46 protein-coding genes and 2 pseudogenes (1 of these 48 cut by a window edge) are annotated in these 57,671 nt (G+C 63.4%); 28 read left to right on the top strand and 20 right to left on the bottom strand.

What is annotated here, in order from left to right; all coding sequences use genetic code 11:
• The 8 genes from ACFXN1_RS20975 to ACFXN1_RS20940 form a co-directional block, all read left to right on the top strand.
• Window positions 1–827, top strand: partial view of an AraC family transcriptional regulator gene (locus ACFXN1_RS20975; protein WP_379437967.1) — the 3' portion only. The gene continues 217 nt to the left of window position 1, outside the view; only the last 827 of its 1,044 coding nucleotides appear in the window; its start codon lies beyond the left edge, outside the window; the stop codon is at window positions 825–827.
• Window positions 828–924: 97 nt separating this feature from the next.
• Complete coding sequence (locus ACFXN1_RS20970; RefSeq protein ID WP_379437968.1) at window positions 925–2,046, top strand: TIGR03617 family F420-dependent LLM class oxidoreductase; 1,122 nt, start codon at window positions 925–927, stop codon at window positions 2,044–2,046.
• A 2-nt stretch (window positions 2,047–2,048) separates the two neighbouring features.
• Window positions 2,049–3,092, top strand: coding sequence for a phosphotransferase family protein (locus ACFXN1_RS20965; protein ID WP_379437970.1), 1,044 nt, complete (start codon window positions 2,049–2,051; stop codon window positions 3,090–3,092).
• Complete coding sequence (locus ACFXN1_RS20960) at window positions 3,089–4,276, top strand: acyl-CoA dehydrogenase family protein (protein WP_379437971.1); 1,188 nt, start codon at window positions 3,089–3,091, stop codon at window positions 4,274–4,276. The genes ACFXN1_RS20965 and ACFXN1_RS20960 overlap by 4 nt, the downstream gene beginning before the upstream one ends.
• Window positions 4,273–5,475, top strand: coding sequence for a CaiB/BaiF CoA transferase family protein (locus ACFXN1_RS20955; protein WP_379437973.1), 1,203 nt, complete (start codon window positions 4,273–4,275; stop codon window positions 5,473–5,475). Before ACFXN1_RS20960 ends, ACFXN1_RS20955 begins: the two co-directional genes overlap by 4 nt.
• A complete protein-coding gene (locus ACFXN1_RS20950) occupies window positions 5,468–6,634 on the top strand; it encodes an acyl-CoA dehydrogenase family protein (protein WP_379437974.1) in 1,167 nt (388 codons plus the stop codon). Before ACFXN1_RS20955 ends, ACFXN1_RS20950 begins: the two co-directional genes overlap by 8 nt.
• Before the next feature lie 85 nt (window positions 6,635–6,719).
• The gene (locus tag ACFXN1_RS20945) at window positions 6,720–7,940 is read left to right on the top strand and encodes an acetyl-CoA C-acetyltransferase (protein WP_379437975.1); all 1,221 of its coding nucleotides are present in this window, start codon (window positions 6,720–6,722) and stop codon (window positions 7,938–7,940) included.
• Between the two features lie 43 nt (window positions 7,941–7,983).
• Entirely contained in the window at window positions 7,984–10,140 is a 2,157-nt protein-coding gene (locus ACFXN1_RS20940) for an enoyl-CoA hydratase-related protein (protein ID WP_379437977.1), read from the top strand.
• Window positions 10,141–10,319: 179 nt separating this feature from the next.
• Here ACFXN1_RS20940 and paaK read toward each other — a convergent pair whose 3' ends face one another.
• The 3 genes from paaK to ACFXN1_RS20925 all read right to left on the bottom strand — a co-directional run bounded on the left by paaK (window position 10,320) and on the right by ACFXN1_RS20925 (window position 13,613).
• Window positions 10,320–11,639 (bottom strand): phenylacetate--CoA ligase PaaK, encoded by a 1,320-nt coding sequence (paaK, locus tag ACFXN1_RS20935; RefSeq protein WP_379437979.1) that lies wholly within the window; start codon window positions 11,637–11,639, stop codon window positions 10,320–10,322.
• Window positions 11,640–12,056: 417 nt separating this feature from the next.
• Entirely contained in the window at window positions 12,057–12,926 is an 870-nt protein-coding gene (locus ACFXN1_RS20930; RefSeq protein WP_379437981.1) for an LLM class F420-dependent oxidoreductase, read from the bottom strand.
• A gap of 228 nt (window positions 12,927–13,154) precedes the next feature.
• Complete coding sequence (locus ACFXN1_RS20925; RefSeq protein WP_379437983.1) at window positions 13,155–13,613, bottom strand: Rieske (2Fe-2S) protein; 459 nt, start codon at window positions 13,611–13,613, stop codon at window positions 13,155–13,157.
• A gap of 250 nt (window positions 13,614–13,863) precedes the next feature.
• Here ACFXN1_RS20925 and ACFXN1_RS20920 point away from each other — a divergent pair, with 250 nt between their 5' ends.
• Window positions 13,864–14,835, top strand: coding sequence for a PDR/VanB family oxidoreductase (locus ACFXN1_RS20920; protein WP_379437985.1), 972 nt, complete (start codon window positions 13,864–13,866; stop codon window positions 14,833–14,835).
• Window positions 14,836–14,867: 32 nt separating this feature from the next.
• On the top strand, window positions 14,868–16,064 hold the full coding sequence (locus ACFXN1_RS20915; RefSeq protein WP_379437987.1) for a PucR family transcriptional regulator: 1,197 nt from the start codon (window positions 14,868–14,870) through the stop codon (window positions 16,062–16,064).
• 43 nt (window positions 16,065–16,107) lie between these two features.
• On the opposite strand, the gene ACFXN1_RS20910 is transcribed toward ACFXN1_RS20915, so the two are convergent.
• Together ACFXN1_RS20910 and ACFXN1_RS20905 are read right to left on the bottom strand one after the other, a co-directional pair.
• Window positions 16,108–17,205 (bottom strand): amidohydrolase family protein, encoded by a 1,098-nt coding sequence (locus ACFXN1_RS20910; protein ID WP_379437989.1) that lies wholly within the window; start codon window positions 17,203–17,205, stop codon window positions 16,108–16,110.
• 21 nt (window positions 17,206–17,226) lie between these two features.
• Entirely contained in the window at window positions 17,227–18,348 is a 1,122-nt protein-coding gene (locus tag ACFXN1_RS20905; RefSeq protein ID WP_379437990.1) for an amidohydrolase family protein, read from the bottom strand.
• 261 nt (window positions 18,349–18,609) lie between these two features.
• Between ACFXN1_RS20905 and ACFXN1_RS20900 the strand changes: the two genes are divergently transcribed.
• From ACFXN1_RS20900 to ACFXN1_RS20875, 6 genes are all read left to right on the top strand, one after another.
• Window positions 18,610–19,761: an alpha-hydroxy acid oxidase gene (locus tag ACFXN1_RS20900; protein WP_379438041.1), complete on the top strand. Its 1,152-nt coding sequence runs from the start codon at window positions 18,610–18,612 to the stop codon at window positions 19,759–19,761.
• Window positions 19,762–19,774: 13 nt separating this feature from the next.
• Window positions 19,775–20,440, top strand: a complete 666-nt coding sequence (locus tag ACFXN1_RS20895) for a fumarylacetoacetate hydrolase family protein (protein WP_379437992.1) — start codon at window positions 19,775–19,777, stop codon at window positions 20,438–20,440.
• A gap of 186 nt (window positions 20,441–20,626) precedes the next feature.
• Window positions 20,627–22,957 carry a transketolase C-terminal domain-containing protein gene (locus tag ACFXN1_RS20890; RefSeq protein WP_379437993.1) on the top strand — a complete coding sequence of 777 codons (2,331 nt, stop codon included), beginning with the start codon at window positions 20,627–20,629 and terminating at the stop codon, window positions 22,955–22,957.
• A 19-nt stretch (window positions 22,958–22,976) separates the two neighbouring features.
• Window positions 22,977–24,077 (top strand): 2-oxo acid dehydrogenase subunit E2, encoded by a 1,101-nt coding sequence (locus ACFXN1_RS20885; protein WP_379437994.1) that lies wholly within the window; start codon window positions 22,977–22,979, stop codon window positions 24,075–24,077.
• A gap of 149 nt (window positions 24,078–24,226) precedes the next feature.
• A complete protein-coding gene (locus ACFXN1_RS20880) occupies window positions 24,227–25,801 on the top strand; it encodes a long-chain-fatty-acid--CoA ligase (protein ID WP_379437995.1) in 1,575 nt (524 codons plus the stop codon).
• Between the two features lie 22 nt (window positions 25,802–25,823).
• Complete coding sequence (locus tag ACFXN1_RS20875) at window positions 25,824–26,768, top strand: hypothetical protein (protein WP_379437996.1); 945 nt, start codon at window positions 25,824–25,826, stop codon at window positions 26,766–26,768.
• 210 nt (window positions 26,769–26,978) lie between these two features.
• On the opposite strand, the gene gnd is transcribed toward ACFXN1_RS20875, so the two are convergent.
• The 4 genes from gnd to pgi all read right to left on the bottom strand — a co-directional run bounded on the left by gnd (window position 26,979) and on the right by pgi (window position 31,887).
• Complete coding sequence (gnd, locus tag ACFXN1_RS20870; RefSeq protein WP_379437997.1) at window positions 26,979–27,998, bottom strand: phosphogluconate dehydrogenase (NAD(+)-dependent, decarboxylating); 1,020 nt, start codon at window positions 27,996–27,998, stop codon at window positions 26,979–26,981.
• A 35-nt stretch (window positions 27,999–28,033) separates the two neighbouring features.
• Entirely contained in the window at window positions 28,034–29,146 is a 1,113-nt protein-coding gene (gene tal / locus ACFXN1_RS20865) for a transaldolase (RefSeq protein WP_379437998.1), read from the bottom strand.
• 76 nt (window positions 29,147–29,222) lie between these two features.
• The gene (gene fgd / locus ACFXN1_RS20860) at window positions 29,223–30,227 is read right to left on the bottom strand and encodes a glucose-6-phosphate dehydrogenase (coenzyme-F420) (RefSeq protein ID WP_379438043.1); all 1,005 of its coding nucleotides are present in this window, start codon (window positions 30,225–30,227) and stop codon (window positions 29,223–29,225) included.
• A 7-nt stretch (window positions 30,228–30,234) separates the two neighbouring features.
• Window positions 30,235–31,887 (bottom strand): glucose-6-phosphate isomerase, encoded by a 1,653-nt coding sequence (pgi, locus tag ACFXN1_RS20855; protein ID WP_379438045.1) that lies wholly within the window; start codon window positions 31,885–31,887, stop codon window positions 30,235–30,237.
• Between the two features lie 324 nt (window positions 31,888–32,211).
• Here pgi and ACFXN1_RS20850 point away from each other — a divergent pair, with 324 nt between their 5' ends.
• From ACFXN1_RS20850 to ACFXN1_RS20840, 3 genes are all read left to right on the top strand, one after another.
• On the top strand, window positions 32,212–32,976 hold the full coding sequence (locus ACFXN1_RS20850) for a DeoR/GlpR family DNA-binding transcription regulator (RefSeq protein ID WP_379437999.1): 765 nt from the start codon (window positions 32,212–32,214) through the stop codon (window positions 32,974–32,976).
• A 367-nt stretch (window positions 32,977–33,343) separates the two neighbouring features.
• Window positions 33,344–36,799, top strand: a complete 3,456-nt coding sequence (locus ACFXN1_RS20845; RefSeq protein WP_379438000.1) for a protein kinase — start codon at window positions 33,344–33,346, stop codon at window positions 36,797–36,799.
• Between the two features lie 627 nt (window positions 36,800–37,426).
• Complete coding sequence (locus ACFXN1_RS20840) at window positions 37,427–37,702, top strand: hypothetical protein (protein WP_379438049.1); 276 nt, start codon at window positions 37,427–37,429, stop codon at window positions 37,700–37,702.
• A 176-nt stretch (window positions 37,703–37,878) separates the two neighbouring features.
• On the opposite strand, the gene ACFXN1_RS20835 is transcribed toward ACFXN1_RS20840, so the two are convergent.
• Complete coding sequence (locus ACFXN1_RS20835) at window positions 37,879–38,496, bottom strand: TetR family transcriptional regulator (protein WP_379438001.1); 618 nt, start codon at window positions 38,494–38,496, stop codon at window positions 37,879–37,881.
• Between the two features lie 110 nt (window positions 38,497–38,606).
• Between ACFXN1_RS20835 and ACFXN1_RS20830 the strand changes: the two genes are divergently transcribed.
• Both ACFXN1_RS20830 and ACFXN1_RS20825 read left to right on the top strand, forming a co-directional pair.
• Window positions 38,607–39,572: an aldo/keto reductase gene (locus ACFXN1_RS20830; protein ID WP_379438002.1), complete on the top strand. Its 966-nt coding sequence runs from the start codon at window positions 38,607–38,609 to the stop codon at window positions 39,570–39,572.
• A 273-nt stretch (window positions 39,573–39,845) separates the two neighbouring features.
• Complete coding sequence (locus ACFXN1_RS20825; RefSeq protein WP_379438003.1) at window positions 39,846–40,067, top strand: hypothetical protein; 222 nt, start codon at window positions 39,846–39,848, stop codon at window positions 40,065–40,067.
• A 129-nt stretch (window positions 40,068–40,196) separates the two neighbouring features.
• Here the strand turns inward: ACFXN1_RS20825 and ACFXN1_RS20820 are convergent, their stop codons facing one another.
• Window positions 40,197–41,102, bottom strand: coding sequence for a helix-turn-helix domain-containing protein (locus ACFXN1_RS20820; RefSeq protein ID WP_379438004.1), 906 nt, complete (start codon window positions 41,100–41,102; stop codon window positions 40,197–40,199).
• Between the two features lie 172 nt (window positions 41,103–41,274).
• On the opposite strand from ACFXN1_RS20820, the gene ACFXN1_RS20815 reads away from it, so the two are divergent.
• A complete protein-coding gene (locus ACFXN1_RS20815; protein ID WP_379438005.1) occupies window positions 41,275–41,694 on the top strand; it encodes a zinc-binding dehydrogenase in 420 nt (139 codons plus the stop codon).
• 263 nt (window positions 41,695–41,957) lie between these two features.
• Here the strand turns inward: ACFXN1_RS20815 and ACFXN1_RS20810 are convergent, their stop codons facing one another.
• A complete protein-coding gene (locus ACFXN1_RS20810) occupies window positions 41,958–42,752 on the bottom strand; it encodes an SDR family NAD(P)-dependent oxidoreductase (RefSeq protein WP_379438006.1) in 795 nt (264 codons plus the stop codon).
• Window positions 42,753–42,841: 89 nt separating this feature from the next.
• Between ACFXN1_RS20810 and ACFXN1_RS20805 the strand changes: the two genes are divergently transcribed.
• Window positions 42,842–43,459, top strand: a complete 618-nt coding sequence (locus tag ACFXN1_RS20805; RefSeq protein ID WP_379438007.1) for a TetR/AcrR family transcriptional regulator — start codon at window positions 42,842–42,844, stop codon at window positions 43,457–43,459.
• 15 nt (window positions 43,460–43,474) lie between these two features.
• On the opposite strand, the gene ACFXN1_RS20800 is transcribed toward ACFXN1_RS20805, so the two are convergent.
• The 6 genes from ACFXN1_RS20800 to ACFXN1_RS20775 form a co-directional block, all read right to left on the bottom strand.
• A complete protein-coding gene (locus ACFXN1_RS20800) occupies window positions 43,475–44,587 on the bottom strand; it encodes a hypothetical protein (RefSeq protein WP_379438008.1) in 1,113 nt (370 codons plus the stop codon).
• A gap of 468 nt (window positions 44,588–45,055) precedes the next feature.
• Complete coding sequence (locus tag ACFXN1_RS20795; protein ID WP_379438009.1) at window positions 45,056–46,588, bottom strand: succinic semialdehyde dehydrogenase; 1,533 nt, start codon at window positions 46,586–46,588, stop codon at window positions 45,056–45,058.
• Between the two features lie 26 nt (window positions 46,589–46,614).
• Window positions 46,615–47,259 (bottom strand): TetR/AcrR family transcriptional regulator, encoded by a 645-nt coding sequence (locus tag ACFXN1_RS20790; protein ID WP_379438010.1) that lies wholly within the window; start codon window positions 47,257–47,259, stop codon window positions 46,615–46,617.
• Window positions 47,260–47,270: 11 nt separating this feature from the next.
• A complete protein-coding gene (locus tag ACFXN1_RS20785; RefSeq protein WP_379438011.1) occupies window positions 47,271–49,046 on the bottom strand; it encodes an AMP-dependent synthetase/ligase in 1,776 nt (591 codons plus the stop codon).
• A gap of 57 nt (window positions 49,047–49,103) precedes the next feature.
• On the bottom strand, window positions 49,104–50,369 hold the full coding sequence (locus tag ACFXN1_RS20780) for a cytochrome P450 (RefSeq protein ID WP_379438012.1): 1,266 nt from the start codon (window positions 50,367–50,369) through the stop codon (window positions 49,104–49,106).
• A 13-nt stretch (window positions 50,370–50,382) separates the two neighbouring features.
• Window positions 50,383–51,828, bottom strand: a complete 1,446-nt coding sequence (locus tag ACFXN1_RS20775) for an aldehyde dehydrogenase (protein ID WP_379438013.1) — start codon at window positions 51,826–51,828, stop codon at window positions 50,383–50,385.
• Window positions 51,829–51,901: 73 nt separating this feature from the next.
• Here ACFXN1_RS20775 and ACFXN1_RS20770 point away from each other — a divergent pair, with 73 nt between their 5' ends.
• Together ACFXN1_RS20770 and ACFXN1_RS20765 are read left to right on the top strand one after the other, a co-directional pair.
• On the top strand, window positions 51,902–52,450 hold the full coding sequence (locus ACFXN1_RS20770) for a TetR/AcrR family transcriptional regulator (RefSeq protein WP_379438014.1): 549 nt from the start codon (window positions 51,902–51,904) through the stop codon (window positions 52,448–52,450).
• Between the two features lie 105 nt (window positions 52,451–52,555).
• Window positions 52,556–52,651 (top strand): annotated as a pseudogene (locus tag ACFXN1_RS20765) (IS481 family transposase); the annotation flags it as partial.
• Window positions 52,652–53,078: 427 nt separating this feature from the next.
• Here ACFXN1_RS20765 and ACFXN1_RS20760 read toward each other — a convergent pair.
• A complete protein-coding gene (locus ACFXN1_RS20760; protein ID WP_379438015.1) occupies window positions 53,079–54,224 on the bottom strand; it encodes an acyl-CoA dehydrogenase family protein in 1,146 nt (381 codons plus the stop codon).
• Between the two features lie 14 nt (window positions 54,225–54,238).
• Window positions 54,239–55,030, bottom strand: a complete 792-nt coding sequence (locus ACFXN1_RS20755; protein ID WP_379438017.1) for a crotonase/enoyl-CoA hydratase family protein — start codon at window positions 55,028–55,030, stop codon at window positions 54,239–54,241.
• A gap of 95 nt (window positions 55,031–55,125) precedes the next feature.
• On the opposite strand from ACFXN1_RS20755, the gene ACFXN1_RS20750 reads away from it, so the two are divergent.
• From ACFXN1_RS20750 to ACFXN1_RS20740, 3 genes and pseudogenes are all read left to right on the top strand, one after another.
• Window positions 55,126–56,328 carry a CoA transferase gene (locus ACFXN1_RS20750; RefSeq protein WP_379438019.1) on the top strand — a complete coding sequence of 401 codons (1,203 nt, stop codon included), beginning with the start codon at window positions 55,126–55,128 and terminating at the stop codon, window positions 56,326–56,328.
• Window positions 56,328–56,783 (top strand): annotated as a pseudogene (locus tag ACFXN1_RS20745) (alcohol dehydrogenase catalytic domain-containing protein); the annotation flags it as partial. The gene ACFXN1_RS20750 and the pseudogene ACFXN1_RS20745, both read left to right, overlap by 1 nt.
• A gap of 6 nt (window positions 56,784–56,789) precedes the next feature.
• Complete coding sequence (locus ACFXN1_RS20740) at window positions 56,790–57,416, top strand: zinc-binding dehydrogenase (RefSeq protein ID WP_379438046.1); 627 nt, start codon at window positions 56,790–56,792, stop codon at window positions 57,414–57,416.
• Window positions 57,417–57,671: the final 255 nt, after the last annotated feature.

Raw genomic sequence — 57,671 nt, 5'->3', positions numbered from 1 at the left:
GCCCGGGAACGTTCGCGATGATGGCACACACGGCCTTGGCGGAGCCGTCTGTGGAGCGCGCTCTCCGCAAAGGAGTGCTGTTCTATTCCCTTGTCTGCGATTCGATGCGAATGACTTTGACCGATGATCCGGAGACCGTTCGGCTCAGTATCACTTTTGCGCGTCCTGAGCTCGACCCCGAACATTACTTTCTCGAATTTTGGACAACAATCTGGTACAGGCTGATCGGTTGGCTCGCCGGCGCATTACCCCCATTGCGGAAGGTCACGTTTGCTTACCCCAGACCATCCGCTTATGCGGATGAGCTTCGCTACATATTTCGCTGTGAGCATGTTTTCGACTCCGATGAGACGGCCATATGGTTCGATCGGAGCTTCCTGCAGCAACCCGTTGTCCGCACTCGCGCGGAGTTGAAACAGTTTCTATCGGTAGCTCCGGTGGGTTTCATGATGGTGCCCGGGGACGAGGAAAGTATGGCGCGACGAGTTCGCACCTCGCTGCAAGCGGGCCGGACTCTTCCGCTGGATTTTCCGCCGCTCGCGGAGTTGGCGCGGCAACTGAACCTCGCGGAGCCGACACTACGTCGCCGCCTCCGGGAGGAGTCGACTTCTTATCGCGAGATCAAGGAAAGCATCCGGCGGGATATCGCTGTCCAGCGGCTGATCGGCAGCTCCATGTCAGTTCAGCAGATCGGCGAACTCGTCGGATACGCGGAGACCCGCGCCTTCACTCGTGCCTTCAAGCACTGGACCGGCCTCAGCCCGGGTCAGTATCGAGCGCATATCGCCCGTCAGTTCCGGCCGGAGGATCCAATGGGTCACCCGTGACCGCGACGGTGAAGTGATCCGGCAGTTTCTGTCCTGTCTGGTCGCCGGACGCGCTCCTAACGTCGATTTGCGCGCAATCGCAACGTTAGGAGAGATGGTGCGACTAGAGACACTGCTTCCGCTGGGGAAGGTCGATCCAGGTCTGCGGACACCTGATACGCCGCTGGACATCTGGTCGGTCGCGGAGAACGCGAAGCTGCTGGAAGAGGTCGGCTACGGCGGGATGGTTGTCGAAGAGACCAAAGACGATCCCTTCACGCTTTTGACACTGGCGGCCGAGCACACCGGGCGGTTGCGGCTCACCACCGGAGTGACGATCGCATTTCCGCGAAGCCCCACCGTCATGGCGTTGAACGCGTGGACCTTGCAGAAGTTCTCCCGAGGGCGCTTCACGCTGGGTCTGGGAACGCAGGTGCGTGGTCACATCCAGCGCCGATACGGGATGACCTGGGCGCCGCCCGCTCCTTGGATGCGCGAATACGTCCAGGCGGTCCGGGCTGTCTGGGAGTGCTGGCAGAACGGGACACCGCTCGACTTCGCCGGCGAGCACTACAACCTGTCCTTGATGGTTCCGCTCTTCGATGCGGGCCCGATCGAGCACCCCGATATTCCCATTCACCTGGCCTCGGTCAACAAGGGTATGTGCGCGGTAGCAGGTGAGGTAGCGGACGGGATTCGGCCGCATCCGGTTTGTACCCCGTCCTATATCGAGGACGTGATGCTCCCGGCAGTTCAGCGGGGTGCGCGCCGATCGGGCCGGAGCCTGGACTCCTTCCGGGTGTGCATGAAGCCGTTGGTGGCGTCCGCTCGGACCGAGGAGGAGCTTGCGCCGAAGGTGCGTGACGCCCGGGCGCGTATCGCGTTCTACGCGTCCACGCCGGGATATTTCGCCGCGTTCGAACATCTCGGGCTCGGCGATCTCGCCGAGGAGGCGAAGGTCCTCTCCAAGGGCCAGCGTTGGGAGGAGCTCCCTGTGCTCATCGACGACAAGGTGCTCAACCAGTTCGCGGTGATCGGAACGTATGACGAGATCGGGAAGAAGCTCCTCGATCGGTTTTCCTCGGTAGTCACCGATGTCGAGTTCTCCATCAGTGTCCGGGACGATGACGACCGGCAGACTCTCGTGGATCTCGCTCGAACTATCCAGGCTGCGGACGATTCGATCGCCCGCGCCGCGATCGTCGGTGACCCGCTCGTCGGCTCGAATCCGCGGGGCTGACCATGTCCGCCGTCGACCAGCTGGCGCTTACCGCGATCGAGTCGTGGATGACCGATTCGGGCCTGGGCGCAGGACCCCTCACCGCACTGGAGACTCTCGGTGGGGGCACACAGAACATCATGCTGCGATTTACTCGCGACGGGCGTGGCTATGTCCTGCGGCGTGGACCGCGTCACCTCCGGCCCCGGAGCAACGACGCCATCGCGCGGGAGACTCGCGTCCTCGCTGCGTTGGCTGGGACCGGGGTGCCGCATCCTCGTCTGATAGGGCTCTGCGACGACCCCGCGGTCCTCGATGGCGCGATCTTCTATCTCATGGAGCCCATCGATGGCTTCAATGCGAGTCTCGAGCTTCCTGAAGCGTATTCGAGTGACCCCGCTATGCGGAGAGAAATGGCCATGCAGATCGTCGATGCACTGGCGATGCTCGGCACGGTTGACTATCAGGCCGTGGGTCTGGCGGACTTCGGCAAGCCGGACGGTTTTCTCGAGCGTCAGGTTCCCCGCTGGCTTGCCGAACTCGACACCTATCGAATGTTCGATGGATATGCCGGCCCTGATATTCCCGATATCGAGCGAATCGCGACTTGGCTGAAGCGTAATCAACCGAGTGTATGGGAGCCGGGCATTCTTCACGGCGACTTTCACTCGGCCAATGTGATGTTCGACCGTTCGTCGCCGAACGTCGTTGCCATCGTCGATTGGGAGATGTCGACCATCGGGGACCCGCTGCTCGATCTCGGCTGGCTGCTCGCGACATGGCAGTTACCCCAGGCTCCGAGTATTTTCGGCGGCGCGTTCATGAAATCGACCGGCCTGCCGCAGCCGGCCGAGTTGATCGCAAGGTATGCCTCGAACAGCGATCGAGACCTTTCGGGCATCACGTGGTACACCGTCCTGGCCTGCTTCAAACTCGGCATCATTCTCGAAGGCACCAACGCCCGTGCAGCAGCCGGTTTGGCGGACAAGGAAATCGGGGCCGAGCTCCATACGACGACGTTGCGCCTGTTCGAGCGCGCCGTAAATCTCATAGAGGGAGAACAATGATCGACTTCAGTATTCCTTCGGAAATCGCTGAACTGAGTGCAGAGATTCGTGCATTTGTCATCGACGAGGTCGTGCCCTACGAGACCGATCCGCGAGTGACGCATCATGGTCCGACGGAGGAGCTTCGTGCTGAACTCGTCGAACTCGCTCGCAAGCGCGGTTTCCTCACGATGCAGGCGCCCGAGCGCTTCGGCGGACGCGGACCCTCGCATGTGGAACAGGCAGTCATGTACGAGGCTGCGGGTTGGTCGACGCTGGGACCTGTGGCGATGAACTGTGCCGCGCCCGACGAGGGCAACATGTTCCTGCTCTCCAAGATCGCGAACGAGGAGCAGGCCAACACGTACCTGCGTCCTGTCATCGAGGGGCACCAGCGCTCGGCGTTTGCGATGACCGAACCGGGTGGCGCCGGGTCGGATCCGAAGCAGCTCACCACGAAGGCGATCTTCGACGGCACCACCTACACCATCACCGGTAAGAAGTGGCTGATCACCGGGGCGACCGGTGCTGGAACCTGGATCATCATGGCCGACGTCGAACCGAACGAGTTCGGCGCCGATGGGCCGACCTTGTTCATCTGCGGAGGAGACCAGCCCGGGATCGTCATCGAACGTGTGATGTCGACGATGGACCGCAACTACGTCGAGGGACATGCCGTAGTCGATCTGGAAGGCGTGCAACTTCCGCAGAGCGCTGTTCTCGGTGAGGTCGGTCAGGCACTGCGCTATGCCCAGCTTCGTCTCGCGCCGGCGCGGCTCACGCACTGCAGCCGCTGGCTGGGTGCCGCCGAGCGCGCGCAATCGATCGCGGTGGAGCATGCACGCACCAGGACCGCGTTCGGCAAGCCGATCGCGGAGCACCAGGGTGTGTCATTCATGTTGGCCGACAACGAGATTGCCCTCCAGCAGTGCCGACTTGCCATCTGGTGGGCGTGCTGGCAACTCGATCAGGGGGAGAAGGGTCGTCACGAAAGCTCGATGGTCAAGGCGCTTGTGTCCGAAGAGCTTTTCCGCGTCGCCGATCGTTGTGTTCAGGTTCTGGGTGGCATCGGGATCTCCGACGAGACGCCGATCGGGATGATCTTCCGTGACATTCGCGCATTCCGCCTGTACGACGGCCCGACCGAAGTGCACAAGCATGCCATCGCAACACAGCTGCTCCGGCGTGGCGGCAACGACCGATGACCAGCAGTCGGCCCAGTCTCGACCACATTCCGGCAGATAGCAGCACCGGTCCTTTGGCCGGGCTCCAAGTTGTCGAACTCGCCGGCATCGGGCCGGCGCCGTTCGCCGCAATGCTGCTCGGCGACCTCGGCGCGGACGTGATCCGGATCGATCGTGCCGGCGGGCATGCGGGCAATCCCGTACCGCCGCACAAGGATCTACTCAACCGCAATCGCCGTTCGATCGAGCTGAATCTCAAGGACGCGGGCGACCTCGAGGTGGCGAAGACGCTCATATCGTCGGCCGATGTCCTTATCGAAGGCTATCGCCCGGGCGTCACCGAAAGGCTGGGTCTGGGCCCCGATGAGTGCCTCGCTCTGAATCCTCGTCTCGTATACGGGCGAATGACCGGTTGGGGGCAGAGCGGCCCGCTGGCGCAGCGTGCCGGCCACGACATCAACTACATCTCGCGTGTAGGGGTGCTGGATCCGATCGGGCCGCGCGACGGTGCTCCGGTGATCCCGCTCAATATCGTGGGTGACTTCGGCGGTGGAGGAATGCTGCTCGCATTCGGCCTCCTGGCCGCCGTTCACCACGCCAACGCGACCGGCGTCGGTCAGGTTGTCGACGCGGCGATCACCGATGGTTCGGCGTTGCTGGCCACGATGCTTCACGCGTGGCGAGCGGCTGATCTATGGACGGACGAACGAGCTTCCAACATGCTGGATGGGGGCGCGCACTTCTACCACGTCTACCGCACCGCGGACGATCGGTATCTCAGTGTCGGCGCTATCGAGCCCCAGTTCTATCGGGCCTTCCTCAGCGGCCTCGGCGTGGCCGCGGAGGGCGACTGGATCGCCGGTCATGACGATGCGAGCTTGTGGCCCGCGATGACAGAACGGGTCGGCGAGATCGTGCGGCGACGCACCCTCGACGAGTGGCTGCAGATCTTCGAGGGCACCGACGCATGCGTTTCCCCCGTTCTCACCGTGGCCGAAGCGATCGAGGACGACCACAACAGTGCACGTTCGACGTTCTTGGAGGTCGACGGTGTACAGCAGCCGGCACCGGCGCCGAGGTTCGATCGAACACCGGCACCGCTTCCACGACGACAGCCCACACCTGGTGAGCACAGCAGTGAGATCCGCAGTGCCCTGGCCGATTCGACAGGTTGGCCTTCCGTGGCCGTTGAAGCGCACCGCAAGGAGTCCAATGTCTAAATCATCCATTCGCCCAGCCTTCTCCGACGAGCACGAGGCCTTTCGAGGGATGGTCTGTGCCTTCATCGACAAGGAAGTCGCACCGCACTACGCGACGTGGGAGGCCGCCGGTCTGGTGGATCGGTCGCTGTTCCGCGCTGCCGGTGACCTCGGCATGCTGATGTTCGGAACGCCTGCGGAATTCGGTGGCGCGGGGATCGATGACTGGCGGTTCAGCGCTGTGGTCAACGAAGAGTTCGCCCGTGCCGGTTACGCATCCGTTGGATTGGGGCTTGCTCTCCAAAATGATGTTGCGGCACCGTATTTCACGGAGCTGACCAACAGCGAGCAGAAGGCGCGATGGCTGCCCGGACTGACCTCCGGTGACTCTATCGCCGCAGTCGCCATGACCGAGCCCGCGGCAGGTAGCGATCTGGCGGGCATCAAGACCGCCGCCCGCCGCGACGGCACCGACTACATACTCAACGGGTCCAAGACCTTCATCACGAACGGTCAGAACGCCGACTTCGTCGTGGTTGCCGCACGCACCTCACAGGATCGGCACCGCGGCCTCACATTGTTCGTCGTCGAGCGCGGTATGCCGGGATTCGAGCGAGGACAGAATCTCGACAAGTTGGGCCTCCACGGTCAGGACACGAGCGAACTGTTCTTCAACGACGTCCGAGTTCCCGCGGCGAACCGGCTGGGACCGGAGGACGGCAAGGGCTTCTATCAGCTCGTGCGGAACCTTCCTCAGGAGCGGTTGTCGCTTGCTGTCATGGCGGCGGCCTCGGCCGAGGGCGTCCTGTCGAGGACTCTGGAGTACGTCCAGTCGCGGTCCGCCTTCGGCCAACCGGTCGGGACCTTCCAGCACAGCCGCTTCGTGCTCGCCGAGCTGCAGACGGAGCTCGACATCGCACGGGTCTTCGTCGATCACTGTATCGAGCTGCACACACGTCACGAGCTCACGCCGGTGCTGGCCGCCAAGGCGAAATGGTGGGTCTCCGAACTGCAATTCAAGGTCGCCGACCGCTGCCTGCAGTTGCACGGCGGATACGGGTACATCCGCGAGTACCCGGTCGCGCGAGCGTTCGTCGACTCCCGTGTGCAGTCGATCTACGGCGGCACGAACGAAATCATGCGCGAGATCATCGGCCAGGACATGGGGTTGAAGCCATGACATCCGTGCTGCCGCAGTCGAAGCGGCTCCACAGCCGGTGCCTGGACCCATTCGTGCCGGGGGCACATCCAGAACGGAGAACACAGTGACTGCCGAACTCCATGAAGCGTTCATCTACGACGCCATCCGCACTCCACGCGGAAAGGGGCGCGCGACCGGTGCGCTGCACACCGTCAAGCCGATCTCGCTGGTGGTCGGGCTCATTCAAGAGCTACGTGCTCGCCACCCCGATCTCGATCCGGCAGCCATCGACGACATAGTTCTGGGGATCGTGTCGCCGCTCGGCGACCAGGGGTCCGTGCTTCCGCGGATTGCCGCACTCGCAGCCGGACTGTCGGACACAGTCGGTGGGCTGCAGGTCAACCGATTCTGCGGTTCGGGACTCGAGGCGGTGCACATCGCCGCTCAAAAGGTTCGATCGGGATGGGACTCGCTCGTTCTGGCCGGCGGAGTCGAATCGATGTCCCGAGTGGCGATGGGCTCGGACCGTGGCGCATGGGCCGAGGATCCGGCCACCGCACTCGCCACGGGTTATGTGCCGCAAGGCATCGGCGCCGACCTGATTGCCACCATCGAGGGATTCACGCGGGAGATCGTCGACGCCTACGCGGTCCGGTCCCAGCAACGGGCCGCGGCTGCCTGGTCCGGTGGCTACTTCTCGAAATCCGTTGTCGCCGTGCGGGACCACAATGGCTCCCTGATGCTCGACCACGACGAGCACATGCGTCCGAACACGACCGTCGAGTCCCTGGCGAAATTGCCTTCGGCCTTCGCCGAGATCGGAGCACACGTGTACGACGCGGTCGCGCTGCAGCGTTATCACTGGGTGGAGAAGATCGACCACGTTCACCACGCGGGCAACTCGTCGGGAATCGTCGACGGCGCGTCCTTGGTTCTGGTGGGCACCGAGGCGGCCGGTTCCCGGTACGGACTGACCCCTCGCGCACGTGTAGTCGGTACGGCAACCTCCGGCGCGGATTCGACGATCATGCTGACCGGGCCGATCCCCGTAACCCGCAAACTCCTCGCCACAGCGGGCCTTGGTGTCGACGACATCGACCTCTTCGAGATCAATGAAGCGTTCGCCGCAGTTGCTCTGAAGTACATCAAGGACTTGGACATTCCCGAAGAGAAGGTCAACGTCAACGGCGGAGCCATCGCGATGGGCCACCCGCTGGGAGCCACCGGCGCGATGCTGGTCGGAACAGTCGTCGACGAATTGGAGCGGCGCAACGCGCGCCGGGCTGTCGTCACCTTGTGTATCGGCGCCGGAATGGGCATAGCAACGCTCATCGAGCGCATTTGACCCACATCCGACCCGTACGTATCTCGCGTTCGATGGAGCACCCATGACCAGTTTTGATCACCCTATGTTCGATTGGCAGCATCACTCCGATGGTGTTGTCGTCCTCACCATGAACGATCCCGACCACAGGACGAACACCGCGAACGAGCGATTCGTCCGGGAATTCCCAGCTGTGCTGGCCCGTCTGGAGGCCGAGCGTGACTCCATCACCGGGGTCGTCCTGACGTCGGGCAAGAAGACCTTCTTCGCCGGAGCGGATCTCACCTCATTCGTCACGGCAGGTCCCGACCAGATTCCAGCGGTCGAGTCGATGCTCAACGAACTGAAGACGAACCTGCGCAGGTTGGAGACCTTCGGGCGGCCCGTTGTAGCTGCGATCAACGGTGCCGCGCTCGGAGGGGGCTACGAGATCGCGCTCGCCTGCCACTACCGTGTCGTAGTCGATGATCCGAATGCTCTGGTGGGCTTGCCGGAATCTACGCTCGGCCTCCTGGCAGGGGCGGGCGGCACCGTGCGGACCGTCCGTATGTTCGGTATTCAGAAAGCGTTGACGGAATTCCTCTGGCCGGGAACCAAATTCAGCCCAGTGGAGGCTCTGCCGGCCGGGCTTGTGGACGAATTGGTAACCAGTGCCGGCGATCTGGTTGTGGCCGCGAAGCGCTGGATCGCTTCACAGCCGGAGGCGATTCAACCATGGGACAAGCCCGGCTATCTGATTCCTGGCGGCGCTCCGTCCGACCGGCGTGCTGCATCCTTGCTCTCCACGCTGCCGGCAGCGCTTCGTAAGAAGACACGCGGCGCACCCGACCCCGCTGCGGAAGCGATCCTCGCCGCGGTGGTGGAGGGCGCACAGGTCGATTTCGTGAGCGCACAGGCAATCGAGTCCAGATACTGTGCAGGACTCGTCGGGAGTCAGATCTCGTCGAACATCATCAAGGCGAAGTTCTTCGATCCAAGGGTTATCCGGCGCGCCACCAACAGGCCTGCTGGGTACCCGCAGTACCGAGCCGCGAGGGCGCTGATCGTCGGTACAGGGCCGGTTACCGGCGGAATCGCCTACGCCTGTGCGGCTGCCGGCATCGACGTCGCGGTCGCGGCCGAGCACATCGCGGATGCCGAGTCCGTCAAGGCGCATGCGGTGAAACTGCTCGAGGCTGCGAAGGCAGAGGCGATCGGTGCTCCCGAGAGTGCGGTACAGGTGACTGCGTGGACCCTCGACGACTGCCCCGGCGGCGCGGATGTCCTGATCGAATCGGTCTTCGATGACGGCGGACGCCGTCAGCAGCTGCTCGCGGCGGCCGCCGGCCGTCTGGGCCCGGACACGTTGGTCTTGTCGAACTCCTCGGCGATTCCCATTGCGACCCTTGCCGACAAGGCACCCGCACCCGAAAACGTTGTGGGCATGCACTTTTTCGCTCCTGTCGAGAAGATGGCATTGGTCGAGATCGCTGCCGCCGAACGAGCGAGCGACGAAACCCTTGCCAAGGCAATCGATTTCGCCAGGCAACTCGGCAAAACGGCGATCGTCGTCGGTGATGGTCCGGGCTTCTTCACCACTCGGATTCTGGAGGCGTATATCGACGAGGCGCTGCGGCTTCTCGTCGAGGGGATTCCAGCAAGCTCCATAGAACAAGGCGCCACGCAGTCCGGCTACCCGACCGGAGTTCTTGCCCTGGTCGATGATCTGGGTTTGCCCGTCATGAGTCGAATCAGCGACGAGATCGCGGACACGTTCGGTCGTGATCCGTCTAGCAGTGCTGCCGAAACCGGTCAGCTACTTCAGCGGTTGGTCAAGGAACTCGAGCGCACCGGCAGAGCAGATGGCACTGGGTTCTACGACTACCACGACGGCCGGCGCAACGGACTGTGGGTCGGATTGAGTGAGGCTGTCGGCGCCGCGCACCACGGCATCGACTTCGTCGATCTGAAAGAGCGCTTGCTCTTCCGTGAAGTTCTGGAAGCCATCCGCTGTTTCGAGGAAGGCGTCGTCCGAACCGTCCCGGAAGCCAACGTCGGATCCATCCTCGGTGTCGGCTTCCCCGGCTGGACAGGCGGGGTTCTGCAGTTTGCCAACCAGTACGAGGGTGGCCTGCCCGGATTCGTCTCGCGTTGCCAGGAATTGGAACTGGACTACGGCCCGCGGTTCCAGCCCAGCGAAGCATTGGTGGCACTGAGCGAAAAGGGCGGGCGCTACGAATGATTCGGAACCGACGCGGCTCGAGAGTCTGCGCGAGTTAGGTCGGTAAGTGGTCGAGGTCGGGAAACAGCTGCGAACCACCCAGCAATTGCTGGGTGGTTCGCAGATTTTTGTGACAACTCGGTCTCAGCGGCCCGAAGATCCGCCGTACTGACAGAGGCCCTCCTGCGGAACAGCCTGCCTCAGGCGGTCCGCTCGTCGATGACTCGCTGGATCTTTCCTTCGGACCTTGCCATCGAGTGGGGGGCGACGATATCCACGTCGACACTGACCCCTATGGCCTGCTTTATCGCACGTCGCAGTGAATTCGCTGCGGCCGCCTGTTCTTTGGCCGACGCACGATCGTGTGATTCGACCCGTACAGTGAGCGTGTCCATCCTTCCCTGCCGGGAGCGGACGAGCTGATAGTGAGGCGTGAGATTCGCTTCGCGAAGAATGACTTCCTCGATTTGCGATGGAAAGAGATTCACCCCTCGAAGCACGATCATGTCGTCACTACGGCCGGTGACTCGGGCTAGACGGCGGAAGGCTGGTCGAGCCGTTCCAGGGAGCAGCGTGGACAGGTCGCGAGTTCGGTATCGAATAATTGGGAAGGCCTGTTTGGTGAGGGAGGTGAAAACAATCTCGCCATGAGCGCCATCCGGCAAGGTTGTCATGGTGGCCGGGTCTATGATCTCCGGAAGAAAATGATCTTCCCAGATGTGCGGTCCATCTTTCGTCTCGATGCACTCCTGGGCCACACCGGGCCCGATTACCTCCGATAGTCCATATGTATCGAGTGCATCGATCCCGAGCCGTGCCTCGATCTCCTGTCGCATTGCCTCGGTCCACGGTTCGGCTCCGAATATTCCGACTTTCAGCGAACTGGATCGGGGGTCCACACCTTGCCGTTCGAATTCGTCGAGGAGGGTCAGCATGTACGACGGCGTGGCCATGATTATTTCGGGGCGAAAGTCGGTGATGATCTTCACCTGGCGAGCGGTCATCCCGCCCGAGGCGGGAATCACCGTGCATCCCAGCCGCTCTGCACCGTAGTGTGCACCGAGACCGCCCGTGAACAGGCCGTAGCCGTAGGAGATATGGACCTTGTGTCCCGGACGACCGCCGGCGGCTCGTATGCTCCGGGCCACTAGGCTCGCCCATACGTCAAGGTCTTCCGATGTGTACCCGACGACGGTCGGTTCGCCCGTCGTTCCACTCGAAGCATGGATCCGGGCGACGCGTTCTTGTGGCACTGCGAACATGCCGAATGGGTAGTTGTCTCGCAGGTCCTGCTTGGTCGTAAACGGATAATTGACCAAGTCGTCGAGGGATCTGCAGTCCTCCGGGCGCACCCCGAGTTCGTCGAAACGCCGCCTGTAGAAGGGCACATTCTCGTATGCGTGCTGAAGGGTCCATCGGAGCCGCCGGAGTTGCAGGGCACACAACGCGTCGAGATCCATCGACTCCGGCGGATCTGATTGTGTGTCAGGAACATCGTTGGAGGATGAGGCCTTTGCCATGGTTGCTCTACGACCTATCGGTGATGATGTCTGTTTACTGGGCCCTGATAGCAAGCGTCGTCGCAGTGTGACCTCGGCGACAGGGCGGAAGCGAACGTCTTGATTCACCGAATCGGTCTTGACCGATCGGATCTGATCTCGTCGTCTGCGCTATGCGGTTGGCGCATTTGTTGTCAGACATCACCACAGATTCAACACCGCAAGGGCTGTGAGCCCGGAGGTGAAATCCAGTACTCACGCTCGTGTGAGTCCTATTGTGGCGGGCTAGGTTTCGCAAATTTTGCGAAACATGTCAAGTCGAACCGGGCCGGACACGGGACTGCCTCCACGACCAGGCAGCCCCGACTGGTCCAAACCGCCTGGCAGGCATCGGTGACGGCAGAGTCGATTTGTTCGAGCCGAGCCACTGATCGAGAACTACAGGTCTTTGTAGCGCTCGATGACGTGGGTCCAGCCAGGCAAGTCGTCGATGCCCGAAACGGGAGCCGATGAGCCGGCGGCCGGGTTTACCGGGATGAGTACGCGGCCGACGCCCTGTGCCGCCAGCTCCGGGAGGAGATCGAGGTCTGTGGGCATGCTGACCGTGATTTCGATTTCCGCCGGATCGCGCCCGTATTCCTCAGCGCTGCTACGGAGTAGCTCGAGCTGACGTACGGAGAGTCCGCGCGATGGGAAGAACCCGTCACCGAGCCGCGCGGCCCGGCGGACTGCGGCGTTCACCTCACCGGCCACGATGATCGGGACGGTGCCGTGAACAGGCTTCGGCTCCATGTACGACGGCGGGAATCGTACGAAGTCCCCGTGGAACGACGGCTCGGGCTTGCTCCAGAGTTCGCGAATAACCTGGATGTATTCATCGGCACGTTGGCCACGATCGTCGAAGGAAGTACCCATCGCTTCCGCCTCCTCTCGCAGCCAGCCGACGCCGACGCCGAGGAGGACCCGTCCGCCGGAGAGGTGGTCGAGCGAGGCAACCTGCTTCGCGAGCTGCAGCGGATTGTGCTGAGGCAAGATCAATATCCCGGTCGCCAGGCGGATACGACTGGTTGCCGCAGCCACATAGGCCAGCCAGATCAGTGGGTCGGGCCAGTCGAAACTGCCCAGGTTGGCTCCGATTTTGCCGTCACTGGTGTAGGGGTACGCCGACGAGTGATCGGCGGGAAACACGATGTGCTCCGTTGTCCACATGGACTCGAACCCTGCCGCTTCGGCTGCTTGGGCCAGCTCCACGGCTCCGACCGGATTCGCGTAAGGACCGATGTTGCAGTATCTGATACCGAATTTCATGTCGAGCCTTTCGTGTGCATATGGATTCCGGCGGCTGCCTGACTGTCAATCCAGAGAGAGCGTCGTACGGCATGGCCTGTGCCAGTGCAGAACTGGGTGATGTGTCGGCGGGACTCGCGGCTCGCGGTGACGAGCACCTAGCAGGCAGTCTGCCGCACGGCCGGGCACCGACATATCTGCCGAGGCAGTTGTCAACTGTGTAGCCGGGGCAACCCTGGCGACCCGCGATCAGCGTGGTGTCGAGACGACCACATAGTCGTTGTCCGTTTCTACCTGCAGAACTTCCGCCACATAGGGGCCCTTGACCCGGCCGCCCTGTCGAGCCGCTTCGTCGATTGCCATCGCGATCTCGTCGCCGTGCTCGACCGTGACGTCGTACTTTCGAACACGGGTGCGGTCTGCGTCGAACCACGATTGACCGGTCTCGAGCTCGAATTCCCAGCCATGCCAAGGGCACACGACGAACTTGTTTTCCGGGTTGAATTCGAACTCACCAGGAGCATTCGACTCGAGCTCGCTGACGACCGCGCCCTTGCAGAGGGCGGCGCCCTGGTGTGGGCAGCGGTTGAGCAGGGCCCGAAACGTGCCGCCGACGTTGTAGATCCCGATCGAACGACCGTTCACTTCGACGATGCGGTGCTCGCCCTCGGGCACATCGCTGACGCGTGCGACCACATGTTTTTTCATTCCAGACTCCTTTGGCCGGGCGGAGGTCGAAGACCGGAACCGCGCAGGTACTGGGCTCCGATGCAGCGTCTCAAGAGACGGGTGTCACACCTATAGCGGCGCGGCCGAGGATCGGAATGTCCGGATTGGCGATGAGCACAACGACTCTCCCCACGTTTGTTCGTGTGGCGTTCATCTCCAATGCTCGAACCGGGAACATTGTCGACGCGTACATCGGATGTGCAGCGGAGTGGTGCCTAGCGTTGGGAGGATGAAGCGAGACTCCAATGGCGTAGGCAGCGAACTCGAGCTCGACCTGGTGGTTTCAGGTCTGACCGAGCTCGCGCAAGGCGTGCTCGGTATCGACCTGCGTTCTCCGATCGGCGCGGATCTGCCGGCCTGGACTCCTGGTGCGCACATCGATTTGCACCTGCCCGGAGGCCTCGTCCGCCAATACTCGCTGTGTGGTGACCCCTCCGATCGGACTGTGTGGACGGTCGGCGTGTTGCGGGAACCCGCAAGCCGTGGCGGCTCGGAATGGGTGCACAGAAGCCTGCGCGTCGGGGACACGTTGACGGTGCGCGGCCCGCGTAACAACTTCCCCCTCGTCGCGGCACAGCGGCTGCTTTTCATCGCCGGGGGTATCGGAGTCACTCCGCTGCTACCGATGATCGCCGCGGCCGACGCAGGAGGTTCCGATTGGAGGTTGCTCTACGGCGGGCGCAATCTGGCAACCATGGCCTTCCGCGATCGGCTCGGCGGATACGGTGATCGTGTCCAGATGCGTCCGGAAGACGAGTTCGGCCTGCTGGACCTCGACGGGTTTGTCGGTGACGCAGAACAGGGGACCGCCGTGTACTGCTGTGGCCCGGAGAAGCTGTTGATCGCAGTGGAAGAGCAGTGCGCCCGATGGCCCGCAGGCTCACTTCACGTTGAGCGCTTCCATCCGCGCGACGGTGCTCTCGATGGCGAGGCCACCGCGTTCGAGGTCATGCTGGAACGGACCGGCGTCACCGTGCGGGTCGAGTCGGACGAGACCATCGTCGACGCCATCGCCAAGGTCGGGGTCGAGGTGCCGACCTCGTGCCGTGAGGGCACCTGTGGCACCTGTGAGACTGCCGTTCTCAACGGCATCCCGGACCACCGGGACTCCTTTCTCACCGAGGACGAGAAGGAGGACAACGAGACGATAATGGTCTGTTGTTCGCGTGCACTCTCCGGCAGTCTGACTCTTGATCTATAAAATCGAAATACTGTAGACCCGAGGAGGGCGATGTGGCCGACCTCGAACAGAAGAGCCGTGCGGGTGCAGATGGCGTGACCGCGATATGCGACACCTTGATCGAGTCGATTCTGAGCGACTCGACCTTTCGGGTGCGGCTCGAAACCAGGATGCGCGACGAGCTGGCCGCCTACGGCGACCTCTCCGCGGAGGAGTTCGCGCGCATCCCGATGCTGAGGTGGGCGGAGATGAACGCCGACCGTCGTTCCTTCGTCAAGGCCGAGGATTATGACCGGTTCTTCTCGGCGGGTCAGATCCGCGCCCAGCAAGGTGTACCCGCTGGGGAAATGCTGCAGGCATACCGAATCGCGCACCAGGAGCTGCGTCGCAGGGCACGTGAGCTGCTGCAGAACGACAGCGATCGCGAGACGTTGCTGCTCGAGCTGTTCGAGCGCAGCATCGCGTACGTGGACACCGCGATGGTCGTCACCGCGGAGGGGCACCACGCCGCCGAGCTAGCGATCCGGTGGCGGGACAATCACCATCACAGCACGGTGGTGCGGAAAGTGCTGATCGACGGTGACTCCAGTTCCAGCCTTCGCAACGACCTGGAGTCCTTCGGAATCGACTGGTCCAAGCCCTTTTACGCTGTTCGCGCCCGTCCCGATGCCGGCAGCAACCTGGATGTCCTGCTCCGGTTCCTGCAACAAGGCGGTGAGGGGCCGAACCGCAACGGGTTGGTGGCTCTGGTCGACAGTGACTTGTGCGGCTTCGTCGCGGATCCGCCGGTGGCGGCACCGCTGATGGTGATCGGGGTATCTCCCCGAGTTCCTTTCTTCGATCTCCCTCGTGCGTTCGAGCTCGCGACGCGGGCTTTGCAGACCGCGATGGCCTTCGGCCTGCCTGCGGGCGTGTACGACATAGCGGGTCTCGGTGTGCGGGCTGCGATCACCGCGGACCACGATGTCAGTGGTCAGCTCTACAGCCGTTTCATTGCGCCCCTCGAAGATCAAGGCGAGTCCGGGACGGCCATCGTCGATACCGTCCGGCGCTATCTGGCCAACAGCCAGCGGCTCGACCTCACAGCAGACGAGCTTTGGGTGCACGTGAATACCATCCGCTATCGGATCAACCGATTCGAGCGGCTGACCGGTTGCTCTTTGAAGAAGACTGACGATCTCGTGGCTGTCTGGTGGGCGCTGCAGTATGCGCAAGCCCGTTCTGCTGCTCATCTGGACCACAACACCTGAACAGCTCCGGGTCCTGCCATGGACGGGGACCCGGAGCCGAATTTCAGCTCATCCGGTAGAAGGCTCTGGCATTGTCCGCCATAACGCCCGCCCGGGACTCTGCGGGGAGTACCGCGAGTAGCGCTTCAATGTCATCGGCGTGGTCATGTGGGTAGTCGCTCGCGAACATCAGCATTTCCGGGCCCAGCCACTCGATTATCCGGGCCATCTCGTCGGGGGGACCGGCATTGATCGGTGCGGTGGAGAAGCGAATGTGCTCCCGGATCACCTCACTGGGCGCCGTCTTCATCCACGGAACGGTTCGCCGGAGACCTTTCCATTCCTTGTCGAGTCTCCACATGAGCGAAGGTACCCAGGTGAACCCACCCTCCAGAACTGCCATTCGCAGCGTCGGGAATTTCTGGAACAACCCTTCCGAGAGAACACTTGTCAGTTGAGACATGAACAGCTGTTGCTCCCCGGCGCGCTCCTCGATGTACCACGATGGCCAGCCGCAGGGAGTGGGGGCGCCATCGCTGGTCCCACCGTGATGCATGCCGAAGACCAGATCATGTTCGAGGATTGCTTCGAAGAAGGGGTACCAGTTGCGCCTGCCGTAGAGGGCCGGGGAGCGTACCGGCATCAGAACTTGAACGAATCCCGGATGTGAACCGACTCTGTGGATTTCGCGGACCATGTCGTCATAGGTGTGCATCGGGATGACCATGGAGGCCTTCAGCCTGTCGTCTTGATCCAGCCACTCGGCGATGAGCCAGTCGTTGACGGCCCGCGCGATTGCATTGGCCAAGTCCGGATGCCGAACCGAGTCGAGTCCGGCGTAGCAGTTGAGAATGGCCTGCTGAACCGGCCAGGCGTCCAACACATCTTGCTGGACAATGCCCACATTGCTTGCGGCCGCCGGACCGCCTTCCCGGCGCCACTGTGCAGCGACCGTGCTGGGTGCCCCTGGCGGGTAGACCGTAGCGATCGAGAAAGGGCCCGAATAACCACGCTCGGTGATGAAGTCTCTCCACATGGGGGAGAGGTACTCCCACAGGGTGGATAAACCGGCGAACTGTGCGTGCACGTCGGTGTCGACAATCGCGCCGCTCCAGCCACCCAGAGACTTCGCCGTACCGAGGGCCTGTGTCGTGACACTCATCTGATTCTCCTTCCGATCGGTTCAGGCGCCGAAGCCGTAGAGTGCTGCCGCCGCGTCGGCCATGATCGACCGGCGAACATCCGGGGGGAGGTCGCGTGGCAATGCTTCGGCCGGTGAGTCGTAGTCCCAGTGGGGATAGTCACTGGAGAACATCAGGCGTTCGCCGAGGCCGAGTGAGCAGAATTGCGCGAAGGCGTCCTTGAACCACGCCGGCTTGGTGGGCTCCTCCATCGGCTGGGTAGTGAACCAGAAGTGCTCCGACAGGTACTCGGATGGCTTCCGCTGCAGGTGCGAGACCTCACCGCCGAGGACCTCGAAGTTCCGGTCGAGCCGCCAGGCGAATGGTGCCACCCAAGACCAGCCGCCCTCGACGATCACGACCTTGAGGGTGGGCCAGCGATCGAAGACCCCTTCGAAAACCAGGCTGGCCACATGCGACAACGCACCGTTCTGGTAGCCGGAGTGATTTTCGAAGTAGTACGACGGCCACCCCGCGCCGCTGAGCTGGTTCATGCCCGAACCGCCGGGATGAAATGCCAGCGGCATGTCGTAATGGGTCAGGATGTCGAACAAAGGCCAGTACTTCTCATGGCCGAACGGGCGCTCTGTGCGTGTGGACGCGATTACCTGGACCCAGCGGTCGTCGAGTTCACGGCATCGCTCGATCTCCTTCACCGCGAACGCCGGGTTGTCGTATTGGATCGCGACACTGCCGCGCCAACGGGGGTCGCTCCCGAACCACTGGTCCATAGTCCAGTCGTTGTTGGCCGTCTCGAGAGCCGCAGAGAACACCACCGGATCGTTGCCGCCGGAATGCGTGATCTGCCCGGGGATGTTGTTGAGTATGGCGATGTCAACGCCAAATGCGTCGAGATGCTGTTCGCGGGCAAACAGCGGGTCCCCACCCGCCACGCCACACGGCGGCGTCGCGTCATAGCGTTGCGCCCCCGGCCGAAGAGGGGGAGAAATATCGGTCTCGTGGCGGGTGCGAATTCCGTACGTATTGAGATGCTCGACCCAGCGTTTGGGCAGATAGGGCAGCAATGCTTGCGGATACGAGATGTTGTGGACGTCGGCGTCGACGACGCTAAGACCCACTAGTTCCGCACTATCGACGGACGGACGTGTAGCGGTTTCGGTCATGTAGCAAACAGTGGTCTCATGCACTACCCACCCGCCACGGCGGGAGATCCGAAGTCGGAAGCGATTCGCTTAGTGACGTTGACAATTCCGGGGTCGTCACGGGCCGCCTGTGCCGGATTGCTGTCGATACCGACAACGCAATCCGGTTGAGGATCGTGGACAGGCCAGTAGGCCAAACCGGTCCGAAAGCCAGACGATGCTTGGTGACCGGGCCGCAGTGGTCCCGGCATCAAACGACAACGGAGGTCCGCGCTCGTGAAGATGCAGGACGCAGTCAACGTCGACGACTTCCAGCGGCTCGCGCGGAAAAGGCTTCCACGACCGGTTTTCGACACGCTCGAAGGCGGTGCGGGAGACGAGGTCTCGCTCCGGCGAAACAGGTCGGCCTTCGACCGCATCGAGTTCCGGCCCCGTCCCTTGGTCGACGTCGCAAAAAGGGACCTCTCGACGACTGTGCTCGGTGAGCACCTCTCGATGCCGATCATGCTGGCGCCCACCGGCGCCGGCCGCGTCGCACGTTCCGGTGCCGAACTTGCCGTGGCCAGGGCGGCGGCACGAGCCGACGCGGTTTACATGCAAAGTACGGTGACGGCGTTTCCGCTCGAAGACGTCGCCGCGTGCACCTCGGCGAAGCTCTGGTTCCAGCTCTATCTACCACGCACGCCGGAGGAGACCGCAGATCTGCTTCGGCGGGTCAAGGCCGCGGGCTACCGGACGCTGTCGATCACGATCGACACCGCGGTTTTCGGCAATCGCGAGCGCGATGCCCGCAATAAGCTGCTGAGCCGGCCACCATGGCACCCGCAGATGCTCGCCACAGGTCTTACGCGACCCGCCTGGGCGATGGATTTCCTGCGCGGGAACTTCGGGCCGTGGCGGCCCGGGGGCCGGTCCCGGCTGAGTCTGGAGCAGACGCGCGAAACCATCATGTCTTCGTCCTATTCGGTGACCTGGGACGACATCGAGCTCGTCCGTTCGTTGTGGGACGGGCCGTTGCTGGTCAAGGGGCTCATGCGCGGGGATGAATGCGATCGGCTGGTGGCAGCCGGGGTGGATGGCGTGGTGGTGTCCAATCACGGTGGCCGCCAGCTCGACGGTGTTCCGGCCACCGTAGATGTGCTCTCTGAGGTCGTTGACGCTGCCGCTGGCCGACTAGAGGTGTTTCTCGACGGAGGCATCCGACGAGGCAATGACGTGGCCAAAGCGCTTTGCCTCGGTGCTGCAGGGGTCTTTGTCGGCCGGCCCTATCTGTACGGGCTCGCGGCAGGCGGTGAGGAGGGCGTGGTCCGGGTGATCGAGCTCCTGCGCGCCGAGTTGGACAGGGCCATGGCCCTGCTCGGTGCCGCCACAATTGCCGACCTGGACTCCAGCCTTGTCTCCGGAGCCCGGGTAACCACCCCTGTGTCGTCGTAGGAAGGGAAAACTGATGCCGTTGTCCATCGACGTGCCCGGGAAGATCATCGCCGTCGGGCTCAACTATTACGACCATGCCAGAGAAATCGGAGTCGATGTGCCCGACATTCCGATGCTCTTCGGGCATTGGCCCAACGCGCTGATCGGTCCAGGTGACCCGATCGTTTTGCCGGACCCTGCGCTCGATCACCAGATCGACTACGAGGCCGAGCTCGCGGTGGTGATCGGAGAGCGAGTACGGGGGATCTCGGCCGCGGAGGCACTCGACGCTGTTGCGGGCTATTGCGCCTTCAATGACGTCAGTGCCCGAACACTGCAGCGAACTGCCGGTGGCGGACAGCAGACCATGGGCAAGTCGCTCGATACCTTCGATCCCGTGGGCGCCATGACATCGGCTGCGGAACTACGTGATCCGCAGCGGCTGCGGATCCGCACGATTCTCAACGGGCAGATCATGCAGGATGGCAACACCTCGGACATGATCTTTCCGGTGGCGGAGGTGATCGCCTACCTGACCCGGACGATCACCCTCGAGCCAGGGGACCTGATTGTCACAGGCACTCCCGCCGGGATTGGTGTGCTTCGCAACCCACCGGTCATGCTGCGGCCCGGGGACGAGGTGACGATCGACATCGAAGGCCTGGAGCCGTTGACCAATCCGGTTCATGCCAGGGCTTGACCGCGGCGCAGGACCTCTGATTCGGAACTCGTCGGCGACATCTCCGCCTCCACATCCGGCACCGTGCAGCGGACACAGCACTCGTGTTCGAAAGATCGGACCTGAATCTCTGCGGAGCTCGGTCCGCAACCTCTTCTCGCTTCGGCGGCCGCGCTGCGGCGCCAGTCACCTCTCCGGAGTTCAAACATGACAGTCCCAGCGACATTTCGCACCGATCTCGACTCCTCCTCGCCCGACCCACTCGCGGACATCGAGCGTCGTGTGCTGTGGCTGGCGACCGCAATGGTGCACCACGCCAACCGAATTCGACCCAACCCGGGCGGACTGAAGGTCGGCGGCCATCAGGCGTCGTCGGCATCGATGGTCACGATCATGACCTCGCTGTGGTTCGAACAGTTGCGTGCCGCCGACCGTGTGTCGGTGAAACCTCATGCCTCGCCTGTGTTGCACGCGATCAATTACCTGCTCGGCGAGCTCGATGAGAAGTACATGACGACCCTCCGGGAATTCGGTGGACTTCAGTCGTATCCCAGCCGTGCCAAGGACCCGGATCCGGTCGACTACTCGACCGGATCGGTGGGGATCGGGGCTACCGCCCCGATCTGGGGCGCTTTTGCTCGCCGTTATGTCGATGCCGCGTTCGGCGCAGTTGGCATGGGTCGTCAGTATTCCCTGGTCGGCGATGCCGAACTGGACGAAGGCGCGGTGTGGGAGGCGTTGCAGGACCCGTCGGTTCCCGAACTCGGCGAGATCGTGTGGATCGTAGATCTCAATCGGCAATCGCTCGACCGCGTCGTACCCAACATCGCGGCAGGCAAGCTCGAGAAGATGTTCGCCGCAGCTGGCTGGCAGGTCATCACCGTCACATTCGGCCGACTGCTGGAGTCACTGTTCGCCCGCCCCGGCGGTTCCGCGCTGCGCGCACGGATCACCGCCATGCCCAACGCCGAATACCAGCGACTGCTGCGCTGCGACGCGGACGACCTGCGCACCCGGCTGCCCGGTGCGGGCAGCGACGCAGGCGAAATCGCGGACCTGCTCACCTCCGTGGACGACACCATGCTGCTGGCCGCGATCCGCAACCTGGGCGGCCACGATCTCGATGCGTTGCGCGCCGCGTACGCGAGAATCGACGACACCAGGCCGACTGTGATCATCGCCTACACGATCAAGGGCTACGGGCTGCCGACCGAAGGACACCCCCAAAACCACTCCTCATTGTTGACCGTGCAACAGTTCGATGAGCTCGCCGGCCAGCTCGGCATGGACTCGGCCCGGCCGTGGGCTCGCTTCGATCCCGACACACCTGCCGGTAAGTTGTGCGGCGACGCCGCGCGGCGGCTGCATCGTGACGACCCCGCCGCCACGGTCCCGCCCGTGGTGCCGGCCGACTTCGGCCGTACGCCGACCGGGACATCGACAACCCAGGCAGCACTGGGCCGAGCGCTGCTGGACTTGAGCAGGCAGGCTCCCGACGCGGCACGGCGTGTGGTTACCGTCAGCCCGGACGTCAGCTCGAGCACCAACCTCGCCGGATGGCTGAACAAGGTAGGGGTTTGGTCGCCGACCGAACGACACAACTGGTTCGCCGACGACGCCGAGACCATCATGCACTGGCGGGAAAATCCCACCGGGCAACACATGGAACTGGGCATTGCCGAAACAAACCTGGTCGGGCTGCTGGGAGAGCTCGGCGCGACCTGGAGCCGCTGGGGGCAGCCGCTTTTCCCGATCGGAGTGCTTTATGACCCGTTCGTGGAACGTGCCCTCGAACCCTGGTCCTACGGCATCTACGCGGGCGGCCAGTCCATCCTGGTGGGTACCCCGTCCGGGGTCAGCCTGGCGGCCGAAGGTGGGGCACACCAGTCGATCAAGACACCGTCGATCGGGCTGGAGCAGCCCGGCTGCGTGAGCTTCGAACCCGCGTTCGTGGTCGAGGTGGAGTGGATGCTGCTCGACGCGATCGGCAGGCTCGGCCGTCCCGGCGGCGGCTCCACCTATCTGCGGCTGTCCACCAGGCCGGTCGATCAAGCCCTCGCCGGCATGCCGCAAGATTCGGCGGCCAGGGAACGCCGGCGCCGTCACGCCGTGGCCGGCGCCTACCTGTTGCGCGCGGCGTCGGGCCGCCCTGCGGTGACGCTGGTCGGCATGGGCGCGATGGTCACCGAAACCCTCGCCGCGGCAGACCGTCTCGCCGAGATGGGAATCGACGCGGACGTCGTCAGCGTCACCTGTCCCGGCCGATTGTTCGACGCTGTGCAGGCACGACGTGGGCTCTGTGATGCCCCCTCGTGGATTCTGGACCAGGTCTTTGCTGCCGATCGCGCCGCGCCGATGGTGACCGTTCTCGACGGCCACCCGCACACACTGACCTTCCTGTCGACAATCAACCATGTCCCGACCACCTCGCTTGGCGTCAGCAAGTTCGGCCAGGCCGGCGGACTTCACGAGGTTTATCGCTACCACGGCATCGACACCGAGTCCATCGTCCGAGCCGCCCTCGACCTGGCGCAATGATCACGAAACGGAACAACCCATGAGCACCCCACCGCAGGGGACCACCGTCACCCTCCCATCCCTGGGCGACTCGGTCACCGAGGCCACTGTCACCCGCTGGCTCAAAAACGTCGGCGACACAGTGGAATTCGACGAGCCACTGTTGGAAGTCGCGACCGACAAGGTCGATACCGAAGTCCCCTCGCCCGCGCCGGGAGTTCTGGTGGAACTTCTGGTCGCGGAGGACACCACAGTCACGATCGGCGACGCGCTGGCTATCATCGGCCCCGCCGAGTCATCGCTTGAAACGCCGGCCCCGGTGCTGTCCGCGGAGCCAGTCGGTACCGCAATCGCCGCCGAGCCTGCGGTGGTCGAGGATCAACTGGCGCCTCCGCTCGCCGCAGTGCAGCCGATCACGGCCATGGAAGAACGAGTGGAGAAGCTTCCGCGCATCCGGCAGATCATCGGCGCGCGCATGCACGAATCGCTGCAGAAAACCGCCCAGCTGACCACCGTGGTAGAGGCCGACATCACCGCGGTGGCGCAGCTGCGCGAAGCACATAAAGCGGAATTCGCAGCCCGCACCGGCGTAAAACTGTCGTTTCTGCCCTTCCTGGTCAAGGCCACAATCGAAGCCCTGCACGAGCATCCGCTACTCAATGCGTCTGTCGACCCCGACTTCACCCGGGTCACCTACCACACTGGTGTCCGCCTCGGTATCGCCGTGGACAGTCCACGCGGATTGATGGTGCCGGTAATCGGCGACGCGGACCACCTTGGTGTGGAGCAGCTTGCGGTCGCTATCGCCGAGGCCGCCGATCGTGTGCGCACCGGCCGCATCGGTCCGGACGAAATGACCGGCGGCACGTTCACCATCACCAACACCGGCAGCCGCGGCGCCCTGTTCGACACTCCGATCATCAACTATCCGCAATCTGGCATCCTCGGCACCGGAGCGATCGTCGAACGATTTGTCCCACTCCGCGATTCGTTTGGCAACCGGACGTTCGAAGTGCGGTCGATTGTGCACTTGGCGCTGAGCTACGACCACCGGCTAATCGATGGTGCTGACGCGGCCAGGTTCCTGGCCACTGTCAAAAATCGCATCGAAACTGGCTTCCTCCCTGCCGATCTGAACTGAACCGGCTGCGTACTTCCTGGTTCGCTGCTGTCGCCACACAGCAGTTGAAGCTGGACATGTGAAGTCTCCGCTTCATATGGCCTGTGCTCGTTGGCTTCTCGATGTAATTAGCAATGTTTCCGGATATCAGCCTCTCTGACAGGAGTTCTATGCAGACACAATCGCAGGCGCAGCCGCTTGCCTCGCGGCGCGTTCATTGGGCCAATCACGTTGCTCGGCATGCTCTGATGAAACCGGACGCCACTGCAATTCGCTATCGCGGCATATCGACGAGCTGGCGCACATTGGAGGATCGGAGTTCGCGTCTCGCGGCTGTGCTGAGCGGGATGGGGGTGAGGGAGCGCGACAGGATCGCGTTGTTGCTCACCAATCGTCCTGAGTTCATCGAAGTGATGCTTGCAGCGAACAGGCTGGGCGCCACGGTCGTGCCGTTGAACTTCCGTCTCAGTCCGACGGAGGTCGAGTTCATCGTCACGGACAGTGGTGCGGCGGTGGTCATCGTCGAAGACTCACTCCTCGACGCGGTCTCCACGGTGTCGCGCTCGGTTCCGCACATTGTGGTCGGATCCGGGAGCGCGGGCCCTTCGCTCGAGGCGGAGATCTGCAACGTCACGGAGATTCCTCCGACCAATGATGTGGCCGAGGATTCACCTGCAGCGATCATGTACACCTCGGGTACCACGGGTAGGCCGAAGGGCGCGGTGTTGTCGCATCAGAATCTTCAGATGCAGGCGCTGGCTTTGATCCGTGCGTGGCAGCTCTCCAGCGACGGATCCGAGGTCAACCTTGTGACTTCGCCCCTCTTTCACATCGCAGCGCTGGCTACCGTGGGTCCCTTTCTTTTGATCGGCGCCACTATCGTGTTGCATCCGACTGGCGCATTCGATTCAGGAGAGGTTCTCGACTGTCTCGAGCGAGAACGTGTGACAAGCGTTTTCATGGTTCCGACGCAATGGCAGGCGATCGTCGACGACACCAGTCTGCCCGATCGTGATCTGAGTTTGCGTGTTGTCTCGTGGGGTGCCGCCCCGGCGTCGACCAGCTTGCTCATGCGCATGAACGAGGTGTTCCCTGGCGTATTGAACGTGGCGCTTTTCGGGCAGACCGAGATGTCTCCGATCACGTGCATGCTCGACGGGACGGATGCTGTACGCAAGATCGGATCGGTGGGGAAGCCGGTCGACACTGTCGCTGTCCGGGTGGTGGATGAGGATATGAACGATGTGCCGACCGGAGAGGTCGGGGAGATTGTCTATCGTGGTCCTGGTCTGATGGAGGGCTACTGGCGAAATCCGGTGGCAACTGCAGAGGCATTCGAGGGCGGATGGTTCCACTCCGGAGACCTTGTCCGCGTAGATGATGAAGGATTTGTCTACGTCGTCGACAGGAAGAAGGACATGATCATCTCCGGGGGCGAGAATATCTACTGTGCCGAGGTAGAGAACGCCATCGCGGCACATTCCGATGTCATCGACGTCGCTGTTATCGGAAGGGCTGACGACCACTGGGGTGAGATCCCGGTCGCGGTTATCGTTGCTCAGCCTGGTACGACGATCACCGTCGATACTCTGGCGGACTGGCTGGTGGGTCGCGTGGCGCGCTACAAGCGCCCGAAGGTCGTCGAGTTGGTGGACGAGTTGCCGCGCAACGCGAGCGGGAAGGTCGTCAAAGGCGCACTCCGAAGCCGGTATGGCTCAGTCGGGCTCGTGCCTGAGGCATCCTGAACGAGAGCGGAAGTGGTCGATCATGGGGAGACGCGAATGCTCCCCGTTCGGCGTGGTGGAAGCGACAGATAATGTCGCCATGCCCCTTCCTCATGCGCGCGGACGACTCGACTGGTCGGACTTGTCGGTGCTGGTGAGGTGGTATCGCGATCCGGGCGTCGAGCTGCCCGTCGGAGCGTGCGGGCGGATCCATCTCAACGATAAGCGAACGGCGATCCGAGTCGATCACCGAAAGTACCTGGCGGAGAGGGTTTGTCGGCGGAGTGACTGTGAGACATCCGGTACGGCCGTGTTCCGTAAGAACCGTGGTTACACGGTGAAGCTGCCCGGTGAGCTACCGCGTCCGACTCGTGAGATGGCCCGTGCAAGTGCGCGTTTGACGCGATTCAGCACTGCTTTGCGCCAGCTTATCGTGGATTCGGCGCAGCGCGAACACGATCCGGCGAAGCTCCACGGCCCCGCGCCTGATTCGATCGGCCAGGACTCCGGGTGTCGGTGTCGAGAGTTTGCCGCACTGATGGAGACCGGGCGCACGGATACGCTCTTGGCATTCGGCGAGGCCGAGATTCGCACGGTGCTGGATCACGAGCACGGCGGTCAGGCCGTTGGCAACAACCTACGATTCCTGCTCTATCACGTCCTGGACGTGTACCTGCGCACCAACCTGATCGTCGCCGTCGGACTCGAGGACAGGTGTCAGGAATGGGGGTCGATGACGCCCGATAGCCGGTTCCGCAGGCAGGTGCTGCACGACTGCGACGGGCTGACCTTCCTCCCGAACGCTCGCCGCTTCCTCGAAAACGACGTCTACATGGTCGACCGCCGTGCCACTGAGCAACTCGTGGAGGCGTGCTTCAGCTATCTGGCCCACTACGAACTGCTGTGCCGGGCAGTGGGCCGCGATGCCGACTGGACCGCACTCATCCACCCTGAATTAGGACTCGCCTGGTCGCCGGCCTCCGCATGACGCACACCCGCAGTGCGCGCGGGGCCGCGACGCGGAACTCGCCCAACTCGGCCCGACCGGCTATCGGCCACTCCGTGACACCCTGTAATAGGCGGCCGGGCCAGCGTAGCGGCGCCGGGCACGTGGCATCCGGTCTGTAAGGCCCGGCGTAGCCATCGCGCCCACCGGATTTGCCTCACCGGTAGGACTTTTGGATAGTCCCGTCCATTCTCACGATGTCGCAGGCTGTTCGAAGTGTCCGCCGAAGGCTTTTCGCATGGCGGACAGCGCCTTGTTCGCGTAATCGGCCTCACCTCTCGAGGCGAACCGCTCCAACAGTGCAGCAGTCAGTACATGAGCTGGGACGCCTTCGTCTATGGCGGCCTGCACGGTCCACCGCCCTTCGCCGGAATCGGCTACCCGGCCGGAGAACTCGCTGAGTCCTGGGTCGGCGTATACGGCGGCGGCTGTGAGATCCACGAGCCAGGAACTGACTACGCTGCCACGGCGCCATGCTTCGAGGATGGCGGGGACGTCGAAGTCGTATCGGTAGAAGTCTGCATCTGGCAGCGGTGCGGTTTCTGCGTCGGATGCGCGGGCAGCGGCCCCGATATTGGCGTTTCGCAGTATTGCCATGCCCTCGGCCAACGCCGCCATCTGGCCGTATTCGATGCCGTTGTGCACCATTTTCGCGAAGTGCCCGGCTCCTGCGGGACCACAGTGCACGTATCCGTGCTCTTCACGTGCGGGCGTTCCATCCCGGCCTGGTGTGCGTGCGCAGACTTCGGTGCCCGGTGCCAGGGCGCGAAAGATCGGGTCCACTCGGTTCGCGACCGTCGCGTCGCCGCCGATCATCAGGCAGAATCCGCGTTGGTCGCCGTAGACGCCGCCGCTGGTTCCGACATCCAGATAGTGGATGCCTCCCTCTGCGAGACTGGCGGCGCGCTCGACATCGTCGCGGTAGAAGGAGTTTCCGCCATCGATGAGCACGTCGCCCGGTGCCAGCAATGGCCGCAGATCGGCTATTACCTTGTCGGTAACCGCAGCAGGCACCATCACCCACACGATTCGTGGCGGTTCCAATGCCTCGACCAACTCGGTGAGTGAATCCGCTCCCCGAATGCCCTCCGCTCGCAGCCGGTCGACGGTTACGGCGTCCGGGTCGTACACCACACACGTGTGCTCGGCTCGCGTCAGTCTGCGGGCCAGCCCTGCTCCCATCCGGCCGGCGCCGACCAATCCCAACTTCATGTAAATCCTTTGTTGTTCCTAGGAATTCGTCTGTTCTAGAACTCGGATCGATGGGCTGCCAGTGCGGTGGCGATGGTTAGGGTCAGCGTTCGCCAGGATTGCTGGAACTTGGAAACACCTTCACGCTCCAGCACGGCTCCGACTTCGTTCATGTCGATCCCAAGGGTCGCAAGTTGTTCGAACACCCGACGTGCCTCGTCGTACCGGTCGGTTACCTGGTTACCGCGAACCTGACCGTGATCGACAACCGCGGCCAGCGTCGGCTCCGGCACGGTATTCACCGTGTTGGGTGCCACGAGTTCGATCACGTAGCGCGTGTCTTCGTATGCGGGATCCTTGACGCCGGTCGATGCCCAAAGCGGCCGTTGCGGACGGGCTCCGGCCGCAGCCAACGCACCCCAACGCTCGCCCTGGAGCGTGTGCTCGAAGGCCTGGTAGGCGAGTATTGCGTTTGCGATCGCTGCCCGACCGCGCAGCGCTTTTGCTTGATCAGTTCCGAGTGCGTCGAGCCGCTTGTCCACCTCGGTGTCGACACGCGATACGAAAAACGATGCCACACAGGCGATCTTCGTCAGATCATGCCCATTCTGAAGCGCCAGGTCCATGCCGTCGAGGAAGGCATTCAACACCTCGCCGTACCGGTCGAGGGAGAAGATCAATGTGACATTGACGCTGATGCCCTTTGCCAGACAGGCTGTGACCGCACTCAACCCGGCTGGGGTGGACGGGATCTTGATCATCACGTTGGGTCGGGCAACCAACCACCACAACAGGTCGGCTTCCGCCACGGTTCGATGGATGTCGTGTGCCCATCCCGGATCGACTTCGATCGAGACAAGGCCGTCGCGGCCGTCGCTCGCTTCGTATACCGGTCGCAAGACATCGCATGCTGCCCGCACATCGCCGCACGCAAGGATGCGTGCCACGTCGGCAGGTGAAACCCCGAGGCGTGCAAGGTTGCGGAGATCGGCATCGTAGTGCTCGGAATCGTGCAGCGCGTCATGGAAGATCGTCGGGTTGGTTGTCACGCCGACGACACCCTCGCTGATCAATCGCGCCAGATCGCCTGAAGTCAGCCGCTGCCTGCTGAGGTCGTCCAACCAGATGGAAACGCCCTCGTCGGCCAGTAGTTTCAGCGTGTTACTCACAAGGGCTCCCTCTGTGATGGCTTGTTCTGTCAGTCTTTTGCACCGGCTGTATGCGTGACCCGGCGCGAAAGCGCGCTCAGCTCAGTGCGCGCAGTCTGGGCAGGATGTCTTCGGAGAACTGGCTCAGGAAGCGTTCCTGATTGTGGCCGGGCCCATGGAACACCAGGTGATTGAGCCCGGCATCGAGGTAGGGCTTGATCCCTTCGATGGCTTCTTCGGGGTCTGACGCGACGATCCATCGCTTCGCCACCTGTTCGATGGGAAGCTGGTCGGCTAATTCCTCCATCTCGACGGCCGAACCGACACTGTGCTTCTGTTCGGCGGTCAGCGACAGCGGCGCCCAGAATCGCGTGTTGGCCAGTGCCTGTCGGCGATCGCGGTCATAGGACAGTTTGATCTCGATCATCTTGTCGATGTCGTCCGGATTGCGCTGCGCCGCAGCTGCACCCGCGGAAACCGCCGGCATCAGCTTGTCGTTGTAGAGCTCCATGCCCTTGCCGGAGGTGCAGATGAAACCGTCTCCGGTCCGCCCGGCGTACTTGGCGACAACCGGGCCTCCGGCGGCGATGTACACGGGAATCGGCCTCTCTGGGCGATCGTAGATGTTGCCCTTGACGGTCGTGTAGTACTGGCCTTCGAATGACACGTCGGTGTCGGTCCAGAGTTGGCGCATCACCGTGATGGCTTCGCGTAGACGGGCGAAGCGCTCTTTGAATTCTGGCCATTCCCGGCCGGATACAGCGATCTCGTTCAGGGCCTCACCGGTGCCGACACCGAGCATCACGCGCCCACCGGAGAGGAGAGACATGGTGGCGAATGCTTGAGCGATCACCGCAGGGTTGTAGCGGAACGTCGGGGTGAGGACGCTGGTGCCGATCTGGACGCGGCTGGTGCGCTCGGTGACCGCGGCCATCCATGCCATGGCGAACGGTGCGTGGCCGCCCTGATGCCGCCACGGCAAGAAGTGATCGGATACGACCACGCTGTCCAGGCCGAGCTCCTCAGCGCGAACGGCGTATTCGACCAGGTCACGCGGACCGAACTGCTCAGCGGATGCCTTGTATCCGACCTTCATCTGCATCGGTTGACTACTTTCGATTGGTGACCGGCGGCGGGCCGGGGTTGCTGGCGGCGGCGTCAACGTTCCGAACCCGGCGGTAGCGGGCGATCAGCGCGTTGGTGGAGCTGTCGTGCGCTGGTTCGCACTGACCCTCGATTTCGTCGAGAATCCTTGTTGCCAGGGCCTTTCCGAGCTCGACACCCCATTGGTCGAAGGAATTGACGCCCCAGATCCAGCCTTGGGTGAAGACCTTGTGCTCGTACAGTGCGATCAGTTGGCCGAGTGTGTAGGGAGTGAGTTCCGGCAGCAGGATCGTGTTACTCGGGCGGTTTCCGGGGAACTGCCGATGGTCGCGCAATTGGGCTGGCCCGTCGGCGATTTCGGGCTTTCCGAACGCCAGCGCCTCGGACTGCGCGAACAAGTTGGCCATCAACAGATCGTGATGCCCGGGCAGCTCATGGTCGGGTCGCAGAACGCCTATGAAGTCACAGGGTACGAAACTTGTGCCCTGGTGCAGCAATTGGAAGAACGCATGCTGCCCGTTCGTTCCGGGCTCTCCCCACAGGATCGGTGCGGTGTCGACGCTGATCGGTTTCCCGCTTCGGTCGACCGATTTGCCGTTGCTCTCCATGTCCAACTGCTGCAGATACGCAGGTAGTCGCGACAATCGCTGGTCATAGGGCAACACCGCGTGGGTCTGCGCATCCCAGAAGTTGCGGTACCAGATTCCGAGCAGGCCGAGCAGCACGGGAATGTTCCGCCGCAGTGGTGCGGTACGGAAGTGCTCGTCCATCGAGTGTGCGCCGGCCAAGAACCGCCGGAACCGCTCCGGTCCGATCGCGATCATCAATGACAGGCCGATCGCGGAATGCACCGAGTATCGTCCGCCAACCCAGTCCCAGAACTGGAACATGTTGGCTGGGTCGATTCCGAACTCGGTGACCTCGCGAGCGTTGGTCGAAACGGCCACGAAGTGTTTTGCGACCGCCGCCTCGTCCGGCAATGCTGCCAGCAGCCATCGCCGTGCTGTTCGGGCATTCGTCAGCGTTTCCACGGTGGTGAAGGTCTTGGATGACACGACGAACAGCGTGGTGGCCGGTTCCAGGGTATGAAGAGCCCGAGCCAGGTCGTGGCCGTCGGCGTTGGATACGAACCGCACATCGAGTGTGTCATCGGCGAATCCCCTGAGGGCTTGAAAGGCCATGGCAGGCCCGAGGTCCGAGCCGCCGATACCGATGTTGACCACCGCGCGGATCGGCTCTCCACTTGCACCGAGCCAGTTGCCCGACCGAACGCGACTCGCGAAGTTCTCCATCTGGTCCAGCACCTGCTGGACGTCGGGAACGATCTCGCGTCCGTACGCTTTGACGACGGAGCCGGAGGGCGCCCGCAGCGCTACGTGCAGTACTGCCCGGTTCTCTGTGACGTTGATGCGTTCGCCGCCGAACATGGCCGCGATGCCGGAGGAAAGCCCTCTCTCCTCGGCCAGCTGCAACAAGAGATCGATGGTCTCAGCGCTGACGAGGTTCTTCGAATAGTCGAGTACAAGCTCGTCGTCGACGACTGTCATGACCGGTCCGCGGTCCGGCTGCGCCTCGAACAGGTCGGTGATCCGCGTGCCGCCCATACGGCGACGGTGACGTTCTAAGTCCGCCCATGCGGGTGTGGAAACCGTACTCACGAAACCTCTCACCTGTTCGTAGCTCGGAAGCTCGTCGCTGGCGGTGTGGGTCCAAGCGTGCAGACTCAGTGCAGACTCATGCAGAAGGGTGCATGCATGCTTGTTATCGCGCAGCGATCCGGTCGGTGCACTCCGCCGTGCATCGGCTTTACGCGTCACCTACCGAACTTCTCCAATGACGGAGGCCGTACTGCTCGATTTCGGGCCATCATTGCACGAAAGCATGCAATACAAAGATAAGTCTGTCAATGTTTCGCGCAGCACCGCGTACCATCCGAGAAGTCACGGACTTGGGCATGGCCCTGAACACCTGGGAGGTAACCGTTGCTCGCCAGCTCTCGTCGGCGCGAGATCCTCGGTCGGTTGATCACTGACGGCTACGCCGGAGCCAAGGAGCTCGCGCAGGAGTTGGGTGTCGATACATCCACCATTCGGCGCGATCTGGACATGCTCGAACGTGACGGCCAGATTCAACGCACGCACGGCGGGGCGCGTCCTGTCCCCGGCGTGACCGCCGATCTGCCGTACTCCCAGAAGCGCGGTGTACGGCTGAGCGAGAAGGCAGCCATCGCCCGCGTCGCTGCGGCCCGGATCGAGGACGGCGACACCGTCATCCTCGACAGCGGGTCGACAACCTACGAGGTCGCGGTCGCTTTGCGTCACCGCGAGGAGTTGACGGTGATCACCAACGACTTGCACATTGCCGAATACGTCGCGGGCCTCAACCGCTTCCGGCTACTCGTCGCGGGAGGCGAGGTTCTCGGAACGGTGTACACCCTGGTCGGTGATCGTACGGTCGAATTCCTCAGCGACTACGCTGCAGACTGGACGGTCCTGGGTGCCGACGCGGTGGATGTGAGGTCAGGAATCACCAATACGAACACCCTCGAGGTACCGGTTAAACGCGCCATGGTCGCGGCAGCGCGATCCACGATCGTGGTCGCCGACAGCTCGAAATTCGGCCACCGGGCCCTGGCCAAGGTTGCGGGTCTGGACGAAGTGGACCTGCTGGTGACCGACGCCGCGCTGGACGCCGCGGCGTGGGAGTCTTTCGGTGACAGACTCATTCGTGCGGATGTTCAGTCCTGAGCATCGGCGAGAGCGTGGAATCTTCGCCCAGTTACGCTTCTGCGGGATAGGTCGAACTCATTGTCTTCGGAAGGCTTCCCCGGCAACGACCGCAGCATCGAAGTGGCGCCTTCGCGAAATCACATCGAGCTCGAGGCACCGTTGACTCCTACAGGGCGGCCGTCAACGCAAACCTGGTGTAGACGGGCTGACCCTCGGCTCGCATAGCTCCTCGATTCTTGTGAATCCGACCTATTATCGACGTGTCGGGGCCGTTTACGTCGAGAGGTCAACTCATGCGTGGCTGCGACAACAAGGTGCGGTCGATCGGATCCGAAGATCCGCGGGCGCGCCCACCATCCCACCCGTGTAGACCGTTGAGGCGATAGTGGATCGCGATGGCGAGGGGACTCGGCGCGACCCGAGCTTCGGTATCGCGGCGGAGCTGGCTGCGGCTGGTTTCGATGATGCGGAGGAGATCGGTCGCGGTGGCTTCGGCGTCGTTTACCGGTGTGTCGAACCCTCGCTCGAGCGCGCTGTCGCGGTGAAGTTACTCAGTGCCGAGGAGAGCCGGCAGGAGCGCCAACGCTTCTTGCGTGAGCAGCGCGCCCTGGGGCGCTTCTCCGGGCATCCGCACATCGTCCAAGTTTTGCAAGCCGACATTACTGCGACCGGTCGTCCCTTCTTGGTGATGCCGTTCCACGCCCGAGGTTCGCTGCTAGCGCGAATCGGCGCGACCGGGCCGATGCCGTGGCAGGAAGTGCTGTCTGTCGGGGTGAAGATGGCCGGAGCCTTGGCGGCCGCACATGCGAATGGGGTCGTACACCGCGATGTGAATCCCGCGAATATCCTCCTCACGGACTACGGCGAACCACAGCTCAGTGATTTCGGTATCGCTCGTATCGGCGGGGCGTTCCGAACCGACTCCGGATTGGTAGCAGGAACTCCGGCCTTCACCGCACCCGAAATCCTCCGCGGTGAGGAGCCCACAACATCCGCTGATATCTATGGGCTGGGAGCAACGTTATTCTGCCTGCTCACCGGCCATGCAGCCTACGAACGCCAACAGGGCGAGTCGGTGGTCGCGCAGTTTGTTCGGATAGCGGCCGGACCGGTGCCAGACCTGCGCGGCAACGGTGTTCCGGCCCTGATGTGTGCGGCCGTCGAATCGGCCATGGCGACCGACGTCGGCGAACGACCCGCGACAGTCCGCGAGTTCGGGGAGCAGCTGCGTAACGTTCAATTTGCCTGTGGCCTGCAGGTGGACTCGATGGTGTTGCCTTCGGGTGATGAGAACCTCGCCGGTGGGTCAGCTCGCCGGCCATTGCCGACAGCACGCTCGGGACCAACACCCACACCGACGCCTACGACCAGATATCGGCCACCCAGTCCTACGCGACAGCCGGTTGCCAGGCGGCGACTCCTTGAAGTTCTGAGAGCGGAACGTGCGCGGCGGCTGGTGCTCATTCACGGTCCGGCTGGATTCGGCAAGAGCACTTTAGCCGCTCAATGGGCCGACAGAATTGCATCCGAAGGCGTGCGTGTCGGCTGGCTGAGCGTGGATCTCGACGACAACAACGTTGTATGGTTCCTGTCCCACCTGATTCGGGCGATCCACCATGCGAATCCGGACGTAGCCACGGGGTTGGCGCAGATTCTCGAAGAGCACTCGAGCGGTGCCACGCAGTATGTACTGACCGCTCTGATCGATGAGACTCACGCCGGTGCGGAGACCCTGGCTCTGGTGATCGATGACTGGCATCGGGTGACGAATCCGGAAACCATTGCCGCACTTGAATTTCTACTCGAACGAGGTTGCCATCATCTCCAGATGATCGTCACCAGCCGTAGCCGGACGGGCCTACCTCTGGGACGGATGCGTGTTCGGGATGAACTGATCGAAATCGACGAGACCGGGTTACGGTTCGACAGCGAAGAGACAGCCGCGTTTCTCACTGAGACCAACGGATTGAATCTGGCCACCGCCGATATCGAACATCTCCGTAAATCGACCGAGGGCTGGGCGGCAGCGCTGCAATTGGCGTCGCTATCACTGCGTGGTCGCGACAACCCCGCCGCGTATATCGGCCAGATTTCCGGACGACATTTCGCGATCGGCGAGTACTTGATGGAAAACGTGATCGGGGCGCTGGAACCCGGCATTCTCGAATTCGTAATGCGAACCTCGGTCCCTGAGCAGATCTGTAGTGAGCTCGCCGAAGCCCTGACCGATGTGGATTCCGGGCAGGAAATGCTCGAAGAAGTTCACCGGCGAGATCTATTCCTGCGCAGCGTTGACGACGACCTACGGTGGTTCCGGTATCACGGGTTGTTCGCAGACTTTCTGCGCCGTCGGCTGGTGGACAAGCATCCACGCATGCTCGAGCGCCTGCACCTCACGGCATCGGAATGGTTTGCCTCACACGACATGACGGCCGAGGCGGTGGATCACGCACTCGCGGCCGGCGATCCTGACCGTGCCGTGCGACTGGTCGCGGAGCGCGCCGAGGAACTGATGGAGTGCTCGCGCAACGCCACCTTCCTCGGGTTGGTGGACAAGCTACCCAGCTCGCTGACAGCACTCGACCCAAAGTTGCAGGTTTACATTGCATGGGCGAACATCGGTCCTCAACGCCCGGCCGCCGCCATCGCGGCGCTCGATCTCGCCGACCGTGCCCTGGCGGCCGGCGACATGGACGACGACGAGCGAACGCGCACCCAGCTCGAGGCGTCCTTGGCGCGCACCGCAGTCTCCTTGGTCGTGGACAGGCCGGTGACGGTGCCGGAACCGGTATTGGCCAGGATCGAGGCACCGGTCCGGCCGTTCCTCGCGCAGGCCACCGCGGTAACTGCCAGCGTTTCGGCGCTCTACCGCTTCGACTTCTCCGAAGTAGCTCGTTGGCATCGCTGGATCGAGCCGTATCGGACTCGCACCCACGGTCCGTTCGCCATCACGTACTGCGACTGCGTCGCAGGGCTTGCCGCGTACGAACAACTCGACATCGCGGCGGCCGAATCCCACTATCGGACGGCACTCGAACTGGCCCTGCAGTCCGGTGTTCGGTCACATGCCACCCGGCTGGCCGGCGCACTGCTCGGCGAATTGCTGTACGAGAAGGGCCAATTCGTCGAGGCCGAGCAGTTGCTCGATGCCGGACTGAGTCCAGAGGGCGGTGCGGTCGAATTCTTGTTGGCCACCTACGGCACCGGTGCGCGCTTGGCTGCTGTGCGAGGCGATATGGAGGCGTTGCATCGGCGTCTGAATGAGGGGGACAGGATCGCCGAGAACTTGTCGCTTCCGCGGCTGGCTGCTCGAATGGTCAACGAGCGAGTCCGCCTCGGTCTCGGGATTTCCGATACGGATCGCGAGTCGCTCGAACACATCGCCCCGTACACAGTGCAACCGAACGCCTTGCGGGCCGTCACTGCCGAGCTGGCCCATGACTCGGCCATCCGGCTACTACTCGCCGAGCACCCCACGCCGGAGGCGGTCGACCTGGCCTGCAGGCGTTCCGAGCGGCTTGTGTCGGAGATATCCCGGCAGAACCGGCCGCGCGCACTCCTGCAGGCCCAACTGCTACACGGATGCTGTCTTTCGGCAAGGGGCCGGACCGCGGACACGGCTGAGCTGCTTGCGCCGGTGTTGGCCCGTTGTGCCGATGCGGGACTGGTACGGCTCGTCGTCGACAGCGGTTGCCGATTGCAGCCGATCGTCGAAAGCCTCTATGGCTCTTCGGGATCGGAGTCGCGGCCGCCACGGTCATTTCTGCGGCAGTTGCTGGCGGAATACGCCCAAGTGCTCCCGGACCGCAGTCGTCGATCCGGGAATGAGGCGTCGCCGTAACAGCATCGGTGGGGCATCGGACATCGCACCGCGGCCGTGGGCGCTGCCACGATGCCCCGGACATGTTCTGCCTCCTTGGCTGGAGCAGTACGGAGGCTCGGGTCCGACCGAACTTGCAAAAGTAATGAAACTCATGTTATGTTTCACGATGCTGTACATCACAAATGGAATCAACTGTGAACGGGCGCACCAACGCACCCATCACAGCTGAGAGATCCAGCGGAGTACGCCGCGCTGGTGCGCCACATCGTCGAGACCCGATGCTCAACGGCGAGGCTATCCGGCTCGGCGGTGTCATTCCCCCCGTGGCACCCCGCTGACCGAGTGGGTGCGGCGGCTATGTCGAGGTCCGTCTCCTCGCTGCCCTGCCAGCGCCGCCGCACCACTCATCCGCCAACCCCGACCAGCACGCCGGCCGCAGTGCGGTCGCACCGACGGTCTGGAGGCAAACCGCTTTTGCGGTGAGGGCCGCCCGGGCGCGGAGGACGACGATGATTACCGCCGTTAGCGGAAACGCTTACCCGAACGGCTTGGTCAACCAGGGCATCTCCGCCGAACTGATCTCCGCTCGGTGGAAGCTCGACGGGGACACTCTGGACAAGTACTCGGCGCGGTCGTACGCGCGGCGTGCAGTTCAACGAGGTGGTCGAGGATCCGGATCGGATTGTTTCACCGATGAGGCGGCTGCCGGACGGCACGTTCCCGCCCGAAGGTGATGTCCACGTGCGAATTTGGCTGGCCGACGTGGTCCTCGACTACGCGTCCGCCGCAATGGCAGTACCCAACTTGATCCACGATTGGAGGAAAAAGCGTTGGTGCACAATCGAATTGATGCGCGACACAATCGACAACTGTCGGCTGCTGCCGCGCCTGCCGTACGAACGATTGTTCCTCGGCCCGTGACCCGCAGCGCCAAGACTCCAGTGGCTCGTGTTGATCTGCGAGCTGCGCTCGGGCTGTTCCGTCCACTCAGCTCCGCGGAGCGGAGTAGCGGCGAGCCTTCCGATCACCGTTGATACCTTGGCGGACTGGTTGACGCATCCTGAACCTCAGAAGTGGTCGATCAGCTGATCTCAGGTTCAGGGTCTTTGCCAGTTGCCGACGGCCTCGAAGGCTACGTCCAGAAGCTCCCCGAGCTGTTTTGAACCCTCGCCGGCAGCCCATGCATTCAGTGCCACGTCGAGGCATGCGAGGGCACTGTGAACGAGGGCTTTGGCGGCCGTGTGGGTATCAAGACTGTTGTCGATCCGGGACTCGGCAAGGGGTGTCAGGAACTCTGCCCAGTCGTTGTGTTTCTCGAGATTTCGGGCACGTAACCCGGGAGTGCTCGACGCAACCCGAGTCGTTCGAAGGGCCTTCGGGATGTCGGCCTCAGCCAGTTCGACGAAGACGTCGAGGGATGCTCGAAGTGCCTGCCAGCAAGGCTCCTGCGGTGGCCGCGCTGCAAGTGCATCGCGAACCGCCTCTCCAAGGGGCAGAAGGTCCCCGAAGATGACCTCTTCCTTGGAAGTGAAGTAGCGGAAGAAGGTCCGCGGGGAGATCTCGGTTGCCTCGGCAATGTCGTCGACTGTCGTCCGGTCGAAGCCGCGCTGATCGAACAGCTCGATGGCCTGTTCGGCAATCTCGGTGCGCATCGCGGCCCGTGCGCGGTCGCGGATTGCCACCTGCTTGCGGGTCGTTTTCTGTGAATGCGTCACGGATCCACGATACTGCATACTCCGTCACGTATGGCAGAGACTGCCATAGTGGGCGTAGGCTGTCATGGAAGGCGTGCAATGACACACTATCGACGACGAAAGGACATCTCATGCAGCAGCGCACTCTTGGGAACGAGGGGCTGACTACCTCAGCGATCGGTTACGGTTCGATGGGCATCTCTGTGGCATACGGGTCGGCCGACGAGGAGGGCGGCATCGACGCCATTCGTCGCGCCTACGACCTGGGGGTCACGCTTTTCGACACGGCAGAGATGTACGGATGGGGCGAGAACGAGAAGATTGTCGGTAAGGCGGTCAGGGGCTTCCGTGACGAGGTGGTGATCGCCACCAAGTTCGGTTTCACCCCTCCCCACCTGGGCGTGGACAGCAGGCCGGAACACATCCGGGAAGTCGTCGAAAACAGCCTGCGTTACCTCGGGGTGGACCACATCGATGTCCTCTACCAGCACCGGGTCGACCCTGATGTGCCGATCGAAGACGTAGCCGGCACGGTCAAGGAGTTCGTCGAGGCTGGCAAGGTCAAGTATTTCGGCCTCAGCGAAGCTGGCGAAACGATTATCCGCCGTGCTCACGCTGTGCACCCGGTTTCGGTTCTGCAGACCGAGTACTCCATTTTTGAGCGTGACGTCGAGCAACTCTTCCCCACGTTGCGTGAGCTCGGCATCGGCTTCGTCGCCTACTCGCCGCTCGGGCGTGGTTTCATCACCGGTACCGCTAAGCCTGCCGAAGAGTACGCCGAGGATGACATGCGTCGGTTCGATCCTCGTTGGCAACCCGGCAACTTCGAAAGGAACGTCGAATCTGTTCGCCTTCTGACCGAGCTTGCCGAGTCCAAAGGTGCAACCGTCGCGCAGCTCGCTCTCGCCTGGCTGCTGGCACAGGGAGACGACATCGTGCCTATCCCGGGAACTCGTAGCTCCAAACGGGTCGAAGAGAACGTTGGTGCTGCGAATTTGATCCTGACCGAAGCTGACCTCGGGCGAATTGCTGAGATCCTGCCCACCGGTGGGCACGGCGCACGGTACGTCGACGCGATGCTCCCTACTTGGGAGTAGGGCCTAGCGTCGATCGTCCGGGCATCGTTCCGGGGCCCACACGGCCATAAGTCATCTGGATGCCGTTTGAGGACCGGTTCGAGGGTCTTGCGTGATCGCGGCGTCCATTTGCCTCGGCTGAAGATGCGAAAGTAATGGTTACATCCTTGCCGAAGCCCTCGGACACCCCGCTTCTGGGTGTTCGAGGGCATCGGTGGTCCAATCAGCCACCAACCCGTCTAGTGCCTCATCCGGAAAGGTCGACACGGTAATGCCTGGGGATGGCGACCGGCCATGACCACCAAAGGATGGTTCCCGCCGGAAGGCGATGTCCACGTGCGAATCTGGCTTGCCGGCGTGGTCTTCGACTACCGGGCCACCGCGACGGCAGTACGCAACTTGATCCACGATTGGAGGCGAAAGCATTGGTGCACAATCGAATTGATACGCGACACCATCGACGACTATCGGCTGCTGCCGCGCCTGCCGTGCGAACAACTGTTCCTCGGACCGTGACCAGCAGCGCCAAGATGACAGTGGGTCAGGTTGATCAGCGAGCTGTGCTCGGGCTGTTCCGTCGCACGCAGCGCCCCAGCTGTAGCGCCGAGGGTTCCGCTTACTGAACCAAATTTTCCGGACATGGCACTAGCGGTGCGGCATCGTCGAGCAGAGTTGATCACTGACGTCCTGTGCGGCGGCAACGACAGCCTTGCCGAGCTCGAGAATACGATGGCCCGTCATCGGCACTTCGGGGTCGACGAGGCAGAGCGTCGTGGCGACCGCACCACTGCCGTCAAGTACCACGGCAGAGATGGAGAAGGGCCAATAGTCCTGGTCTGGAGCGATGGCGCCGACCATCACGTCCGCTGGCAAGTGAGCCACCTGATCATCTAGGACTACCGCACGGGAGGCGCCCCACTGCCCGCCGGCGCTGTTCTCGAGCACGGTGGCCAGTTCGTCGGGGGATGGCGGGAACTGCTCGACGCCGAAGCCTCGGGAGCGGGTAGCCGTGATTGTCTCGTTGAGCAGGTCTCGGTAGTCCGAGTCGTGCGGCGGCACATAGTCACACCATCGTTGGAAGTCCGCCGGCGCCGCGGACGCCGCAATGATTGCGCCCAGTGGGGGACGGTAGGCGACTCGGTCTCCGACACGCAGCCCGAGAGCGCGGCGCGACCGTGTTGTCCCATTGGCGGGCGGGACAACGTCGGCGATGATCAGATCGTCGGCCGAGGGGGTGATCGCCATTGTGCAGATGCCAACGCGATCGGCGAGTGCGGAGAGCGCGTTCCGAGCCAGATCGACGACATTGACGGCGTGTTCCGCGGCGCGCCCGATTTCGACCAACCGTGGGCCGAGATGGAAGGTGCGGCTGCGCGAGTTGCGCACGAGATATCCGGAGTTCGTCAACTCGACCAACATCGGTCGACAGGTCGCTTTGTCGACCCCCAGCGACCGGGACAGCTCCGCGAGAGTGCGCCCGCTCTCTCCCGACGCGGCGAGCATCTCGAGCACGTGAACCAGACGAGCGGTCTGCGGGGAACTTCGAGGCATGGTGGCATTATGCCACTCTTAACGTGGCATATGCCCCTCATCCTCGGATGATTCCACAATAAGTTGACACTGTGTCTGTTCAAATCGGCATATCGACAAATGCAATGACGATGGTTGAAGCAACGCAATGAGTACTGCTGCATAGCAGTTCCGCGGGCCTGGCCAGCGCCTGGTGCAGATCGAACGCCCGGAGGTGGAACCGGGCCCCGGGCAGGCTCAGGTCAAAGCCGCAGGCATTTGGCAAGCCGCAGTTGCCGCCGATGCGATCGCCACTGCCTACCACGCCGTCAAACCCACCGCGTCGGTCACGGCGGATACCACGGTGGCAATCGTCGGCCTGGGCGGCCTCGGGTCGAACGGTGCGCAGGTGGCCGCATGGCTGGGGGCGGCGGTACTAGCCGTCGACCCCGATCCCGCCGCCCGGAAGCGCGCCGAGGCGGTTGGCATCGAGACCACATTCGAGACGCTCACTGAACTGACCGACCGGCGACCGGATGTCATCATCGACTTCACCGGCGTCGATGTCACGACGGCCGAGGCGGTAACAGTTGTGAAACCCGCGTCGTCAACTGAAGGCGAGTGGACTGTGTAACCTGACGTGTCACCGCGGCGCTGCGGCGCAGCGTGGCCGGAAATCGTTTTGGCGGCAACGGATTTGGTGGCCTGGTCGAAGCCGACCGGCGTCGACCAGACGACCCCGGTCTGGCCGAGCGCGCGCCCCGGCAAACTTTGTCGCGCCCACCCGCAGTCAGCGCTGTTTACCGACCAGCGCCGGCTCATCCCAGTCGAACCGCGCCGGTGGTCACCGCCCTTCGATGTCCCGCAGCAACCTCTCGGGCACGGACCTCGGTCTGCTTACGACGATGCGCGAGTTCGTCTCGCAATAGCCGCCGTTGCCGCGCGCGCGAAATCAGGCAACGCGGCTGCTCCAGCGAGTCGGCGGGGGAGGCGGACATGGGGCCGATTCTTCTCCACGGCACGCAGCGTGTGATCGGCGATCTCGTCGGGAGTGATCAGCCGACTCAGCCGAATCTTGTAGAGCGTGTCGAAGAGTGCAGAGAGTTCTGGGTCTGTCCTCCCTTTGGTCATCAGCCCGGTGTCGGCGACCTCGCCCAGTTCGACAGTCGTGAATCCGATGCCTGATCCGCGCAATTCGGCCCGGAGATTCGCAGTGTGATGTGTGACAAAGGCTTTGGTGGCGGCGTAGGTCGCCAACGAGGGTGGTATCACGACGCCGGCGTAAGACGACACGCTGACAATGTGGCCTGATCGCCGCTGGATCATGCGGGGAAGGACTTGGCGTGTGAGTTCTGCGCCGGCCCATACGTTGAGGTCGATGATGAAGCGCAGCGTGTCGGCGGTCATCTGGTCGAATCGACCTACACACTCGTCGGCGGCGTTGTTGACAAGGATGTCGATAGGCCTGGAGACGCTTTCGATATCGGCGACGAAGTTCGCCATACGAACGCGATCGGTGAGGTCGGTGGGATGGGCTCGCCCACCGATCTTCTCGGCGGCACGTGCGAGTTCGTCAGCACTCCTGGCCACCAGTGTCACGTCTGCGCCGGCTTCCGCGAAACGAGTGGCCAGCGTGAGTCCGATGCCGCGACCCGCGCCGGTGACGAGGACGTGCGCTCCTTTTATCTGCATGATGTTCCGTTCCTGGAGTGAAGAATTCGAAGAGTGATATGGAAGACGATCCAACGGACGCTCAGTCGTCACCGACTAGGATTCGGCGTATGAGTGCACCGCCCGGACGCCGATCCCACAAGCAACGGGTCGCCGAGTCGAGCAGCCGGTTGATGCGTGCAGCCGTGGAGCTCATCGCCGAGCGTGGGCCGTCGGAGACGACCGCGACGCAGATTGCGGAACGCGCCGGATACAGCCGCGAAATGGTTCGGGTTCGTTTCGGATCCAAGCAACAGCTGGTCGAGACCCTGGTGGCACTTCCTCTCGAGGATCTGCTCGCTGCCGATTCGGTCGATGGGCGATCTGGGTGGGAACGTCTCCTGGGACGACTGTCGGAGCTGAGGCGCTTGCATGACGAAGATCCCGACCTATTGTTTGCGTTCTTCGCGATTGGATTCGACGCTGCCGGCGGCGCGGCCGACCTGCGCCCCCACATGAAAGGTTGGATCGAGCGGATCACGGAGGTCTTGGGCGCGATGGTCGAGGCGGGCGTCGCTGACGGGTCGATTCGGGCTGACGTCGACGCATCGCGCGCGGCCCGCTGGATCGTCCGCTCGGTGGTCGGTATCTCCTACGAGTGGCTGCTGGCACGAGATCGAGTGGATTTCAGCGACGAGATTGTCGACGTCGTCGAGGTACTGACACGCATCCTCAGGTCCAGCAGCTGACATGGGTGTCGCCCGTTAGCCGACGTGGTGAACGCGGGGGTCGAGCCGGACGTGCGTTCGAACGTCGTCGATTAGGATCCCCGGTTCAGCTGCGCAGACTGCGGGCAGCGCGTCCAGAATCACCCGGACGGAGGCCCCGGTTACGGGGTTGAACATTTCGGTGATCTCCAGCTCGATCTGTGACCGCAGCGTGGTTGGACGGCCCTCGATTTCGATGGTGTAGCACAGCATGCCCTGATTCCATCCACCGAAGGGTTCGTTGGCGCGGAAGGCGTTGTCCGTTCCGACGTACCAGCACTCTTCGTTCGTGAAGTAGTGGTGATCGCCTACGAAGGCGCGGTGCACGAGATGCAGGACGGCGGTCTGTCCTGCCCGGATAAGCACGCCTCCGGCTTCGACGTCGGCGACGGCGGGGATACGCTCCAGGTGGGACTCGATCTTGATCTCGGCTGGATCTGCGCCAAACAGCTGTTGGCCCATGTTGGCGGCGAGGTCGGAGTAATAGAGATCCCCGATACGGGAGACGAGCAAATCGTCGGACGGTCCTGTCGGATCCGTGCCGAATCCGATCACGTCGAGCCCACCCCACATCCCTTCGGGCGCGGAACTGAAGTCCAACGCCTCGACGACACGGAGATGATCAACCCGCAGGAGAGCTTGCGACATCGTTACTGCGAGACGTTCCGCCATGAACGACGGATGAATCCCCGTACCAAGAAGGGAGGCGTTGCCTGTGGTGCAGGCTTGCTCGAGCCGTTCAGCCGTTGCCCTGCTTCCTGACGTCCAATTCTCCCGTGCGACGTTGTGGTAAGCGACCGTCGAGATGACGTTCTTGCCGGACTCGAGGAGTGCGATGACGTCGTCGTCCAATGAGCCCCAGATGGAGGACGCGGCTGGCGTCAAGATCACGCAGTCGGCCTCGAGGGACACAATATCTTCGATCGAACGTGTTGCTGCCACGCCGTAGACGCCATCGCCGACCAGCTCTCCGACGGTGAGGCCCTCCTTCGCCTCGCTGAAGACACGGACACCCACGATCTCGATGTCTTCGCGTTTCGATGCCTCCGCGAGCACGTGCCCACCGACCTCCCCAGGGCCCCAGATGATGACGCGATACGGCTTGTCCATCGGTCCAACCTTTCGTTTTGGGTGGTCGAAATATACTTGCGGGGGCGCAAATAAATCAACCCTTCTGCGAATGGTGGACCTACCGTGGGGCCTGGACTCGCGATTCGCGTGCGGTGTTCGCCGATGTCGCGCGGCAGCGGTCACAGACGGAGCCGATTGCATCGGCGGCTGCTTTGGCGGCATCAGGCTGAAGGGGGTCCGCGACATCGAGCATGGCCGGGGCGGGCGGTGCGGTGATCGCAACCGATGCGCACTCACCGGTAGTGGCCGTGCAGTCCGAAATTTGCGGAATCACCTTCCGCCACAACATATTCCCTTGCGTGCTCGGGAATGCTGTTGGGCCGCAACGCGGGCCGGGCTGGTCGAGATAGCCCGGACCGCCGGCTCTGCCGAGCGTCCCGGACTGTCACCGCATGGCTTCTCCCGGCGCCCCGACATGCACGAAATGGACAGCCGGCTGAGATGGGATCACTTGATGTGCAGCAACTTCATGGTCTTGTACAAGGCTGTGAGCAGACGCGCGTTCTTTTCGATGCTGATTCCTGGCAGCGGGTCGAAGCCGATCAGATGCTGGCTGGCGATGGTCTGGAGTTCGGTGTACTCGAGCAGACCGTGCTCGCCGTGCCGGCGGCCTTGGCCTGAAGCCTTCATCCCGCCCATGGGGGCGTCGTTCGAGGTGTAGGCGGATCCATAGCCTTCATTGATATTGACTGTGCCACACTGGATCTGCTGGGCGATTCGGTGAGCACGGCGGGTGTCCCGGGACCAGATGCTGGCGTTGAGGCCGTATTCGGTGCCGTTGGCGAGGGCGATGGCCTCGGCCTCGGTACGGAAGGGGTACACCGAGACAACTGGGCCGAAGGTCTCTTCGGAGTAAAGCCTTACGGCGGGAGTTACGCCGGTCAGGATCGTGGGCTCGTAGAACCACGGTCCGAGGTCGGGGCGTGGTCGGCCGCCGGCACGCACAGTGGCACCATTGGCGCGAGCGTCCTCGACGTGCTCGTTCACTCGGTCGAACTGGCGCTGCAGGGTGAGCGTGCCGATGTCGTAGTCGAATCCGAATCCGGACCCCAGGGTGAGGTTGCGGGTGTTGGCAACGAATCGGTCGAGGAACTTGTCGTAGATCTTGTCGGCGACATATATCCGTTCGATCGACAAGCAGAGTTGGCCAGTGGTCGAGAAGCAGGCGCGTGCGGCGCCTTTGGCGGCCTTTTCGATGTCCGCATCTTCGAGTACCAACATGGGATTCTTGCCGCCGAGTTCGAGGGTGCAGCCGATCAGGCGCCGGGCGGCGGCTTCGGCGATACGCCGGCCCGCGGCCGAGGAACCGGTGAAACAGATGTGGTCGGCGTTGTCGATCAGTGGCTCGCTCAACTCGGCGGGTTCGCCGATCACGATCTGCCAGAGATCTGCTGGCAAACCGGCCTGCACGAAGAGGTCGCGAGCGGCCAGTGCGGTGAGGGCGGTCTGCGTATCCGGCTTGTGAACAACAGCATTGCCGGCCAGCAGGGCTGGTATCACGTCGCCTGCGCCGAGCGACAGCGGGTAGTTCCAGGGCGAGATGATCGCGACAACGCCCTTGGGCTGGCGCAGCTCCCGGGTGCGTGTGGCGAGGGGGATCGCGCCTGCGCGTCGGCGTGGGGCCAAGAATCGCCGTGCGTGGCGACCGTAATACAGCGCGACGCCGGCGATGTCGATTGTTTCCTCGAACGCGCTATTGCGTGACTTGCCTGTCTCGGCCTGGACGACATCGATCAGCTCGGTGTTGGCCAAGATCAAGTCGTGGGCGGCGCGGAAGATCTTCGCCCGTTTCCGAGCGGGCAGGGAGCTCCAATCGATTTGTGCCCTACGGGCTTTGGCGAAGACATCGCGGATGTCGCTCGCATTCGATTGGCGCAGCCGGGCCAGTGGATTTCCGGTGGCGGGCGATAAGGTTGTGATCTCGGGTCCGTGGCCGTTGAGGTGCTCGGCCAGGCGTGCGCCGGGGGCGAATGTGGTCATTGTTGGCTCCTTGGAGTACGTGCCGATCAAGGGTTGGAAGGCTCCGGCGGGTTCCTGGTTGATGTTGGCCGCCGGAGGACCGACGATTCGAGGGAGGCCGCCCACTGGTCAGCGATGCTGTGACGGCGTTCGGTGTCATCGGTGAGTAGATCGGCCAGCGCCAATCCACGAGCTAGGTCGAGGGTGGCCTGCACAAGGCGATGCGTGGCCGGATCGGAATCGTCCACATTCAAGGCGGAGGCCGCAGCGGTGTGTGTGGCCCGGCCTATCCGCTTCTGAAGCGTCGTCACGTCGTGGCGCAGGTCGTGATCGCCGACTGCCGCGACCACCAGATGCAGCGCGGCCTTGAATAGAGGTGATGCGAACGCGTCGAATAAGTATCGGACGACGGTTCGAAGTCCGTCGGGCTCGTCGGTATCGATCGAGCGGGCGGCCTCGACGATGTCGAGCATGCGGGATTCGACGATCTCGGCGACCGCCGCGGTCACGAGATCGGCCCGGGTGGGGAAGTAGTACCCGGCTGCTCCGCGAGTGGCCTGGGCGTGTTTGGAGATGTCCGCGACCGTGGTTGCAGCCCAGCCGTTTTCGGCGAGACGATCGACGGCCGACTCGAGCAGGCGCAACCGCGTCTGCTTGGCGCGCGCCTGTTTGGGGGCTGGGCGGAGTGGCATCGGGCTGGTCCTCACTCGTACATGGCGTCGATGATCGCCGCATAGCGCTGGTCGATCGGGCGGCGGCGCAGCTTGAGGGTCGGAGTGAGGACGTCGCTTCCCGGCTGCCAGAATTCCGGGACAATCGTGTACTTCTTGATCTGCTCGACGCGCGCCAGCTTGCCGTTGGCGGCTGCCACCGCGAGATCGATTTCCCGCAGTACCTCAGCCGATTTCGCAAGGATCTCCGGGTCGACCGGTAGTCCGGTCTTGGCGCACAACGGGGCGACCGCGTCAGGGTCCAGCACAATCAGAGCCACGTTGTATTTGCGGTTGTTGCCGATTGCGACGGCTTGGGCGATCAACGGGGAGAATGCCTTGACATGGTTTTCGATATTCGTCGGGGACATATTCTTTCCGCCCGCGTTGATGATGAGTTCCTTCTTGCGGTCGATGATCGAAAGGTAACCATCGGCATCGAGGCGCCCGATATCGCCGGTATGCACCCAGCCGTCGGGATCGACTGTTTCCCTGGTCTGTTCGGGCTTGTTCAGATAGCTCTTCATTGCCATCGGGCCGCGGACGAGGACCTCGCCGTCTTCCGCGATCGCGATGTCCGCGCCCGGTACCGCACGGCCGACGGTGCCCGCACGCACTTGCCCTTTGGGGCTCATGGTGATGATCCCCGCCAATTCCGACATGCCCCATCCGTCGCAGAGGGGGATGCCGATGCCGTTGAAGAACCGCACGAACTCCTCGGCGAGGGGAGCGGCGGCCGATACGGCCAGTTTCAGCGAATCCAGACCCACGGCCGCACGCAGTTTCGATAGCACCAGCGTGTCCGCGACCGCGTACTGGGCCCGGTCCACGGGCCCGGCAGCACGATTGTCGAGTTCGGCATCGGATACCCGCCGGCCCGCCCTGAGCGCCCACTGGGCGACTGCGGATTTCACGCCGGTCGACTCGCTGAGTTCGGCTTCGATCGTCGCCTTGAGCTTCTGCCAGATTTGTGGGACCGCACCGAAAATGGTCGGGTGGACATCGGTGAGTGCGGCTGCGAAGTCCCGGCGGTCGGAGACCGTGGTGACCTGATTTCCGACGACCATCAGGTGGTACAGCGCCGCTACCCGGTCGGCGATATGCGCGGAGGGAAGGAAGGAGATGACGCGGTCGGCCGGGTCGGAGGCCCAGATCTGTTCGACCCCATCGATCATTGCGATCATGTTGGCGTGGGTGATCTGCACCCCCTTGGGATCGCCGGTAGTGCCCGAGGTGTAGATCAGCGTGGCGATGTCACCGGGTTGTACTGCGCGCCACGACTTTTCGAAGTCGAACTCGGGCTCTCGTCGCGCAATCAGCTGGTCGATCGTCATGGTGTCGGCGTGCTCGCCGTCGATGCACACAAGGTGTTCGACCTTCGTGCCCGCGAGCCCTGCCCTGATGTTGGGCAGGTACTGGGACTCGCAGATCACGACCTTCGCCGCGGAATCGGCGAGCGCGTACCCGATCTGCTCGGGTGCATTGGTGTTGTACACCGAGAACGCTGCCGCGCCCAGGTGCTGGACGGCGACATCGGCGGGATAGAACTCGGGCCGATTGGTCATCATCAGCGCGACCGTGTCCTCGCGGCCGACGCCGAGCCCGGCCAGCCCGGCGGCCATCGCCTCAACCTGTTCGCCCCATTCAGCGAAGGTGAGGGTGGTGGCGTTGCCCGTCGTGCGGACTGCGACGGCGTGCGGATCGCGGGCGACCGTGGCCTGGAACGCCTGACACAGCGTGGCGGACGCGGCAGCGAACGTCGATGCCATGGATCTTGCTCCTGATCTTCTATGGTGCGGTGATGGGCCCAGGGCGCGCGGCAGGACTCACTGCTCGGGCGTGAAGGTGATCGGCATCGACTTGATGCCGTGAATGAAGTTGCCCGCCAGCATGATCGGTTCGCCTGCCTTGAAATCTGGTATGCGGGTGAGCAATTCGCGGAACAGTGCTCGCAGCTGGGTCTTGGCGACCTGGTTGCCGAGGCAGAAATGCGCGCCGCCGCCGCCGAATCCGAGGTGCGGGTTCGGATCGCGGGACAAATCGAAGATGTGCGGGTCAGTGAACACCATGGTGTCCCAGTTGCCGGACGGATAGAACATCACGACCTTCTCGCCGGCCCTGATCAGCTGCCCGGCGAGCTCGTAGTCCTGCACGCAGGTTCGCTTGAACGTCATGACCGGTGAGGCCCAGCGCACGAACTCCTCGATGGCGCTCTTGATCCGGCCGTCGAAGTCCTCCATCAGCCAGGTCCGCTGCTCGGGGAAGTCGGTGAGCGCCTTGACCGCATGCGCGGCGGTCTGGCGAGTGGTATCGGTTCCGGCGACGCAGAGCAGGGTGAAGAATGACGACAGCTCGACGTCGTCGAGTCGTTCGCCGTCGACTTCGGTATTGGCCAGCGCGGACATCAGGTCGTCGCGGGGGTCCTCGCGGCGTTCCCGCGCCAAGCGGCGGCCGAGTTTCGTGAGGAACCAACCGACTTCGGCCAGTGCCTCGGATCGGTCGCGACCGCCGCGCACGTCCGGATCGTTCCAACCGGTAATGATCTCGGCAGCGTGTGCGACATCGAGCTGGTCGGACTTGTCGACGCCGATCATGTCGCACACCGTGCGCATGGGGAGGACTGCGGCGACATCCTTGACCATGTCCGCCTCGCCCTTCCGGGCGATGTCGCCGACGATGTCGCGCGCGTTGGCGTCGATCTGATCCGCGATCCGCTGGACCTGCTTGGGAGTGAAGGCGGCGCTGATGATCTTGCGCTGTTTGGTGTGGTCGGGCGGATCCATGGCGAGGATCGACTGGGAACCACGAAGCACATCCGGCGGGAGATTCTCGAAGGTCACGCCCTGGCCCGAGACGAACACATCGTTGCGTCGGCTCACCTCGATGATGTCGGCGTGCCGAACCACCGCCCAGTAACCGGGGATGTCCTCGGGCATCCACGGGTCCTCGACCTGTGGCTGCCAGCTGACCGGGGCGTCGGCGCGCAGTTCGGCGAAGGACTCCTCCCGTTCGCGGGCGGTTTTCGACCAGAACGCCTTCGAAGATAGATCGATGTAATGGTAGGGCCGAGTGTGGGTTTCGCTGGCGGTCATGAATTTCTCCTGGTCAGGCGGGCAGATAGATGGATTTCGGCTGCTGGAAGGCGGTCAAGCCCTCCGGGCCGAGTTCGCGCCCGATCCCGCTGTTCTTGACGCCGCCGAACGGGGCGCCGAAATCGAAGGTGAAGCAGTTGACGCCCAAGCTGCCGGTGCGGATCCGTCGTGCGACCTCGAGGCCTCGCTCGGTGTCCGCGGTCCACACAGTGCCGGCGAGGCCGTACTCCGAGTCGTTGGCGATCCGGACGGCGTCGTCTACGTCGCGGTAGCGGATTATCGACAGGACGGGCCCGAAGATCTCTTCCCGTGCGATGGTCGCGGAATTGTCGACATCGGCGAAAACCGTTGGCTGCACGTACCATCCGCGTGGAAGGTGCTGTGGTCGAACACCTCCGGTGGTGACCCGACCACCCTCAGCCTTGCCTGTGGCGATGTAGCGCTCGACAGTGCTGCGCTGACGAGCCGTGGCGAGCGGCCCGATCAGTGTGGCTCGATCGAGTGGATCGCCGACCGGCAGTGCCTCGGCCATCGCGGTGAAAGCGTCGACCACATCGTCATAACGGTTGTCGGGTGCAAGGATTCGCGTACTCAGATAGCAGGTCTGGCCCTGGTTGAGCAGGGTCGCGTTGAACAGTTCGCGCCCGGCCTGTTCGAGGTCGGCGTCGTCGATCACGATCGCAGCGGACTTGCCGCCGAGTTCGAGCGTGACGGGGCGCAGCAGTCGCGCGCATTGTTCCGCGATGGCCCGGCCGGCGGCGGTGGACCCGGTGAACGCCACCTTGTCCACGTCCGGATGTGCGACCAGGTGTGCCCCGACCGCGCCGCCACCGGTGACGATATTGAGTACGCCCGGCGGCAGTTCGGCGGCCTCTGCGGCTTCGGCCAGCAGGAAGGCGTCGAGCACGGTCTCGGGTGCAGGCTTGAGAACGACCGTGCAGCCCGCCGCGAGCGCGGGCGCCAGTTTGAAGAACGTCAGCGTCTGCGGATAGTTCCATGGCACGATCGCCGCGACCACGCCGATCGGTTCGCGGCGCACCACCGTAGTGCCTGTGACGAGCGATGGACGTTGTTCCTCGGCGGGGGTCCGTCCGATCAGGTCGGCGTAGTACCGCAGCAGCGCGGAGGGCGCGGCGCCCTCGGTGCGGCGACCGACGGTCACCGGCATGCCGTTCTGCAGGGCAACGCGACGCACGAATTCATCTCGTCGCCGGTCGATTTCGTCTGCGAACCGGATCAGCACGGATGCTCGCTCGGATGCGGGCCACATGGACCACCCGGAGGGGGCGTCGAAGGCCCGGCGGGCGGCGGCGACGGCGTTGTCGACATCGGTGGGCGTGCCCTCGGGCACCTGGCCGATCGGATCTTCGGTGGCAGCACAGGTGACGGTGAGGATCTGTGTCGAGGACGGCGGGACCCAGTGGCCGCCGATGAACAGTCTGTCATAGACGTATTCCATGGACCACACCATAGAGCATGTTATGGTTCATGGGAAGGGCGGACAATAGGATGAGCTACGGTACGGTGATTGCATGTCACGTGTGGTGAACAAGGAGCAGTACTTCGAGTACGGGCTCGAGATCCTGGCTCAGTCCGGCTTCAAGGGCCTCAACATCCGCGTTCTCGTCAACGGATTGGGCGTGACCAGCGGCTCGTTCTATCACCATTTCGGCAGTTGGCAGGGTTACGTCGACGCCCTGCTGGAATTCTGGGAGAACCGGCAGGTGGTGATCCTGCGGGATATGGAATTCGGCACAGGCACGCCGGATTCCGATATCGACAAGCTGCGGAGACTGACGCTGGGGTTGCAGCATGGCGCCGAGGCTGCCATCCGGGCCTGGGGCGCAAACGACGATTCCGTGCGCGCTGTGCAGCGCCGTGTCGACGATGCGCGACGTAAGACGGTTCAGAAGGCTGTCGGCGGCGTCACCGGCGACAAGAGCAGTGCCAAAGCGATCACCTCGCTCGGAATGGCGATGCTTGTCGGGTATCAACAGCTCGCGGCGGCCGGACATCAGGACGATTTCGCGGTACTACTCGACGAGTTCGTCCGGCTGGTCTATTCGCACGCCAAGGTCTAGGTGTACTGACCATGGACGTTGGTGACGGCGTGGCGAGCTGACATGACGAAGACCTCCGAGTGAAGTGCGAGCTGTCTAGGAACGCATTCACTATCGGAGGTCTTCGTGTCCCACCGTAATGCCCCGCTGTCGGAACTGGGCCGGTTACGGCTGGCCCGGTGCGTCGTCGACAACGGTTGGCCACTACGCCGAGCTGCCGACAGTCGCCGCCGTGGTCAAGGCGCACCATGGCACCATAACCCTCGAAAGTGAGCCAGGCCGAAGCGAATTCACGGTCCGCCTTCCCGCTTCACCACGCTGATGCGCAACGGCAGAGCACAATTGGGGCCGCCGACCAGGTCGCTGTGCCCATGAGTTCGGCACTACCTGCACGGCACAGGGATTCCCGGTGCCGTGCAGGCCACTATCAGTTGGCCTGTGGGCACTGCGGAGGTTGCCCGTCCGGCTGGGGGCCCTGCGGGGGCTGTCCTTGGCCATCTTGCGGAGGCGGACCCAGCTGGCTGCCGGGCGGAGGCGGGCACTGCTGGGCAGGCGCCGCGCCACCCGGCTGACCCGGGCCGGGATCGGCGTTCGCCACTGTCGGCGCCGCCGCGGCGAGCATGATGCACGAGCCGCCCCGACTGGCAGCTCAAGTCAATCGCATTGCGCGACTGATGATTTCGCGCATGATTTCGCTGGTGCCGCCATAGATGGTCTGGATGCGTGCGTCGAGATAGGCTTTCGCGATCTTGTACTCGCGCATATAGCCGTAGCCGCCGTGTAGTTGCAGGCAACGGTCGATGAGTTTCACCTGGGCCTCGGTGGCATAGAGCTTGGCCATGGCGGCTTCATCTGCGGTGAGAGTGCCGGCGTTGAGTTCGGTGATGAAGCGGTCTACCAGCACCCGCACCGCCATTGTCTCGGTGGCGAGTTCGGCCAGGGCGAAGCGGGTGTTCTGAAGGGCGCCGATGGGTTTGCCGAATGCCTGACGGCTACGGACGTATTCGATGGTGGTGGCCAGGGATGCTTCCATCGACGCCGCGGCGGTCACAGCGATCGACAGTCGCTCCTGCGGCAGGTTGCGCATGAGGTAGTAGAAGCCTTGGCCGCGTTCGCCGAGCAGATTGTCGGTGGGGACGCGGACGTCGGTGAAGCTGAGTTCGGCAGTGTCCTGGGCGGGCATACCGATCTTGTCGAGATGGCGGCCTCGCTCGAATCCCGGCATGCCGCGTTCGACCGCGAGGATACTGAAGCTTTTGGCACCCTGGCCTGGATCGGTTTGCGCGACAACGAGAACGAGGTCGGAGTTGATGCCGCTGGTGATGAAGGTCTTGGCGCCGTTGAGGATCCAATGGTCTCCGTCGAGTACGGCGCGAGTCTTGATGCCCTGCAGGTCGCTTCCGCATCCCGGCTCGGTCATCGCGATAGCGGTGATGATCTTGCCAGAGCAGAATCCCGGCAACCAGCGCTTCTTCTGCTCATCACTGGCCAGGTCCAGCAGGTAGGGGGCGACGATGTCGTTGTGCAGAGGGAACGACAAGCCGCTGTATCCGCCGTTGGCCAGCTCTTCGGCGATGATCGCGTTATAACGGAAGTCCGATACGCCGCCGCCCCCGTACTGCTCAGGCACGGCCGTGCCAAGGAACCCCTGCTTGCCGGCTTCGATCCAGACTTCCCGGTCGACGATCTTCTGCTGTTCCCAGCGTTCGTGATGCGGGGCGACATGCTGGTCGAGGAATTTTCGGAACGAGTCGCGAAACAGGTTGTGTTCGGCCTCGAAAATGTTGCGTTGCATGGGTTTCCTACTCCTTACTTGCCTTGCCACCGGGGGGCGCGCTTCTCGGCGAATGCCTGCGGGCCTTCCTTGGCGTCTGCGCTGCGGAACACCGCGCGCAGTTCGTCGGCGTTCATCTCCCACAGTTCGTCGCTGAAGTCCGCGCCGAAGTCTGCGGCGCGGTAGATGACGCGTTTGCTCGCGCGCACCGACAGCGGGGCGTTCGTGGCGATCTGTTCGGCCAAACCAACCGCGGTGGCGAGCACCTCGTCGGCGGGTACTACCCGATTGACCAATCCCCACCGGGCCGCGGTCGCTGCGCCGATCGGTGCACCGGTGAGGGCAACCTCGAGGGCGAGTTTGAGCGGTATTTGCCGTGGCAACCGCAACAGTCCGCCCGCCGCAGCCGCGAGTCCCCGTTTGACCTCAGGCAGACCGAGTTTCGCGTCCTCGCTCAGCACGGCCAGGTCGCAGGCCAGCATGATCTCCGTGCCGCCGCCGAGTGCGAATCCGTTGACCGCGGCAATGATCGGTTTGCTGACGAAGTGTTTGACCAGGCCCGCGAAGCCCCACTCTTCGTGTCCCTCCGCGTGAATGCGGTCGCCGGCGGCGAGGGCCTTGAGATCGGCGCCCGCGCAGAACGCGCGACCGGCTCCGGTGATCACCGCAACCTGTAGCTCGGGATCATGGCCGAAATCCTCGAGCGCTGTGCCGACAGCGGTGGACAGGGCGCCGTTGACGGCGTTGAGGGCGTCGGGCCGGTTGAGGGTAATGATCGCGACCGCGCCGCGGCGCTGCAGGGTTGCGGCAGGTGACGGATCTGACATGCGCTGGTTCCTTTCGGCGGTGTTCCTGGACTCCGACCATAGTGTGAGTTATGGTGTTGACAACACCATAGATTACGTTATGGAAGGTTCAAGCCATGCCGCGCACCGACGCTCCCCGCCCGCTCGACGGTTTCCGGGTTCTGGATTTCACCCAGAACGTGGCAGGTCCGCTGGCCGGTCAGGTCCTGGTGGACCTGGGCGCGGAAGTGATCAAGATCGAGGCCCCGGGCGGTGAAGCGGCGCGCCGCATCACCTCGGTGGTACCGGGCCGGCCGCCGCTGGCGGCCTACTTCCTGCCGAACAACCGCGGGAAGAAGTCGGTGATGGTGGACCTGGGGACGCCCGAGGGCAAGGATGCGGTCCTGCGTCTGGCCGACACCGCGGATGTGGTCCTGGAAGCCTTCCGGCCGGGCGTGATGGAGAAGCTGGGTCTCGGCCCCGATGAATTGCGGTCGCGCAATCCGGGTTTGGTCTACGCGCGGTTGTCGGCCTACGGCGGGAACGGCCCGCACAGTGGGCGGCCGGGCCTGGATCTGATGGTGCAGGCCGAGGCGGGCATGACCACTGGTTTGCGCCGACCCGACGGCGGGCCGCAGATCATTCCGTTCCAGCTGGTCGACGGCGCCAGCGGCCATGTGCTGGCCCAAGCGGTACTGGCCGCGCTGCTGAACCGGGAGCGGCACGGCGTCGCCGACATCGTCCGAGTCGCCATGTACGACGTGGCCGTCAGTCTGCAGGCCAATCAGCTCACTCTGCATCTGAACAAGGCGCCGAAAACCGCAGTGCCGCAGCCGGAGAAGCTCGAACCCGAGCGGGATGGCAAGCCGCGCAAGAAGGTTGCCTTTGCTACCCAGCCCTCGGAAGCGTTCCGGGCCGCCGACGGCTTCCTGGTGCTCTCCGCCTATGTCCCGAAGCACTGGGCGAAACTCTGTGAAGTAATCGGGCGGCCGGAGCTGGTCACCGACGAACGGTTCGCCGATCAGCGGCTGCGGTCGATGAACTTCGAAGACCTGAAGGCCGAGCTCGAGAACTCGCTGTCCGCGCGCACCGCCGCCGAATGGGTCGGACTGCTTCACGCCGCGGGACTGATGGCCACCCTGGCATACAACTGGAGGCAGGTGGTCGCCACCGAGCTGTTCGCGGAGAACGAGCTTGCCATGACCGTGGGGGAGGGCGAAGGCGAACTGAGACTGATCCGCACCCCGGCTCGCTACTCCACCTTCACCAATGCCGGAGTCGGGGCGCCGCCCGGACTCGGCGAACACAATGCGGAATTCCTGACCAACGTGGAGGCGTAATGATCCAGTCCATCGCTGCTGTGCTCCGAGAGCCCAAAGAGCCGTTCACGATCGAGGCGATCACCCTCGACGAACCCGGGCCGGGTGAAGTAACTGTTCGCATCGCCGGGGTCGGGTTGTGCCATACCGACCTGTTGCCACGGGTGGCGCCGGGCCTCCCGCTACCTATCGTCCTCGGGCACGAGGGTTCGGGGGCCGTCGTAGCCGTCGGGGACGGGGTCACCGAACTCGAGGTCGGTGATCATGTGGTGATTTCGTTCGATTCGTGCGGCAGTTGCCGGACCTGTGAGTCCGGACACCCGGCCTATTGCGCCACCTTCTTTCCGCGGAATCTGTCGGGCCGCCGCACAGACGGCACGACCAATGCGAAAGACGCTGCGGGCGCGGAGGTCTCGGCCCGGTGGTTCGGCCAGTCCACGTTCGCGACGTGCACGGTGGTCGCGGCCCGCAACGTCGTGAAGGTGGACAAGGATCTGCCGCTGCACCTGCTCGGGCCGCTCGGCTGCGGCTTTCAGACCGGCGCGGGCGCGGTGCTCGAGTCGTTGCGGGTCGAGCCGGGTTCCAGCATCGTCGTCTTCGGTGCCGGCGCGGTGGGTCTGGCGGCGATTATGGCGGCGAAGGCCGCCCGGGCCGAAACCATCGTCGCGGTTGATCTCAATCCGGGTCGACTCGAACTCGCCGCGAAATACGGTGCGACCCATACTTTCGACGGCCGTGCCGATGATCTCGGCGACCGGCTGCGGCAGGCCACGCAGGGCGCGGATTACGCAGTCGACACGACCGGCGTGCCGGCGGTGATTCGGACCGCGATCGATGCGCTGCATCCGGGGGGCGTTTGCGGCTTGATCGGCGCCCTGCAGGGCGACCTGATAATCGACCCGACGCTGCTGGCGGTCGGCCGGACCGTGAAGGGCATCGTCGAGGGCGATGCCGTTCCACAGCTGTTCATTCCACGGCTGATAGGGCTTTGGCAGGCTGGAGAGTTCCCGTTCGATGAACTCATCCGCACATACCCGCTGGCCGAGATCAACGAGGCCGAGGACGCCGTGCGTCGCGGAGACGTCGTCAAACCGGTACTGATTCCCTGAAGTCCATGCGGTTCGGAATGGGGCGTCGATTGCGACCGATCGGCGGTCGCGGACTGCGTGAAAACACCGCGGATGCGACGTGATCGACGTCGTGCCGAAGTAGTTCTGGCGGCGCGCGGCTATCACGCGGCTTGTCTGGATACATGCCCTCTATAGACGCGATATCCGCTGCAGGCGCGGCGATTCCGCGCTCCAGCCCTCGCTTTGTTCGGCGCCAGCCGGTTCGCCGTGCAGTACTGTCTCGAGGCCGGGCAC

It is taken from the genome of Nocardia sp. NPDC059154 (assembly GCF_042755705.1).
Classification (GTDB): domain Bacteria; phylum Actinomycetota; class Actinomycetes; order Mycobacteriales; family Mycobacteriaceae; genus Nocardia.
The sequence above is the reverse complement of the archived record's forward strand: the minus strand, read 5'-3'. Positions and strand labels throughout refer to the sequence as shown.

Coding starts and splice junctions, on each gene's coding strand:
- ACFXN1_RS20965 (WP_379437970.1), top strand. CDS start 2,049: ATGTCCGCCGTCGACCAGCTGGCGCTTACCGCGATCGAGTCGTGGATG.
- ACFXN1_RS20960 (WP_379437971.1), top strand. CDS start 3,089: ATGATCGACTTCAGTATTCCTTCGGAAATCGCTGAACTGAGTGCAGAG.
- ACFXN1_RS20955 (WP_379437973.1), top strand. CDS start 4,273: ATGACCAGCAGTCGGCCCAGTCTCGACCACATTCCGGCAGATAGCAGC.
- ACFXN1_RS20950 (WP_379437974.1), top strand. CDS start 5,468: ATGTCTAAATCATCCATTCGCCCAGCCTTCTCCGACGAGCACGAGGCC.
- ACFXN1_RS20940 (WP_379437977.1), top strand. CDS start 7,984: ATGACCAGTTTTGATCACCCTATGTTCGATTGGCAGCATCACTCCGAT.
- paaK (WP_379437979.1), bottom strand. CDS start 11,639: ATGGCAAAGGCCTCATCCTCCAACGATGTTCCTGACACACAATCAGAT.
- ACFXN1_RS20930 (WP_379437981.1), bottom strand. CDS start 12,926: ATGAAATTCGGTATCAGATACTGCAACATCGGTCCTTACGCGAATCCG.
- ACFXN1_RS20925 (WP_379437983.1), bottom strand. CDS start 13,613: ATGAAAAAACATGTGGTCGCACGCGTCAGCGATGTGCCCGAGGGCGAG.
- ACFXN1_RS20920 (WP_379437985.1), top strand. CDS start 13,864: ATGAAGCGAGACTCCAATGGCGTAGGCAGCGAACTCGAGCTCGACCTG.
- ACFXN1_RS20910 (WP_379437989.1), bottom strand. CDS start 17,205: ATGAGTGTCACGACACAGGCCCTCGGTACGGCGAAGTCTCTGGGTGGC.
- ACFXN1_RS20905 (WP_379437990.1), bottom strand. CDS start 18,348: ATGACCGAAACCGCTACACGTCCGTCCGTCGATAGTGCGGAACTAGTG.
- ACFXN1_RS20900 (WP_379438041.1), top strand. CDS start 18,610: ATGCAGGACGCAGTCAACGTCGACGACTTCCAGCGGCTCGCGCGGAAA.
- ACFXN1_RS20895 (WP_379437992.1), top strand. CDS start 19,775: ATGCCGTTGTCCATCGACGTGCCCGGGAAGATCATCGCCGTCGGGCTC.
- ACFXN1_RS20890 (WP_379437993.1), top strand. CDS start 20,627: ATGACAGTCCCAGCGACATTTCGCACCGATCTCGACTCCTCCTCGCCC.
- ACFXN1_RS20885 (WP_379437994.1), top strand. CDS start 22,977: ATGAGCACCCCACCGCAGGGGACCACCGTCACCCTCCCATCCCTGGGC.
- ACFXN1_RS20880 (WP_379437995.1), top strand. CDS start 24,227: ATGCAGACACAATCGCAGGCGCAGCCGCTTGCCTCGCGGCGCGTTCAT.
- ACFXN1_RS20875 (WP_379437996.1), top strand. CDS start 25,824: ATGGGGAGACGCGAATGCTCCCCGTTCGGCGTGGTGGAAGCGACAGAT.
- gnd (WP_379437997.1), bottom strand. CDS start 27,998: ATGAAGTTGGGATTGGTCGGCGCCGGCCGGATGGGAGCAGGGCTGGCC.
- fgd (WP_379438043.1), bottom strand. CDS start 30,227: ATGCAGATGAAGGTCGGATACAAGGCATCCGCTGAGCAGTTCGGTCCG.
- ACFXN1_RS20830 (WP_379438002.1), top strand. CDS start 38,607: ATGCAGCAGCGCACTCTTGGGAACGAGGGGCTGACTACCTCAGCGATC.
- ACFXN1_RS20825 (WP_379438003.1), top strand. CDS start 39,846: ATGACCACCAAAGGATGGTTCCCGCCGGAAGGCGATGTCCACGTGCGA.
- ACFXN1_RS20820 (WP_379438004.1), bottom strand. CDS start 41,102: ATGCCTCGAAGTTCCCCGCAGACCGCTCGTCTGGTTCACGTGCTCGAG.
- ACFXN1_RS20810 (WP_379438006.1), bottom strand. CDS start 42,752: ATGCAGATAAAAGGAGCGCACGTCCTCGTCACCGGCGCGGGTCGCGGC.
- ACFXN1_RS20805 (WP_379438007.1), top strand. CDS start 42,842: ATGAGTGCACCGCCCGGACGCCGATCCCACAAGCAACGGGTCGCCGAG.
- ACFXN1_RS20800 (WP_379438008.1), bottom strand. CDS start 44,587: ATGGACAAGCCGTATCGCGTCATCATCTGGGGCCCTGGGGAGGTCGGT.
- ACFXN1_RS20795 (WP_379438009.1), bottom strand. CDS start 46,588: ATGACCACATTCGCCCCCGGCGCACGCCTGGCCGAGCACCTCAACGGC.
- ACFXN1_RS20790 (WP_379438010.1), bottom strand. CDS start 47,259: ATGCCACTCCGCCCAGCCCCCAAACAGGCGCGCGCCAAGCAGACGCGG.
- ACFXN1_RS20785 (WP_379438011.1), bottom strand. CDS start 49,046: ATGGCATCGACGTTCGCTGCCGCGTCCGCCACGCTGTGTCAGGCGTTC.
- ACFXN1_RS20780 (WP_379438012.1), bottom strand. CDS start 50,369: ATGACCGCCAGCGAAACCCACACTCGGCCCTACCATTACATCGATCTA.
- ACFXN1_RS20775 (WP_379438013.1), bottom strand. CDS start 51,828: ATGGAATACGTCTATGACAGACTGTTCATCGGCGGCCACTGGGTCCCG.
- ACFXN1_RS20770 (WP_379438014.1), top strand. CDS start 51,902: ATGTCACGTGTGGTGAACAAGGAGCAGTACTTCGAGTACGGGCTCGAG.
- ACFXN1_RS20760 (WP_379438015.1), bottom strand. CDS start 54,224: ATGCAACGCAACATTTTCGAGGCCGAACACAACCTGTTTCGCGACTCG.
- ACFXN1_RS20755 (WP_379438017.1), bottom strand. CDS start 55,030: ATGTCAGATCCGTCACCTGCCGCAACCCTGCAGCGCCGCGGCGCGGTC.
- ACFXN1_RS20750 (WP_379438019.1), top strand. CDS start 55,126: ATGCCGCGCACCGACGCTCCCCGCCCGCTCGACGGTTTCCGGGTTCTG.